Origin of the sequence: Chromobacterium sp. IIBBL 290-4, from assembly GCF_024207115.1 — a bacterium.
Lineage (GTDB): Bacteria > Pseudomonadota > Gammaproteobacteria > Burkholderiales > Chromobacteriaceae > Chromobacterium.
Map to the genome: position 1 here is coordinate 4,459,648 of NZ_CP100128.1, position 57,671 is coordinate 4,517,318.

Below are 57,671 nucleotides of genomic sequence, written 5' to 3' on the forward strand. Positions count from 1 at the left end.
GAGATTGCTCCCGCCCATCCGCATCTCCGCCCAACGTCACGCCTTTGCTCAGGCAGGCGCGCGCCTGCCTCTGCGCGGCCCCGCCGGACAAAACGCGATTGCCGTCCAACATGAAGAAATTGCCGGAATCCAGATCATGCCAGCCATGGCATAGGCGGGCGCTAGTCGCCTCGGCGACAGGATGAGGGAGAGTGAATCGGTCGAAACCATGGTAGGCGTTGGGGAATATCTTCATTGTCAGCCGGGCGCCCTTCGCTTGCAATTCTTCGGCATAAGCCTCGCATGCCGCCGCAGGCGTGTAATCGTCCTTGCCGCCCAGCAGCATCAGCAGCGGCGAGCCATCCAGACGCTTGGCCTCATAAGGGATGCTGCAGCTAGGATAAAAAGCGATATGCGCGGCAAACCGCAAATCGTCCTGGATCAGCGCCTGCCGAAAAGGTTCCAGCATCGAGTAGAGCGCGGCGACGCCTCCGCGCGAAAAACCCATCACCGCGATTCGCTGCGCATCGATGGCCGGGTGCGTCGCCAGCAGCCGCAAAGCGGCAAAGGCGTCCGCGATATCTGCCGCCATGGACAGCTGCGTCTGATCGCTTTCGGTTTGCTTGATCCGCCGGCCGGTAAAACTATCGACCACAAAGCTGGCGTAGCCCAGCTGGTTCATTCGCCGCGCCCACTGCCGCTCCCCCCGATTGACGCCGCTGCTGCCATGCAAAATGACGACAGCGGGAACCTTGCCTTGGGCCTGGCTGGGCAACGCCAGCATTCCCGTCACCACCGCCCTGTCCATAGGCTGGCGTCGAACAAAATCCATGATCTGCCGCGGCGTGACCGACTCAAACGCAATCGCGCCGACGCGGCCATCCGCCAAGCTCGCGGCGGGCGCGGGGCCAATCGATATTCCGGAGGCCTCCGCGGCGCTCCCGGCTAAAAAACAAGCAAACAGGCCAAGGGCACAGCCTCGCTTCAGCATCGACAACATGGCTCCCGCCTCCCAGGTTTCAAAGCCCCGCTCTCAGATCCGGCGTCGATGCTTATCTATCTCGCCGCCCGCCGCGCCGGAAGGCGCGCCCCTGCATCCGTCCGCGCAAGAAGGGCGCCGCCATGGTATGCTGCGCGCCCGGCACCCGCATTTCTACACACATAGCATGGCCAAACTGTTTTTCCGATACGCTGCGATGAACAGCGGCAAAAGCACCCAGTTGCTGCAGATCGCCAACAACTACGAGTCGATGGACAAAAAAGTGGCGCTGTACACCAGCGCCATCGACGATCGCTACGGCGTCGGCATGATCACCTCGCGCCTCAACATTCAGCGCGAATCCAACACTTTCGACGCCGGTTTCGACTTCCTGGCCCACGATTACGGCGACACCGCCTGCATCCTGGTGGACGAAGCCCAGTTCATGACGCCGGAACAGGCCCAGCAACTGCATAGGCTGGCCCATACCCGCAATATTCCGGTGATCTGCTTCGGCCTGCGCACCGACTTCCAGGGCCATCCCTTCCCCGGCTCCGCTTGGCTGCTGTCGCTGGCCGACGAGGTGGAGGAAATCAAGACCATCTGCCACTGCGGCCGCAAAGCCACCATGCATATCCGCATCGACGGCTCAGGCAAGCGCGTCAAGGAAGGCCCGCAAGTGGAGATCGGCGGCGAAGCCCGCTACCGGGCAGTTTGCGGCCGCTGCTTCCATCAAGACTGATACACAAAAACAAAATCCATTCCGTGATCGACACTTTACCGCACATGCAAGCATCGCCAGAATCAGAGCGCGAACAACTCTATCGCGCCGTCATCGGGCCCAGGGAGCAGGCTTACTATCTGTCCCGCTTCCGCCAATTCGACCAGCGCGGCAAGGCCGGCGCCGGGTGGCACTGGCCCAATCTTTTCTTCACCTTTTTCTGGCTGCTGTATCGCAAGCAATGGCTGCCGGCGCTGATTTACTACTTGCTGCCGGAGCTGTTCCTGCTGGCGATCGGGCTGCTGTCCTTGCTGGCCAGCCCGGCAGTTGGCGGCTTCCTGCCCGTGCTCTACCTGCCTTTCTTCGCAGGCATGCTCTTGCTGCCGCCGCTTTACGCCGACGCGTTTTATTACCGCCGCTGCCAGGCCAAGATACGCCGCAGCGAACGCAAGGCAGGCGCCAATCTCCAAGCCCGCCTCGCCTGGCTGGAAGCATCGGGCGGCACCAGCAAAACCATGCTGGGCATCGCCGTGGCAGTCGCCGTCGTCTTCGGCTTGGGCATGCTGACCGCGATTGTCGTTCCCGCCTATCAGGATTATTCCACTCGGGCCAGGGTTTCCGACATCCTCAGCGCCAACCAGGGCTACACCGACGCGATCGGGCGCTACTACCAGGCACACCGCGTCATGCCCGCCACGCTGGCGGACAGCGGCTACGCCGCCAAGGCGCAGCCGCACACGGTGCGTTCGGTCGAGTACGACAATCTGGCCGGCGCGATCACTTTCACCTTGTCCTTGCCGGAACATGAGGGCAAGACCTTGACGCTGGCGCCTATCCCAGACGGGAAAGGCCAGATGCGCTGGATTTGCAGCAGCACCCTGCCTGACGCCTCCCTGCCGCAAAGCTGCCGCCGTCAAAGCGCATCCGCGTCCTGATGGACTATCCAGGCCGGGCGGCCCAAGCCGCCTGGCCTCAATCGGCAGAAACATAAGCCCGCAGCCTGTGCCCATCCGGGTCCAGGGCCACGAAAGTCCGGCCGAAGTCCATATCCGTGACCGGCTGCAAGATGTGCAAACCCTGCGCCTGCCAATCGGCGAAACGTTGGTCCAGCTCGGCGAAATCTCCATACCGCACCACCAGCTCCCCTCCGCCGCCCGCAGCCTCCGCGCCAGGCTCTACCGTATGGCGCGACCACAAGCCCAGCCGCATGCCGGAGGCGAATTGGAACATGGCGAAAGTCGGCGACTGTTCAATGGGCCGCAGATCGAATAGTCGGGCGTAGAACTCGGCGCTGCGGGCAGGTTGATCCACATACAGAATGATGAAGTCAGGGTGTTGCATGGCGGTTCTCCAGGGTTGGAAGCCGGTCTCGGCCGGCATGCACTCAATGCTAGCCAGCAACACTGTCAATTTCTGTCGGTAGCGTGCCATTGCGCAATATGACAATATGCCAAACACATTTACCGGATCAACATCACCGCGCCATGGCCATCATTCCTGACGATTTCACCCCGCCGCGCAGCATGCGCTTCGCCGACTTCCGGCTGGAAACACTGGGCCCGGATTATGCCGAGGCGGATTACCAGGCGGTAAGCGGCAGCTCCGATGCCATCCGCCATGTATTCGGCCCAGACAATCATTGGCCGCCGGCAAAGATCAGCTTTGAGGAAAACCTGGCCGACTTGCGCCGCCATCTCCAGGAATTCGAACAGCGCCAGGCCTTCGCCTACAGCCTGCTGGCGCCGGACAGCCCACGCTATCTGGGCTGTCTGTATCTCAAGCCCATCAAATCCCGGCTGGAAAACGACTGGCGCAAACAGCGTTTTCAGGCGCAGGCATTTTTATGGCTCAATGCCGACGACAAGCCGCTGAGCGCAGAGAAAACCGTGGCGACGCTGCAAAACTGGCTGACCCAAGACTGGCCTTTTGCCGCCCTTGCCTGGCCAGGCCGGGATATGAAATGGGAAGAATGGCTTTCCACTGAGCCCATCACACCTTGAGCCGAGAGAGACAGTACGCCGCCCTACACCAACCGGTCGGCCCTTACGTCCATGCGGTCAAATACAAGGGCCTGCTGCATCTGTCCTACCTCAACGCCTTTGCCACCTCGCCGCAGGGACAGGACATCGCCCAGCAAGCGCGCCATTTCCGTGCAGATCGATATCGAAATAGAAGCCGTGCTGGCCGCGGCCAACTGAAAGACTGAACTTGCCAATCCTAGCAAACCCTCCGAGACCGGCCGCTCAAGCGGCAAAGCCCGCCTTCACCATCCGCCGCGCCGAAGAAAACGACCTGGCAGCCATCTCGCGCTTCGACGAAATGGGCGGAGACCGACGCCAGGAAATCGCCAGCCGCTGCTGCCTGGTGGCGGAACAAGCAGGCCAGGTGGTGGCTTACGCCAGCGTTCAGCCGGCAGGCCTGCTCGGCCAGCCTTTATTGAGCTATCTTTGCGCCGCGCCCGCCGCGCGCGGACAAGGCATAGGCCGGACACTGGTCCAAGCGATACAAGGCGAAGCTCGCGGTCGCATGCTGCTTGCGTCGACCGAAGACTGGTGCCTGGCCAGCCAGAAAATCTTTCTGGGCCTGGGCTGGCGCAAAATCGGCGAACTGGCCAGCGTCAACAAGGATGGTTCAAGCGAGTATTTCTACGCCATCGATTTAATCCCAAAGGACTGAGACCATGCCCTACGTCAATGTGCAAATCACCTCCGGCGCGACCCGCGAGCAAAAAGCCGCGCTGGTGAAAGACATCACTGATTCGCTGGCGCGGCATCTCGGAAAAAAGCCCGAGCATACGCATATCGTGATTCAGGAGATCGCCGAAGACCATTGGGGCTACGCCGGCCTGTTGACCAATGACTGGAAACGGCGTCAGCCTGGCTGAATCGTCAAAGCAAAGGAAGCGCATGCGACACCATTGCCGCCATATAGCTGGCGATGCCAGCCGCCCTTGCCTGGTATTCCTGCATGAAGGCCTGGGCTGCGAACCGATGTGGAAAAGCTTCCCGGACCGGCTATGCGAACAAACCGGCCTGTCCGGCCTGGTCTACGACCGCCAGGGGCATGGCCGATCCGCGCCGTTTGCGAAAGCCCGCAGCGTGCATTACCTGCACGAGAGCGCGCTGAACGAACTGCCCGAGATATTGGCCAGCCAGCTGCCAAACCGCGATTACATCCTGATCGGCCACTCAGACGGCGGCAGCATCGCGCTGCTGCACGCCGCAGAACAAGCCTGCCGCCTCAAAGGCGTGATCACCGCCGCCGCCCATGTATTTGTCGAAGACATCACCCTGGCCGGCATCCGCCAGGCTGTGGCCGCCTGGCGCGCAGGCAAGCTGGCTGGCCTGTCCCTTTATCATGGCGACAAGGCCGAAGTGCTGTTCCACGCCTGGGCCGACACCTGGCTCAAGCCGGCTTTCGCTCACTGGAACATCGAATACGCGCTGCCGTCCATCGCCTGCCCTTTGCTGGCCCTGCAAGGGGCCGAGGATCACTACGGCAGCGCGGCGCAATTGGACGCCATCGCCGGCAAATCGCAAAACGGCCGGCAGATCATGCTGCTGAACTGCGGCCATAGCCCGCACCTGGAAGCGCCGCAGGCCACGCTGGAGGCCATGGCGGATTTCATTGCCGCGCACTGCCTGCCAGCTCAAATCTAAAAAGGAAGCTGACTATGCTGTTTAGCGACATGCCCATCCTCGACCACCCGCAAGCCATTCTCCGTCCCTTGCGCCTGGACGACATCCAGGCTTGGCACGACTACCTGACGCTGGAACAGGTTTACCAGCACACCAGCTGGAATGTGCGCTCGCCGGACGATCTGATCCATTACGCCTGGCAGCCTGAGCAATTCACCGACAGCAGCGCGCTGCGCTTCGCCATCGCCGACCGCGACAGCGATCGCCTGCTCGGCACCGCTGGCTTTCATACCGTTACGCCTATCAATGCCAGCGCGGAAATCGCGTATGATCTCTCCCCCGCCGCCTGGGGCCGCAAGCTCGCCTCCGCCGCCAGCGCCAGCTTGCTGCGATGGGGGCATGGCCACATCGGCCTGGTCCGCATCCAGGCCACCGTGCTGCCCAGCAATCTGCGCTCCATCAACGTGCTGGAACGCAATGGCTTTGAGCGCGAAGGCCTGCTGAGGGCTTACCGCAAGGTGCGCGGCCCGTCGCTGGATTTTTGGATCTACAGCCATATACAGGAGAAATGAATGATTCAACTGGCGAGCCAAGACCAGGAAATTGAGAACTGCTTTGCCGTGATGCGCCAATTGCGGCCGCACCTGCAAGCGGAAAGCTTTGTCGCCACAGTGCGTGCCATGATGGCCGAAGGATTTCAGCTGGCCTACCTGCAAGATCAGGGCGCCGTTGCCTGCGTGGCCGGCTTTCGCATCCAGCGCTCGCTGGTGGCCGGCAAAAATCTTTACGTGGACGATTTGGCCACCGACGAAACCTTGCGCTCTTCCGGCCATGGCGCGGCGATGATGGCCTGGCTGCGGCAACTGGCCAAGGATAAAGGCTGCAGCGAGATCCATCTGGATTCCGGCGTGCAGCGCCACCGGGCCCATCGCTTCTATCTCAACCGCAATATGGACATCGTCGCCTATCATTTCTCGGAATTGCTGAGTGATTGAGATCGTTCCGCACCAGGCCCACTGGGCCGACGAATTCGAAACCATCGCCGACCAACTGCGCGCGGCCCTGGGCGAACTGGCGCTGCGCATCGATCATATCGGCTCCACCGCGGTGCCCGGCCTGGCCGCCAAGGACGTGATCGATGTGCAAGTCAGCGTGGCGGCGCTGGATGAAACCACGGCCGAGCGGCTCAGCCGCGCCGGTTTCGAGCGCCGTCCGTTCAACCGCGACCATCTGCCGCCCAATAGCGAAGATGGACTGGAGCAATGGGGAAAATTCTTCTTCCGCGAGCCGGCCGGCCAGCGCCGCGCCCATATCCACGTCCGCCGAGTTGGCGCGGCCAATCAACGCTACGCCCTGCTGTTCCGCGACTATCTGCGCGCCCAGCCGGCCACGGCTCAAGCCTATGGCGAGCTGAAAACGCGGCTGGCCGCGGCGCTGGCGGACCCCGACAGCTACCCCGACGTCAAAGACCCGGCGGTCGATCTGATCTATCTTGCCGCGCTGGCCTGGGACGCCGCGCGCAGCGAAGCCGACAAATCCTGAAGGAGCGCGGCGCGTGATCTAGTCTGAATGCAGAACATCGCATCAAGGACCGGCATCATGTCGCTGCTTCAGGATATGCGCACCCGCCGCAAGCTCGCCCTGCTGCTGGCCATCCCGCTGCTGGGCATCATCGCGGTGGCGGCCGAAGGCCTGCTCACCATGGCGGAGCTGAAGGACCACGTCGCCAAAGTGTATGTCAGCAGCGCGGCACCGCTGTATGAGGTATCGAAAGTCAGCTCGCTGGTGCCGCGCACCCGCATCGATGTGATGCAGGCCATGATGGACGCCGGCGGATCGGGCACCGCCTACCGCTCGCCCAAGCAAAGAGCGGACCGCTTAGCCAGCAAGATCGTGGAAATGCGCGAGGCGGTGAACCGCTTGCAGCAAGGCCATATTTCCGCCGAGCTGCGCCCGCAGGTGGAGGCGATCAGCGCGGTATACCAAGACATGGCGACCAATAGCCTGCAGCCTTTCGTCGACGCCATCCGCGCCGACAAGATTGAGGACGCCAAAACCATCTATCCGCGCTTCGTCAAACAATATGAAACGCTGCGCGATCAAGTCAACGCGCTGATGCCGCTGCAGCTCAAACTGGCGGAAACCGCCTATCAGGACGCTAATCAGACCTATCAAAGCCAGAGCAAGGTGATTTACCTGGTGCTGGCCTTTTCCTTTTTGCTCAGCCTCGTCATCGGCATGCTGCTGTCCCGCCAGATCAACGGCGAGCTGGACGATCTGCGCGCCACCATGCTGGAGGCCGCCAACCATCTGCGTCTTAGCTTGAGGGCGCGCGGCGGCGGCAAAGACGAGTTCGGCGAACTGGCCGACGCCTTCAACCGGCTGATGTCGGCCTTTCAATCCGCGCTGCAAAGGATACATTCCCTGGGAGAGCAAGTCAGCGAACGCGCCCATGCCGTAGCCGATGCGTCGCGCGCCATCGCCGACGGCTCGCGCGCGCAAAGCGAAGCCGCCCAGCGCACCAATACCGCGGTGGAAAACGTGGCCGCCAGCGTGCAGCAAGTGGCGCAGACCGCCCAGGACAGCCGCGAGCTATCGCAATCCTTGCAAACTCTGTCGGTCAAGGGCGGCCAGGTGCTGGGCGAGAACGCCAGCAAGGCCAATACCCTGCACGGCGCCATCCATAAAACCGCCGAAGTGACGCAAAGCCTGGAGCAGCGCTCGCAGGAGATCAACAAAATCGTCAGCGTGATCCGCGACATCGCCGAGCAAACCAATCTGCTGGCCTTGAACGCCGCCATCGAGGCGGCGCGGGCCGGCGAGATGGGCCGCGGCTTCGCCGTTGTGGCGGACGAGGTGAGAAAGCTGGCCGAGCGCACCACTTCGGCCACGTCGGAAATCGGCTCCATGCTGGGCGGCATCCAGGGCGATGTCTCCAATGTGGTGGAAGACGCCAAGATGTGCGCGGAGCTGATCGAAGACAGCCGCCGCTGCTCGGAGCAGGCGATGGAGGCGCTGCAAGCGATACGCGACGGCGCGGATACCTCGGCGCGGCAGATTTCCGCCATCGCTGGCTCCACGGTGGAGCAGAACCGGGCGACGGCGGACATCGTCCAACGCATCGAGCAGATCGCGGTGATGGCCAATGACAACAACCGCTCGGTGCAATCGGCGGCCGACGCCGCCGACAGCCTCACCAGCCTGGTGGCGCAACTGGAAGACGAAACCAACCGCTTCCGGCTGCAGTGAGCCCGTTCAGGGCTGGATCGCCACCTTCAGCACCCCGCCGCGCTGATGCGAGAACAGATCGTAAGCTTCGACGATCTGGTCCAGCTTGTAATGGTGGGTCACCAAGGGAGAGAGGTCCAAGCGCTCGCTCTCCAGCACATTCATCAGCCTGCGCATTCTCTCCTTGCCGCCCGGACATAGCGAGGACACGATGCGCTTGTCGCCCAGGCCGGCGTTGAAGGCGTCGAGCGGGATTTTCAGATCGGACGAATACACGCCCAGGCTGGACAGCGTGCCGCCGGGCTTGAGCGCGCGCAGCGCCATCTCGAAGGTTCCCTGGGTGCCCAAGGCCTCGATGGACGCGTCCACGCCGCGGCCGCCGGTCAGCTTCATGATTTCGGACAGCACATCCACCTGCCGGAAATTCAGCGTGATATCGGCCCCCAAGCGGCGCGACACCGCCAAACGCTCGTCGATGCCATCCACCGCGATGATGCACGACGCGCCGCGCAGCCGCGCCCCCGCCACCGCGCACAGGCCTATCGGCCCCTGGGCGAACACCACCACCACATCGCCTATCTTGATGTTGGCCGCTTCCGCGCCGGCAAAACCGGTGGACATGATGTCCGGACACATCAGCACCTGCTCGTCGCTGAGCCCATCCGGAATCGGCGCCAGATTGGCTTGCGCGTCCGGCACCAGCACGTACTCCGCCTGGGTGCCGTCTATGGTGTTGCCGAAGCGCCAACCGCCCATGGGCTTGTAGCCATGGCATTCGCAGCCGCCATCCTGCGAAGGGAAGCCATCCTGGCAGCCATAAGAAGTAAAACTGGGGCAGATGGCGCCGGCGATGACGCGCTGTCCCTCGCGGTAGCCCTTCACCTCGGAACCCAGCTTTTCGATCACCCCGACCGGCTCATGGCCTATGGTCAGGCCGGACGCCACTGGATATTCGCCTTTCACGATGTGCACATCGGTGCCGCAGATGGTAGTTGTGGTGATGCGCACCAAGGCGTCGCGCGGCCCCACCGCCGGAATCGGCTTCTCGGTCAGCTCTATCCTGCCTGGCGCGACGAATACCGTTGCTTTCATGCTGCTCATGGACTGCTCCTCTGTATGGCGGCGCCGGAGAGATGATCATCGCCCAGGCGGAATCCGCTCGCTATTGGAAACCCGACGGCATACTCATGAAATGCGTTGCGACTGGATTAGACAAGGCCCTGGCGCTTTAGCTCCCCCGCAGGCTGACCTAGATCAAACCCTGCGTCGCGCAAGCGACGCGCACAGCGCAAACCGCTGTGCCGATACGGTCAGCGGCCGCCGAAAACGGCTTTGACCTGCTCCAGATACTGGAAACCGCCCTGTTCGGTCGGCTCGATGAAAGAGCCCTCGCCAAACTCGTTCCAGCAGCAGATCACCAGGCTCTTGTTCGCGGATAAACCGGGGTGGGCGTCCAGCCAGTCTTTGGCTGCCTGCAAATGCTGTTTGAACTGCGCCGGCGCGCTTTCGGACAAATCATGCTGCGCATCGCCCTTGGTGCCGCCCCAGGGGCGCTTGTCCCATCCAGACGTGGTCGGCACGATCAGCGGCAGATTGGAGTAGTTGGCAAATCCTTGCCATTGCGCGCGGTAGCCTTGATCCAGTTCCGCATAGCTATGCGAGGCATGCGTATCGCCAGGGCCTTGCTGATAGTTGTAGGTGGAGAAGGCGCTGTACCCGGCAGCCTTGGCGCCGCCGGACAAGAAAGGCGCGGAAGCGCCGCTGCCGGCGACGAAGTTGATGCTGGCGCCGCCCTTCTCCATCGCCAGCGTTTGCGCGCGCGCCAACAGCGACTTGGCGGTCTGGCCGAAGGTCTTGGCCTGGCTCTCCAGCATATCGGCGGAAAACACGAACACCACCGGATGGCCATCCATTTTCAGGAATTCGGCCCGGGGGAAATAATGATCCCGCCAATAGCGGATCATGCCGTCCCAATCAGTCAAACTGGTCGGGAAATTGCCGTGATTGGCCCACAGCAAAGAGAATTTGACCTCCGCCCGTTCCGGCGCCCGCAGATAGGCTTGCAGCGCATGGTCCAGATAAACGGTATCGTTGGGCGGCCCCATATACCAGTCGAACACCACATAGTTGATGCCGTAGCTCGACATCCAGCCCAACTGCTTGCTCATCACCGCGTCATCGCCTTCGTGGTACCAGCCCAACAGCGGCTTGCGGGCCGGATAAGGCTTGATCGGCTCCCATGGGTGCATGGAGGGCGAACCCGGCGTGTTGTCTCGCCAGCCGGGGAAATAGTAGACGCCCACTTGGTATGGCGCCGCCATCGCGGCGGCGACCAAACCGGCCAAAGCCCCCGCCATCAAGACTTTTTTCATCCCCCTGCAGATACGACTGCTCATGCTCGCCCCCAGTTGTAAGGTCGGCCTGCGGCATTCCATTCGCCACTTGACGACAATTTTGACAATCCATTTACATAACCGCCCCTCACGATAAAGCCGCAAGGTTTTGACATGCAACAGCTTCATTAAAAGTGGGGCGATATTGACGCAACATCTGGTTTACAAGATTTCGTTCACGATAAAATATCTCCACATAAAATAATTGGATGACATCCATGAACAAGTCAATGCTCTACGCGCTCGCCGCCATCGCCATGTGGGCCTCGGTCGCCACCCTAAGCGCCCTCACCCACGACTTGCCGCCCTTCTTCGTCGCCGGCGTGGGCCTATGCCTGGGCAGTCTATTGACCGTTCACCGGATTCAAGAATGGAAGGTGCCGATCAAGGTGTTCGCCAACGGCGTGTACGGCATCTTCGGCTTCTACTTTTTCCTGTTCAACGCCTATCGCCTTGCCCCGGTGATGGAGGCCACCGTGCTCAGCTATGTCTGGCCGCTGCTGATGGTGCTGCTGTCGCCGCTGGCGCTGCGCGGCACCCGCCTGGGCCTTAACCATATTGTCGGCAGCCTGATAGGATTTGCCGGCGCGGCCTTGATCGTCACCGGCGGCAAGCTGTCGCTGTCCATGGATGCCCTGCCGGGCTACCTGATGGCCTTGGGCGCCGCCGTGGTGTGGGCCAGCTATAGTTTGTTCACGCGCCGCTTGCCGGGCTGCGGCGACAACGCCGTGGGGGGCTTCTGCCTGACCTCCGGCCTATTGGCGCTGGGCTTGCACTTCGCCACCGAACCCGCCGCCCACCCCAGCCTGGCGCAATGGGGCATGATGCTGGTGATGGGCCTGCTGCCCATGGGCGCGGCCTTCTTGTGCTGGAACCGCGCCATGCAACTGGGCGATCCGCGCCAGATCGGCGCCTTGGGCAATACCACGCCGCTGCTGTCCACGCTGATGCTGGTGCTGTCCGGCCAGGCCGCCCTGCACGGCAGCGCCGTGCTGGCCATCGCCATGATCGTCGGCGGCGCCGCTCTGGGCACGCTGCCCATGGAATGGTTCCGCCTGAGACTGCCGCTGCGCGCCTGAGCCTGCGCCTATCCGCCGGCGCGGCGGCTTGCGCCTCGCGCCTTGAGGAGTATCATTCCGTCTTGTCTTCACACAAAACCAATTAAGGGGCAGACATGGCAAAACACTGGGGCAAGGTGCTGACCGCGATGGTCACGCCTTTCGACGCCGAGGGCCGGCTCAATCTGGATATGGCGTGCCGGCTGGCGCGTCATCTGGCTGACAATGGCAGCGATGGCCTGGTGCTGGCCGCCACCACCGGCGAGGCGCCCACGCTGAGCGACGCCGAGCGCTTCGACCTGATCCGCGCCGTCAGCGAAGCCGTAACCATCCCGGTACTGGCCGGCACCGGCAGCAACGACACCCGCCATGCGCTGGAAATGACCGCCAAGGCGGAAGCCGCCGGCGCGGCCGGCGTGTTTCTGGTCGGCCCGTATTACAACCGTCCGCCGCAAGCCGGCATCGAAGCGCATTTTCGCGCGCTGGCCGCCGCCACCCGTTTGCCGGTGATGCTGTACGACGTGCCGGGCCGCACCGGCCGCCGCATCTGCCACGATGTGCTGCTGAGGCTGTTCCGCGAGGTGGACAATCTCGTCGCCTTCAAGGACGCCACCGGCGATCCCGCCGCGGCGGCCCGTCTGGTGGCCGAAGCCGGCGAGCATTTCGAGCTTTACTCCGGCGACGACGCGCTGACCCTGCCCCTGCTGGCCGTAGGCGCTGTCGGCGTGGTGGGCACCTCCACCCACTGGACCGGACCTCTGTTTGCGACCATGATCGCCGCTTTCGAACAGGGCGACATTTACCTGGCCCGCGCCATCAATGCCGCGTTGCAGCCCTCCTTCGCCTTCTCCAATACCGACGCGTCGGTGTACTCGATGTCGGTGAAAGCCATGCTGCGCAGCCAGGGCCTGCCGGTAGGCGAATGCCGCTTGCCGCTGCCGCCCGCGCCGCCGGAAGTCGAACCCGCCGCCCGCGAAGTCTGGCGCCAGCTGCAGGCTTGGCGGCAGCAGAATCTTCGCTGACCATTCATGCAAAACAGCCCCTGGACAAATCGCCAGGGGCTGTTTTTCATTGGCTTGGCCCTTGGACCCGGATCACCCGCGGTCCGGCCTCACGCGGCGCGATCAATAATTGACGCCCAGATAGATATAACCCGTCAGTTGCCCGCCCTTGGCGTTGCCCACGCCGACGAACAAGGGTCCCAGAATGGTGTCCGCGCCCAGGAACACCGAGCCCGCCGGAATCCACTTCCGCGCCTGCTGGCCGGTGAAGGTTTCGCCCCAGATGCGGCCCGCCTCCATCGACACGCCGGCATAAATGCCGGAGCCGAGTATCGGCGGCAATGAGGACGCGCGCCAGTACACCATCAAGCGGGCCAGCGCCACCTGGCTGGCCAGCAGCTCGCCGTTCTGATAACCGGTCAGATTGAGGAAGCCGCCCAGGCTTTGCGGCACGAAGGCCTCGGAACGGATATCCACGCTGCCCCGCGTCTTCGCCGTGAAGCGCGCGGTGAAGTCGCCATAGGTGTGCGCCAGCTCGCCGGTCAGATCGTAGAACTTCTGGTTGACCTCGCTGCCCAGGCTAGGCAAACCGGCCCCGATTTTGCCGTTGAAGTAATAGCCGGATCTCGGCCAACGCGGATTGTCGAACTGATCCACCACCAGGCTGCTTTGCACGCCGACATCGCGGAAGCGGGAAATATCCAGCGCATCGCCCTGCTGGCCCTGGGCCAAGGTAAAGCGATTGTCCTGCCGGTACAGGCCCAGGCGCCATTCTCCATATTTGCCCAAGGCCAAGCCGGTATTGAGCTGATAGTTCTCGACATTGTTCTTGAAGGTGTCCATCACCGTATGGTCGTCGTTATAGAAACGGAACGGCGTTTGCGCGAAACCGACCGAAGCGGCGACGAAAACCGGGCTGTCGCGCCATAGCGGTTGGTACAACTCGCTGCGCAGCTCCTTCTCGAAACCGACCGCCATATCATTGCGCCACGACGCGCCGGCATCATTCAGCGAAGTCCATTCATGCGAAGCGCGCAGGGTGAAATTGCTGTCGCCCGGGGTGTCGCTGTTCAGGTTCAAGCCGAAATGCAGATAGTTCTGACCGATGGCGCGCTCCATCGGCGTCACCGTCATCACATTGCGGCCCTCGATATTGTCAACCTGATAGGACAGCTTGTCGTATTCGCCGTTGGCGAAAATTTCCGCCAGACGCTCGCGCGCCGTGCCGACCGGCACCGTCGCGCCCGGAAAGTTCAGCGACTCTTTGAGCGAAGACAGCTTGGTGTAGACCCCATCCTTGCCCGCCACCTTGACCTCATCCAATACCGGGTAGCGCGGGTGCTGCAAGGATTGCTTCCAGGCCTCGTACTGCGCTGGCGACACCGAATAGCGCGATAGCTGATCCGCCAGCTTCACCGCGGCCTCCTCGCCGCGCTTCATGATGTCTTTGTGATCGCTGAAGGAAGCGGCGGTAAAGCCCGTCAAGTCCGGCTTGATCAAGATATCCTGCGCGTCCAACAACTTCATCTGCTGCTGCACATTGCGCATCACCGCCAGATTGGTGCTTTGCGACACCACATCGAACAGTGTCTGAATTTCATCCGTCTTGAGCAAGGGCGTGCCGACATCCACCACGATCACATGCTTGGCGCAGCGACCTTTGACATCCTGCACCGGCACATTGCGGGCGATGGCGCCGTCCACCAGCAGATGGCCGTCATCCTCCACCAGATCGAACACCCCCGGCACCGCCATGCTGGCGCGCAAAGCCCTCGCCAGCGACCCCTTGCCGAACACCACGGCATCGCCGGTCGTCAGATCGGCCGCCACCGCGCGGAACGGGATGGGCAGCGTGTCGAAATCATCGACATTGCGGTCGCGGGTCAGCTTGTGGATATACAGCTCAATCCCCTGCGAATTGATGGCGCTGCGCGGCACCCGCAAACTGCCGTCCTTCAGGCCGAAGCGGACATCCAGATAGTTTTCGTAATCATTGCGCTTGCGGTCATAGGGGATTTCCGAACGCGCGGGCCGTCCGGCCAGCATCTGATCCCAATCGGCGGCATCGAACTCACGCTCAATCTCATCCAGCGGCAAGCCGTTGGCATAAATACCACCGATCAAGGCGCCGGCGCTGGTGCCCGCGATGCAGGAGACCGGAATGCGCAAACGCTCCAACTCTTTGAGAACGCCCAAATGCGCGAAGCCCCGCGCGCCGCCGCCTCCCAACACCACGCCCACGCCTTCCGGCGTATCTGAAGCGGCAGCCTCCTGCGAGGCCAATAAACTGGCAAACAAGGCCAAAACCAGCGCACTGCGCCGGAATAAGAAACGACTGCTAATAAACATGTCGGATAATTTTTCGATTACGGTTTCACCATCATCAACGCGTGACGTAAGATATAGTGACATATAAACGAGAACATACTTCAACAAAGCTCGAATAAATGTTCGATTTCAAGTCACTTGTCAGCTCTCTTCTCAGCAAGAACACGCCAGCCTCTGGCGTGGCGCAATCGGCGACCCTGCTGGTGCGCGATCTTCCGCAAGCGGAGTACTTTACCGCCTTGGTGGAAATCATCAAGGCCGTTTCCCGGATCAATGCCGATACCGAGATGTCGCTCAAGGAGCGCGTCAAAACGCTGCTTTATGTCGACGACAAAGCCGCGCGCATCCATCAACAACTTTGCCAGGACTACTTGCACTCCAAAGGCGGCAGCAAAGGCTATTTGCCGACCATCCTTGCTTATTGGCACGAATTGTCCAATGCCTACCAAATCTGTTTGAGATTGTACAAAAACGGCTCCAGCCAGATTGCCGACAATGAACAGCAGCTGATTGTCGTGCGCGGCCTGCATCACCAGATGCGATTGATCGCCTGGAACGCGCTGCGTTATCTCAAACCGGAAGGCACCGCCTGGCAACAAGGCTTCCGATATTTCACTTACGCGGAAGATGCCGGATTTTCCCGCCAGCCCGTGCTGCTTTATCCAGACTCTCGCAATGAAATCAGTTGCGAGCAATTGCTGGTTCAGGCCGGCATGTTGTTTCTGGCGCAGACGGAAAACATGCTGCACAAGGAAATCATCGCGGTCGATCAACTGCTTATGCTGCTCAGCCAGAATATCCCGCTGGACAAGCAGCCTCCAACCGAAACGCCGATCTTCGTATACAACCTGTCCCAGCCGGATCCGCCGCAGCCCATGCTGCGCGGCATGGCCGGCAAATGGCATCGTTACTGGTCCGCCTACGAAATCACCAGCCGGCTTGCCGATCTGATGTTCGATCTCGACAACCGCATACCCTCGCAGCTCGCCGCGCTGGGCTGCGAGCTGGAAAGAGAGGAATGGGCGGAGCTGTGCGAGAAGCTCGCCATCCGCTGGTCCAACGACGGCGGCAAATCGCTGCGGAAATCCGAACGCTCCCTGCACGCCTCCAGCGCGCAGGTGTCCATCGGCTTCGACCGGGTCGCGTTTCAGGTCAAAGTTCAGGATGTCAGCTCGCTGGAAAGCGATCGCGTGGACGAATGGCGGATCAACGACATCAGCAGCACGGGCATGGGCCTGACCTTCATCGGCAAAACCATAGAACAACTGGCCATCGGCCGGCTCATCCTGGTCAAAACCGAGAACCACCCCTTGCTGCTCGGCATTATCCGCCGCATTCTGCGACAAAACAACGGCACCAAGGTCGGCATTGAGATTTTAGGGCAAACGCCGGTTGGCGTGTCCTTGCTGGACCCCGCCATGCCCGATGCGCCGCCCTTCACCGCCATCTACATCACACAGCCGAACTCCCGCAAAGGACAGCGCTGGTTCCTGATGCCGAAAAACCTGAGCGGCCCCGCCAAGGAGTTGATCCTCACCGCGCAAGGCAAGTCCTACCAGATCAAGCTGAAGGATCCCCAGCAAGATTTCGAAGACTGCAGCCACAGCAACTTCGACACGCTGTCAAAAATGGACTGACGCCCTCGCCGCTTCGGCCTCCTCCAGCCCTAAGCCCGCCCTGCGCGGGCTTTTTTCATCGCACGCCCAGCCTCTAGATACTCCATTTCTTTATTCCAAATAGGTATTGCGCAATTTTACGCCATAAAATACCTTTGTCATGTAGCTCTCGCTACATAGACAAATAATAAAGGATGATCCATGAAGAAAACTTCCGTGAATGGCGCGGCCCTTGCGGCCGCGGCTGCGCTATCCGCCAGCGCGGCAGCCGGCCCCGCCTACCCTCTGCAAGCCGGCGATCCCTTGGTCAAACAACAATGGCACCTGCAGAACACCGGCCAGGATGCGTTCTCCAAACGCGGCGGCATAGCCGGCTATGATCTGAATCTGGCTTTCACCCATTTGCGCGGCATCCGCGGCGTCGGCACAACGATCGCCGTGATCGACGGGGGCGTCGAGATCCGCCACCCAGACCTTGCCGCCAACGTGGTCCCCGGTTCCAAAAACTTCGACAATGGCAGCGGCGACCCCACTCCGGATAAGCCAGAAGACAATCACGGCACCGCCGTGGCCGGCATCGCCGCCGCAGTAGGCTGGAATGGAATCGGCGGCCGCGGCGTAGCGCCGTCCGCCAGCCTGCAGGGCTTCAACTGGATCCATACGCAAACGCTGGATGACTGGCTGCTCTCCCACGGCAAGAAGCCAGGCGGCAGACCGCTGGAAGCCTTTACCGACGCACGAGTGTTCAATCAGAGCTACGGCGTATCCGCGCCTTATTCGCTATCTGGCAACCCCGACACCGACATCCGGCTCAAAGTCCATGAGGAAACCTACGAAGACGTCAGCCGCAACAGCCACTGGGGCCGCGGCGCCGTCTTTGTCAAATCCGCCGGCAACAACTACAAATCCTTCAAAATAAAGAGCGGTTATATATACGGTTATCGCGGCAACAATGGACTGCCGCTGCAAGATGCCAACATCGACCCGGAGAACAGCAATTACTGGAATGTGGTGGTAGCTGCGATCAATGCCGACGGAGTCCGCTCCTCATATTCTTCCGCCGGCTCGAATGTGCTGCTATCCGCTCCTGGAGGCGAATACGGCACAGACACCCCAGCCATCGTCACCACGGACCTGAGCGGCTGCAACCGCGGCTGGAACATCAGCGGCGATACGGAAAACCGACTGCACGGGGGCAACGCGCAAGATCCCAATTGCGATTACACCGGCGTGATGAACGGCACGTCCTCCGCCGCCCCTGCCGCCTCCGGGGCGTTCGCTCTGGTAATGTCGGCCAACCCGGCCCTGAGCGCCCGCGACGTGCGCCATATCCTGCTGACTACCGCTCGGCAGATTGATGCCGCCAATCCTGGCGTAACGCTTGAGTTCAAGGATCCGGCTGGCGTCGCTCACCGCTATCAAGCCATTCCCGGCTGGCAAAAGAACGCCGCAGGCCTGGCATTCCACTCTTTCTATGGCTTCGGCCTGATCGATGTGGACAAGGCCGTTGAAAAAGCGTTGTTTTACAACAAGCCGCTACCTCCACTGCAAAAAACTCGCTGGGAAACCATTTCCGTTCAAGCCGCCATTCCTGATGCGGACGAAAAAGGCGTGGAAAGCACATACGTCCAGCAGGACAATTTGACGGTGGAAGCAGTCCAAGTCCTGGTAGATGCGGAGCACGGACGCGCCAGCGATCTCGCAGTGGAGTTGATCTCGCCCTCCGGCACCCGTTCCATACTGCTGGCGCCTCGCACAGGGCTGGTAAAAGAGGAATACGGCTTGGATCAGCAGCGCTTGCTGTCCAATCAGTTCTATGGAGAAGCTGCGAAAGGCCAATGGCGATTGCGCGTATTGGACACCAATAGCGGCGACTATCAGTACTACTCCGTTTCCGACAATAAAGCCACGCTCATCACGCTGCCCAATGCGACCGGCAAACTGAAGTCTTGGTCCATTCGCTTTTTCGGCCATAGGAGCTAAACATGAAAAACCTGCTTATCTTGATTCCCATCTTGTTCACTCTCTCAGCTGCCGCGCAGACCAATGATCCACTGCTGGCCACCAACCCCAGCGGGCAAGCCATCGCCATCAATGGCAAGGTGTACTACAAGCAGGCCACGCTTCGCGCCAAACGTTCGGCCGCAGAAGCCATAGCGCCGGCATTGAAACGAGGCGATATCGTACAGGGCGCGAGTCAGATACTGCCGGCTACCGTCAGCGGCGCCGTGCTGGTGCAATTGGCCTCGCCGCAAGACGAAGCCGCCATCGCCCGCGACTATGGCTTGACGGCACGCCAACGCACTGCCAGCGTGGTGGTATTCGACAGCGAGCCGCAGACCGACCTGCTGGCGCTGCAACAAAAGCTATTTTCCGATAAAAGAGTAAAAAAGGCGCAACTGGAATTGGCCAGCAAAGACAAGCAACTCGAATAATTTCCCCGCCAGTAAAAAACGCCACGGACAAGTCCGTGGCGTTTTTGTGTCCTGCTGCCCAAGCGATGGGCGCTTCAGGCTTACAGCACTTCGATGATGCCGGCGGCGCCCATGCCGGTGCCGATGCACATCGTCACCATGCCATGGCCCTTCAGGCCGGCATCGCGCATGCCGTGCACCAGGGTGGCGGTGCGGATGGCGCCGGTGGCGCCCAGCGGGTGGCCCAGCGCGATGGCGCCGCCGTGCGGGTTCACCTTGGACATGTCCAGCTCCAGATCGCGCGCCACGGCCAGCGCCTGGGCGGCGAAGGCTTCGTTCAGCTCGATCCACTTCAGGTCGTCCTGCTTCAGGCCGGCCTGGGCCAGCGCGGCCGGGATGGCTTCCTTGGGACCGATGCCCATGATTTCCGGCGGCACGCCCTTGACCGAGAAGGTCACGTAGCGGGCCAGCGGCACCAGGTTGAATTCCTTCAGCACGCGCTCGGACACCAGGATCACCGCGCCGGCGCCGTCGGACATCTGCGAGGAGTTGCCGGCGGTGACCGAGCCCTTGGCGTCGAACACGGTCTTCAGCTTGGCCAGGCCTTCCAGCGTGGTTTCGCGGCGCGGGCCTTCGTCGGTGTCCAGCACGCGCTTCTTCACCACCACTTCGCCGGTTTCCAGATTAGGCGTGCGATAGGTCACTTCCAGCGGGGTGATTTCGTTCTTGAACTTGCCGCCGTCGATGGCCGCCAGCGCGCGGCGGTGCGATTCCACCGCGAACGCATCCTGGTCTTCGCGCGACACGCCCCACTGCTGCGCCACTTTTTCAGCGGTCAGGCCCATGCCGTAGGCGATGCCGTAGTTCTCGTCCTTGGCGAAGATTTCCGGGTTCAGCGACACCTTGTTGCCCATCATCGGCACCAGCGACATCGATTCCGCGCCGGCAGCGATCACCACGTCGGCTTCGCCCAGACGGATGCGGTCGGCCGCCATCTGCACGGCGTTGATGCCGGACGAGCAGTAGCGGTTGATGGTGATGCCGCCCACGGTATTGGGCAGGCCAGCCAGCAGCACGCCGATGCGCGCCATGTTCAGGCCTTGCTCCGCTTCCGGGAAGGCGCAACCGACCACGCAGTCGGAAATCAGTTTCGGATCCAGATTCGGCACCTGCGCCAACGCGCCGGTGATCACATGCGCCAGCATGTCGTCCGGGCGCACGTGGCGCATCATGCCGCGCGGCGCCTTGCCCACCGGGGTGCGGGTGACGGCGACGATGTAAGCTTCTTGTACTTGTTTGCTCATTTTCGATTCTCCTGTCGGCCGCCTGATCGCTTCTACCGCGATCAAGCGGCCTTTCATCTGGCTATTGGCCGTACTTGCGGGAGGATTCGTCGCGAGCGGGCCGAGGTCGAAGCGAGAAGCGCAGCCGTACATGCGGTACGGCGAGCATCGCAGCATTCGAGATCGGCGCGCGCAGCAGAATCATCTCCAAGTACTTAGTTGCGCAGCGGCTTGCCGGTGGTCAGCATATTGGCGATGCGGTCCTGGGTCTTGGAGTTCTTCAGCAGGGTCATGAATGCCTTGCGCTCCAGGTCCAGAATCCATTGCTCGTTGACCAGGGTGCCGGCTTCGACGTCGCCGCCGGTCATCACGTCGGCGATCTGCGAGGCGATGAAGAAGTCGTGCTGGCTGATGAAATTGCCTTCCAGCATGTTCACCAGTTGGCCCTTGATCGACGCGGCGCCGGAGCGGCCAGCCACCGGGAAGCCCTTCACCTTCAGCGGCGGACGGTAGCCGGATTCGGCCAGCGCCAGCGCCTGCTGCTTGGCGATGTAGAGCAGTTCGTAAGCATTGAACACCACGGAATCGCCCTTCTTGAAGAAGCCCAGCTCCTGCGCTTCCACGCCGCTGGTGGCGACCTTGGCGGTGGCGATGTTCATGAAGTAGTCCTTCAGCGCGGCCAGCAGGTCGCCCTTGGACTCTTGCGAAGCGCGCAGCGCGAACTCCTTGCAGCCGCCGCCGCCCGGCAGCAGGCCGACGCCCACTTCCACCAGGCCAACATAAGACTCCAACGCGGCCACGGTCTTGTCGCAGTGCATGGCGAACTCGCAGCCGCCGCCGAACACATAGCCCTGGGTCGCGGCGATGGTCGGGATCTGGCTATAGCGCAGACGCAGCGCGGTGGACTGGAAGCGGCCGATCATGGAATCGATCGCGCCCCAGTCGCCCATCATGAAGGCCGGCATCATGGACTGCAGGTCCGCGCCCACGGAGAACGGCTCTTCGGTTTGCCAGATCACCAGGCCCTTGAAGCGGTCTTCGGCGATGTCGATGGCGGTGTTCAGACCGTCCAGCACGGCCGGGCCGATGGCGTGAGCCTTGGACTTGAACGACACCACCAGCACATCATCGCCGGTGGTGAAGGCGCGCACGCCCTCGTTCTCGAACACGGTTTCGCCCAGTTGCTCGGACTTCTCGCCCAGTACCTTGGCCGGCGCCAGCTGGCGCTTGTACACATCCAGAGCGGAGCGGCCAACCAGTTTTTTGTCGGCGGCGTTGTAGGAACCGTCGGCGAAATGCACGCCGGCGCGGTCGCCTTCGAGCACCCAGGCCGGCAGCTCGGCCTTGGCCAGGGTCTTGCCGGCGGCGATGTCTTCCTGCAGCCACTTGGCCACTTGCTGCCAGCCGGCGGCTTGCCAGGTTTCGAACGGACCGGTGGACCAGCCGAAGCCCCAGCGGATGGCGAAGTCAACGTCGCGGGCGCAGTTGGCGATGTCTGCCAGATGGAAGGAGATGTAATGGAACACGTCGCGGAAACACGCCCACAGGAACTGCGCCTGCGGGTGCTGGCTCTCGCGCAGCTTCTGGAATTTTTCGGCCGGATTGGCGATCTTCAGGATGTCCTTGACCGCGTCGTCGCCCTTCTCGCCGGAGCCCACATACTCGCCCTTGGCCGGGTCCAGCACCAGCATGCGCTTGCCGTCTTTCTTATAGATGCCGGCCTTGGTCTTGGAACCCAGCGCGCCGGCCGAGATCAGGCCCTGCATCCAGTCCGGAGTGGCGAACAGGCTGTGCCACGGATCTTGCGGCAGCGTGTCCTGCATGGTCTTCACCACGTGGGCGAAGGTGTCCAGGCCCACCACGTCGGCGGTGCGGAAAGTGGCGGACTTGGGACGGCCCAGGCGCGGGCCGGTCAGGTCGTCCACCACATCAAAGCGAATGCCGTACTTGGCGGCATTGGCGATGGTGGCCAGCATGGAGAACACGCCGATGCGGTTGGCCACGAAGTTCGGGGTGTCCTTGGCGCGGACCACGCCCTTGCCCAGGGTAGACACCAGGAAGCGTTCCAGGTTGTCCAGGATGTGGGCGTCGGAAGTCACGCAGGGGATGATTTCAACCAGGTGCATATAGCGCGGCGGGTTGAAGAAGTGCACGCCGCAGAAACGCGGGCGCACCGAATCCGGGCAGCCTTCTGCCAGCTTGTTGATGGACAGGCCGGAAGTATTGGTGGCGAAGATGGTGTGCTCGCCCAGATGCGGAGCCACCTTGTGGTACAGGTCCACCTTCCAGTCCATGCGCTCGGCGATGGCTTCGATCACCAGGTCGCAATCCTTCAGCAGGTGCAGGTGGTCGTCATAGTTGGCGGGCTGGATGTGGGCAACCACGTCGCTGCCGGCCAGCGGCGAGGGCTTCAGCTTCTTCAGGCCGTCGATGGCCTTCAGCGCGATGCCGTTCTTGTCGCCTTCCTTGGCCGGCAGGTCAAACAGAATGGTCGGAACTTTGGCGTTCACCAGGTGAGCGGCGATCTGCGCGCCCATCACGCCAGCGCCGAGCACGGCGACCTTGCGTACATTGAATTTGGTTTGAGACATGGTTTCCTCGTTTTGTTGAAACACACATGAGACAGGCCCCTCTCAACCTGTCCTGCTTGCTTCCAAGGACGGGCGTTGAATCGTCCTTGCCCAGTTTCGCGCCGGCTGGGGCGGGCGCGGCGCCGGGGTACTGCTTGATAGTCAGGCCGGCGGTTTCGACTATTGTTCCCGCCGGCCTTCCTCTGCCGCAAGTTTGGCCTGCTGGCGGAGGACAATCATCAAGTGCAGATAAAATATCAAACACTCGCTTTTATGTTGGATTAGTCTAACCCATTTTGGGCAAAATCAAAGCAGGTTTTGTAAAAAAAAGCATGCGGCGCTGGCGCTGCCGCAACAACCAATTGGATACCGGCCAAAACAAAACAGGGCAGGCGCTTGGCGCCTGCCCTGTTCATCGCTTCAAGCCGGCATCCCGCCGCTTAGAAACGGTAGTTGTACTGCAAGCCGATCAGTTGCAAATAGGTCTTGTAGGTACCCTTCGTGGTTTCGCCGTTGCCGGTGCATAGCGCTCCGTTTGCCATCGTGCCCGACGGATTGCAGCTATCCGTGTAATTGACGTTGGCGTTCTTGAAATCAATGAAGCTATAGGCCAGATCAATGGAGCTTTGCTTGTTGATCTTGTAATTGGCGCCGAAGGACAGCCAGATGCGGTCGCTATCCGGAATGGCCGGATGGCGCTGATCGTCCGACTGTACCGGCGACTGCTCCCAAGCCACGCCGCTGCGCAGCATCCAGCTGTCGTTCAACTGGTAGTTGCCGCCAAACGATACGCGCCAGGTGTCCTTCCAGTTCTGATGCAGCACCAGGTCGCCCTGGGCCGGAGAGCTGAATTGCTTGATATCAAGCTGCTGCAGACGAGAGTTTCGAACCCAGGTCACATCGCCCATCAGCGCCACAGTCGGGTTCAGTTGATGGAAGAAGTTGGCGGAAGCAGTTTCAGGCGTTGTCACATCAACCGATGCAGATGCATCTGGCCGCTGGAGTTTGGCTATCGCACCAGGCCCTGAACTAGGAGACACGCCAGCCAAAGCATAAATCGACGCAGGCACATTTCCTGTCACGCCATTGAAAGTCCAAGTGGAGTTACCGCTCAAGGACTGCTTGACGCTGGAGCGGTAGGCCAAGCCAAATCGGGTATTGTCATTCAACTGGAACATATAACCGATATTCCAGCCGAATCCCCAATCATCACCCTCCACCTTTGCCACACCATCGCCATTAATACCAGCCGCAGCTACCGCTTGAGCGGCTTGAGCGGCGCTCCCCGTTGCCTTGTAGATAGAACTGAAGAGCAGCGCATTCAAACCACTCGTGGCATCCGTCATTTTCTCCAACGATGCCTTCATGTATTGAGCAGACACACCGAATCCAATAGATTGCCGCTCGTCCAATTTTAATGAAATCGAGGGGTTGATATTGAAAGACTGCAGATCGATGCTTTTCAGTGAATAACGACCAGCCCAGGTCGAGCCGTAATCCAGCTTGGCTCCATAGGGAACGAACAACCCGATGCCAGCAGTGAACTTGTCATTTATTTTGTGAGACAGGTAAAAGGTCGGCGCCGCTACTACGGAAGGAGCAAAGCCATCACCATTGCCGCCACCAGTCTGACGAGCAGGAAGGCCATACTTAGCAAAGTAGTTGCTGTTCGTCGAGCCGCTGTCTGTGTATTCCGAATGCGGCACCACCAGCGTGGTGCCGATCACCAGTTGCGTGCCATCCAGCCGGGACAAGCCGGCCGGGTTGGTGAAGATGGTGGAAGGATCGGCGGCTTCCGCGCCGTTGGCATGGGCGGTGCCCTGGCCGGACACGCTTTGCGAACCGAACTGATAACCCGAGGCAGCAGCCTGTGTAGAGGCCAGGCCGAACGCGGTGCCCATGATCATCACGGACAGGCTAAGATGCTTGAGCTTCATGCTTCCCTCTCTAGTATTTCCTGAGTAGATATTTTTCATCATTACATGACCCAATCATGTCGTGAGTCATGACCGATGCTACCAGAGAATTAGAGCAATCCAACCAATCGATCGAGCTTTTGTTCCAAACGTTCGTTTTAATGCAACATTTCCACAACAATTGAACAGAACGGCAACAATCCGGATCAGGACTCGCCCAGCAAACGGGATTTGCCATCGTGATCGATGGCGACGTACGTGGCGATCACATCGGTGATCCGGACATGGGAACCATCCATCCGTTCGGCCTCAACCGAAATCTTCAAGGTGATGGACTTCTGGCCGATGCGCAGCCTTTCCACGTACAAGTCCACCACATCGCCAAGCAGAATCGGCGCGGCGAACTGAAAGGCGTTGACCGCCACCGTGGTGACCGGCCCGCGCGATAAACGCTCCGCATCCAGGCTGCCAGCCATATCGATCTGGCTCAGCAGCCAGCCTGCCTGCACCTTGCCGTAAGCATTGGTGCAGCTTGGCAGCGCCCGCACCCGCAAAGCCGGCACGCGGTTCTCATGTTGTTCCATCACCCTCTCCCGCCTGTTCCAGGCTTGTTTCCCGCCATTCAAAATGGCCGCGTCCCGGCGGCCATTTTGAATGGCGCCGAACGCGTATGGCATTCGGCGCATGGTAACACGTCGCCTGAATTAGAAAATCAGGCGCTGCAGCATTTTGTCGTCATGTTGTTCCAATTTCATATCGAAATCGTCCACCATGATGACATCGCGCTTCAGCTTGCGGGCGCGGGACACGGCATCGAATTCCTGCTGCGCGATCAGGCCCGACTGCAAAGCCTCGGCCAGGCGCTCGCGCGCGGTGATCGTCTGGAACTTGCCGTCGCGCGCCAGCTTGCGCAGCTTCTGCTCCACCGGCTCGGTATCCAGCGTGGCTTGCAGCGCGTAGCCCAGCACGCCGACCGGATCCGTCTCATCCTTGGACACGAACATGCCCTGGGTCAGCCGCGCGCGGGTAGCGCCCGGCTCCATCATGGCTCGCGCCACCTTGGTGCCGACGCGGTCTGACGCCGGCTTCAGCGTCAGGCCCCACGGGAAGATAATGCGGCGCAACACCCAGGACAGGCCGCGGCTCGGCAGGTTGGCCAGGAAGCCGTCCATCGCCACTTGCACGTCGTACAAGGCGTTTTCCACCGCCCAGCTCATCACCGCGATGTCTTCCTGCGGCGCGCCGTCGCGCTCGAAGCGCTTCAGCGAGGCGGTAGCGATGTACAGGCCGGACAGCATATCGCCCAGGCGGGCCGACAATTTCTCGCGGAACTTCAGCGAGCCGCCCAGGCTGAACATGGCCATATCGGACAGCAAGGCGAAAGCGCTGGACAGACGGGTGACGCGCTTGTAGTAGACCGCGGTCGCGCCGCCCTTGGGGCTGGACGCGAAGCGGGCGCAAGTCAGGCCCAGCCACAGCGAGCGGACGAAATTGCTGATCACGAAGTTGATGTGGCCGGTGATGGCTTTGTCGAACTCGGCGCCGTCATTGGTCATGGCGGACTTCATTTCGCGCAGCACGAAGGGATGGCAGCGGATCGCGCCCTGGCCGTAGATGATCATCGAACGGGTCAGGATGTTGGCGCCTTCCACGGTGATGCCGATGGGCACCGCCTGATAGCCGCGCGCCAGATAGTTGCGCGGGCCCAGCACCACGGTTTTGCCGCCATGCACGTCCATCGCGTCGTTCAGCGTTTTGCGCATGCGTTCGGTGTTGTGGTACTTCAGGATGGCCGACAGCACGGACGGCTTCTCGCCGTTGTCCAGGCCGGTCAGGGCCAGATCTTGCGAGGCTTCCATCTGATAGGTGAAGCCGCCGATGCGCGCCATCGCCTCGTCCACGCCCTCGAACTTGCCGATGGGCAGGCCGAACTGGTCGCGGATGCGGGCAAACGCGCCGGTGGTGTAGGTGGTCAGCTTGCCGCAAGCCACCGACATGGCCGGCAAGGAGATGCAGCGGCCGACCGACAGACACTCCACCAGCATGCGCCAGCCCTGGCCGGCGTATTCGCGGCCGCCGATGATCCACTCCAGCGGAATGAACACATCTTTGCCCCAAGTCGGGCCATTCATGAAGGCCGAACCGCCCGGGTAGTGGCGGCGGCCGATTTCGACGCCGACATGCTCGGTCGGCACCAGCGCGCAGGTGATGCCGATTTCTTCCTTGTCGCCCAGCAAATGATCCGGGTCGTACATCTTGAAGGCCAGGCCCAGGATGGTGGCCACCGGGGCCAGCGTGATCCAGCGCTTTTCCCAGCTCACGCGCACGCCCAGCACATTGTCGAAATGTTCGCCGGTGCGCGGATTCGTGTAGGAGCCGCGGCACACCACGCCGAAGTCCGGAATGGCGCCGGCGTCGGAGCCGGCATACGGGCTGGTCAGCGCGAAGCAAGGCACTTCCACGCCCTTGGCCAGGCGCGGCAGGTAGTAATCTTTTTGCTCTTCGGTGCCATAGTGCTGCAGCAGCTCGCCCGGTCCGAGCGAGTTCGGCACCATCACCGACACCGCGGCCGTGCCGCCGCGCGTGGCGATCTTGGTCACCACCTTGGCGTGGGCGTAATTGGAGAACTCCAGGCCGCCGTACTTCTTCTTGACGATCATGCCCAGGAAGCCCTTGTCCTTGATGAACTGCCACACATCCGGCGGCAGGTCCTTCAATTCATGGGTGATCTTCCAGTCGTCGATCATCGAGCACAGCTGCTCGGTCGGACCATCGATGAAAGCCTGCTCTTCCGGCGTCAGCTTGGGATCCGGGAAGTTCAGCAGGCGGTTGTAGTCCGGCTTGCCGGAGAACAGGTCGCGATCCCACCAGACGGTGCCGGCGTTGATGGCTTCCTGTTCGGTCTGCGACATGGCAGGCGTGATTTTCTTGAACACGCCGAACACCGGGCCGGTGAACACGGCGCGGCGCAGCGGCACGATGTTGAGCACGGCCGCGACAACGGCGAACACCGCCCAGACAGCGGTGTGCACTTGGCAGTGGAATACGAATTGAAGCGCGGCTAGCCAGGCGGCTATGCCTACGGTCCACGCCAGCACCGGCGCGGCGACGTAGGCCAGCGCGACGATCAGCGCGACCAGAATAATGGCAGCAATCATTGTGTTAACCCTCGTGTTGACCCCTCAGTCCCGCGAGCGCTGCCTTGCTGTTTTAATCTTGGCAGACTCGGCGGAATCAGCTTTCGACGGGCGCGACCAAACCGGCAATCACAAAAGGCACCAGATACTTGACGATCATGTCCGGGTCCCGCGCGGTAACGATCTGGCTGCGCGTGAAGATTTTCAGCACATCGTTGCCGGCGAAGGCGTTGAACATGACGCTGAAGGCGAGGTGCATGCGCCAGGCGAGCTGCTCCGATTCCAGATGCGGCAGCGCGCGCTGGAAGGCGCTGGTATAACGCTGCACAAACACGCTGTATTGCTGGGAAATGGTTTCGCGCAGCAGGCGGTGGTTTTCCACCAGCGTGCGCGACAGCAGGCGCACGAACATCGCGCCGCCGCGGGACGGATCTTTGGACAACACCAGGCATGGCCGTATGAACGACAATACCAACTGCTCCAAAGGCAACTCGCCCGGTTTCGCTTCCAGTACGTCCAGTTCCGCCAGGCAGCCTTCCAATAAGGGCGCCAGCCTGCGCATGAACACGGACTCGAACAACGCATCCTTGGAACCGAAGTGATAGTTCACCGCGGCCAGATTCACCTCGGCCTGCTGGGTGATCATGCGAAGCGAGGTCGCCTCAAAGCCGTGCTCCACAAACAGACGTTCCGCGACGTCGAGAATGCGGGTTGCGGTGTCGGGACGATTGGCCTCCATGGTCTCCAGTGCCTTTGTTGTATTGTGTGATTTGCTCTTGCTCATCTCAGCTTTCGAACAAGCGTTTCAAACTTACGTTTTAACTTGATCAATGTCAAGGCATGCATGATGCCGCGGACATTCACCGCTCAGGGCCAACACAAAAACGGCAGTCTAATTTTAGACTGCCGTTTGAATGAAACACGCGTTAAAAGGGCTTAGTCAAGGCCGCGCAGCAAATCGTGCTTGATATCCGCCACATTTTCCAGACCGACGCTGACGCGCAACAGGCCTTCGACAATGCCGGTGCGCTCGCGCACTTCGGCCGCCACGCGGGCATGGGTGGTGCTGGCGGGATGGGTGATGGTGGACTTCACATCGCCCAGATTGGCGGTGCGCGAGATCACCTGCACTGCATCCACCACCTTCCAGGCCGCCTCGCGCCCACCCTTCACCACGAAGGACAGCACCCCGCCGCCCAGCTTTTGCTGACGCATCGCCAGCTCATGCTGCGGGTGGCTTTCCAGGCCCGGATAATACACGCGTTCCACCATGGGCAGCGTTTCCAGCCATTGCGCCAGCGCCAGCGCGTTGGAACTGTGCTTTTCCATGCGCAGATGCAGCGTCTCCAGACCGGATAGCAAGGTCCAGGCATTGAACGGCGCCAGCGACGGACCGGCGGTGCGGACATGCAGATAAATCTGTTCGATCAGCTTGTCGCTGCCGACCACCGCGCCGCCCATCACCCGGCCGTGGCCGTCCAGATATTTGGTGGCGGAATGCATCACCAGGTCAGCGCCCAGCTGCAACGGCTGCTGCAAAGCCGGCGAACAGAAACTGTTGTCTACCACCAACAAGGCGCCATGGGCGTGGGCGATGTCGGCGATGGCGGCGATGTCGGCCACCTCGGTCAGCGGATTGGACGGCGTCTCCAGGAACAGCAGCTTGGTGTTGGCTTGCAGAGCCTCGCGCCAGGCATTCAGGTCGCGAGCATCGACAAAGCGGGTGGCGACGCCAAACTTGGAGAGCTGGTTGGCAAACAGATTGGTGGTGGAGCCGAACAGGCTTTGCGAAGAAACAATGTGATCGCCCGCTTGCAACAGCGTCATCATGATGGCCTGGATCGCCGCCATGCCGGTGGCGGTGGCGATAGCGCGCTCGCCGCCTTCCATTTGCGCCAGCCTTTGCTGGAAAGTCGTCACCGTCGGATTGGTGAAACGGGAATAGGTGTAGCCTTCCAGCTCGCCCAGAAACATCGCCGCAGCCTGGGCCGCGGTTTCAAAGGTGAAGCTGGAGGTGAGATACAGGCTTTGGCTGTGCTCTCCGAATTCGCTGACGGTGCGGCCGGCGCGGATGGCCAGCGTTTCGGGATGCAGATTTTCTTGTTGCGGATCCGACATGCGCTTCTCTCTTTCTCGACCGGCCAAGAGCCGGCTGTCATGATCCGCCTATCATGCCTGAAAACCAGCCGCTTGCTAAATCACATCCGGCGCTAAGGCTCAGCCGGCGCCGGAATTTGGCTGAAGACGCCCGTCAAGCCGCCTTGACCGCAGCCGCCTGATGGCGCAGGAACGCTTCCAGCGCTTTGATCGCCGTGCGCTCGCCGCTGGCGCAAGCATGCAGCAACACCAGCTCGCCCTGGCGCATCGCGGCCAGCAAAGGCTGCCAGCGCGCCGGATTGGCGGCCAGATCCGACCAGTAGATTTCGCAGAACACCGGCCAGCGCTGGGCATCGCCGTGCATCCAGGCCACCAATTCCTCGGTAGGCATGACACGCGGCAGCCAGTGCCCCGCCTGCAAGGCGGAACGCGGCCATTGACGCGGCCATTTGGCCGCAAGAAGGAAACCGGAAGCCGGCGGCGCCTTGCAATCGGCCACCGACACCAAACGAATTGAGGGATTCATACCAACTCCCTGCCCTATTCCTGGCGGACTTCGGGCTCAAGTTCCCGCCGCGCCTCGATAAGCGCGCGGCGGCCAAACCGGGCGGAAGCCCTCCCGCCCGGCCGCGCGCCTTACAGCGCGGCGCGGAAAATAGCGCAGATTTCTTCGTGGCTGGCCTTGCGCGGATTGGTCAGGCCGCAAGCGTCCTTCAAGGCATTGTCGGCCAGCGTCGGAATATCCACTTCCTTGACGCCCAGCTCCTTCAAGCCTGCAGGGATGCCGACATCGGCCGCCAAGCGCTTGATCGCGGCAATGGCCGCTTCGGCGCTGCCTGTGGTTTCGCCCAAAGCCAGGGCCACATCGCCCAAGCGTTCGCCTGCCGTCGCCGCATTGAAGATCTGCACGTGCGGCAGCAGCACCGCGTTGCAGACCCCGTGCGGCAGGTCGTAGAAACCGCCCAGTTGGTGCGCCATCGCATGCACATAGCCCAGAGACGCGTTGTTGAACGCCATGCCGGCCAGGAATTGCGCGTAAGCCATCTGTTCGCGCGCCTCCATATCCTTGCCGTCCTTCACCGCGCGGCGCAGGAAGCCGGCGATCAATTCCACGGCCTTCAAGGCGCAGGCGTCGGTGATGGGGGTGGCAATGGTGGACACATAGGCCTCCACCGCGTGGGTCAGCGCGTCCATGCCGGTGGCGGCGGTCAACGAAGCCGGCATGCCAGCCATGGTTTCCGGATCATTGACCGACAGAATCGGCGTGGTGTGTTTATCGACGATGGCCATCTTGATATGGCGCGACTCGTCGGTGATGATGCAGAAACGGGTCATTTCGGACGCGGTGCCGGCGGTGGTGTTGATCGCCACCAGCGGCAGCTGCGGCTTGGCCGACTTGTCCACGCCTTCGTAGTCCTGGATCTTGCCGCCGTTCACCGCCACCAGCGCGATGCCCTTGGCGCAGTCATGCGGCGAGCCGCCGCCCAGCGACACCACCACATCGCACTGTTTTTCCTTCAACAGCGCCAAACCGGCGTTGACATTGGCGCAGCTCGGGTTGGGATGCACGCCGTCGAAAATCACCGGTTCGATGTCGGCCTTGCCCAGCATGTCGGCCACCTTGGCGGCCAAACCGGCTTTGACCAAGCCCTGGTCTGTGACAATCAGCGCGCGGCGGAAACCGTGGCCGCGCATGGTATCGATGGCTTGCTGCAGACAGCCCGCGCCCATCAGGTTGAGCGAGGGAATGAAGAAAGCGCTGGCGCTCATGATCCGTCTCCTAGTGAGAACTCGATGTGTTGAGACCAGTCTGCGCCTCGCGCTATCGCCCCGCCTTGCCAAATATCAATAAAAACCGGCGCAGCGCACGCCGCCGGCATGAAAGCGATTAATGCAGCAAAGCGGCGTTGTCATGCAGCCATTGCGAAGCCAGTTCGCCGAAGCCGTCCCACATGATCTGCACGCCCAGACACAACAGGATGAAGGCTGACAAGCGCAGAAACACGATGGAGCCCGTCTGGCCCAGATAGCGCAGCAGTTTGTCGGCATGGGCGTAGCACAGGTATACCAGCACGCTGCACACCAGAATGGCGGCCGAGCCGGCCAGGGGCGCGATGCCGTAGCGGATGATGCCTTTGCCGCTGCCGGTCAGCGACGCGCCTATGGTGATGGCGACCGAAATCGAGCCCGGCCCCACCGTCAAGGGGAAAGTCAGCGGATAGAAGGCGCGTTGCTTCAGCTCGGCCTTGCTGTCGATATGGGCCGTCTCGGTGGAGGGCTGGCTGGACTCGGCCGGCGTGTCGTTCAACATGCGCCAGGCGGCGAAGGTGATCAGCAAACCGCCCGACATCTGCACCACCGGCAGCGACACGCCGAAGAAGGACAAGACATAGCCGCCGACATACATGCTGCCGACCAACAGCAAGGCGCAATACAAGGCGATGCGTCGCGCCAGGAAACGGCGCTGCACCGGCGTATTGCGCGCCGTCATCGAGATGAAGATCGGCACCAGGCCGGGCGGATTCATGATGGGCAGCAGCGCCGCCATCACGAAAAGAAACTTGGTCATGAAGATGGACAGCAACTGCATCGGGCCGGCTCCGCGGTATGTTTAAAATAAGGTCGGATTGCGGATGAAACCATAAAAAAAGCCCGCTTGCCAGCGGGCTTTGTCACAGACGTCAAAACTGCCATCAAGCTTGGGCTGAAGCCAGTTTTCCGCCCTTGGCCTCATCGCGCTGCTCCAAGGCCTTGCGGTGCGCTTCGGCCAGCTCGATTTTCTCCAAGGGAACCAGCTGCGTCTTGTGCTTGGAGCGGTAAGCCCACCACAAAGCCAGGAACAGCGGAATGCCCAGATAGGTGGCGATCACGCCGTTCCAATCCACCTTGGCGGCGGTGAAAGCGGTGTAATTCTGGCCCAGCATGATCAGCAGGCACAGCGCGAAGGCGAACAGCGGGCCCAGCGGGAACCACTTGGCCACATAAGGCAGATCGGCCAGGCTATAGCCCTGCTTCACATAGGCGCGGCGGAAGCGGTAATGGCTGATCGCCACGCCCAGCCAGGCGATGAAACCGGTCATGCCGGATGAGTTCAGCAGCCACATGTAAACGGCGTTGTTGTTGAACAGCGAGGTCAGGAAGCACAGGCAGGCCACCAGGGTGGTAGCATACAGCGCGTTGCGCGGCACGCCGCCTTCGCTCAGCCGGCCGAACATCTTGGGCGCCATGCCGTTCTTGGCCATCGCGTACAGCATGCGGGTGGACGCGTACATGCCGGAGTTGCCGGCCGACAGAATGGCCGACAGAATCACCGCGTTCATCAGGCTGGCGGCGAAAGCCAGGCCGGCGCGGTTGAACACCAGCGTGAACGGGCTGGCGCCGACGTCCTTCATATCGTTCTTCAGCAGCGACGGATCATTGTGCGGCAGGATCAGGCCGATGATCAGGATGGACAGCATGTAGAACATCAGGATGCGCCAGAAGATCTGACGCACCGCGCGCGGAATGGTGCGGCCCGGATTGGACGATTCGCCCGCGGCCACGCCGATCAGCTCGGTGCCCTGGAAGGAGAAGCCCACCACCATGGCCACGCCGACAAAAGCCGCCAGACCGCCGACAAAAGGCCCCTGTCCTTGCATCATCACGTTCAGGCCCGGCGCGATGCGATGCGGATCCGGCTCGGTCATGATGCCCAGGATCATCATGAAACCGATGATGATGAAGGCGATGATGGTGACCACCTTGAGCATGGAGCACCAGAATTCAGCCTCGCCGAAGCCCTTCACCGAGAAATAGTTCAAGGCGAAGATCAGCACCAGAAAACCGCCGCTCCACAACACGCCTGGGATGTTGGGAAACCAGTAGTTCATGATGATGGAGGCCGCAGCCAGCTCCACCGCGATGGTGATGGCCCAGTTGTACCAATAGTTCCAACCCTGGGCGAAGCCGAAGGCCGGATCGACGAAACGCGAGCCGTATACCTGGAAGGAACCCGACACCGGCATGAAAGCCGCCATCTCGCCCAGGCTGGTCATCAGGAAGTAAACCATCAGGCCCACCAGCGCGTAGGCCAGCAAGGCGCCGCCGGCGCCGGCGCCGGAAATGGTGGCCCCGGAGGCCAGGAACAGGCCGGTGCCGATAGAACCGCCGATGGCGATCATGGACAGGTGGCGCGCCTGCAGCGAACGCCGCAGCTCCGGTCCCTCGTCTTTCATGCTCATATCCAACTCACTCTATGTTCTGCCGCGCGGCGCTCGCCTGCGCAGCCCGGGCTTGCGCCGGGCTTGGGATAATCAAAGCGGGAGAGAATGACATCGATTGTTCGCATTGCCTAGCCTGAAACCGGCAATTTATTCAAAAAACGAAAATGTCATGATTACAATCGAATAAATCATGCCATGGCGCAGACGCGAAAACGAGCAAGGGCCGGCAATGCCGGCCCTGATGCTCCAAAAATCGACAATGTTGCGTCAAAGCTCTATCCGCGCCCCCAGCTCCACCACCCGGTTGGGCGGCAGGCGGAAATACAAGGTCGCGCTGCGCTCGTTTTGCCGCAGGAAACTGAACATGCCCAGCATCCAGCGCTTGAAACGGCCGCTTTTCGCCGCCGCCACCAAGGTCTGCCTGCCCAGATAGTAGGTGGTGCTCAAGGGCTCCATCTCGGCCAGCCCCAGCAACTCGGCCGCGCGCTCCATCACCGCCGGCACATCCGGCTCCTCCATATAGCCGTAGCGGGCCATCACCCGGGCCACGCCTTCGCCCAGCCATTGCACGCCCACCCGCTCGCCGTCGACGCGCGGCGAATCCAGCATTTGCAGGGTCAGCAACAACACCGTTTCATGCAAAACCTGGTTATGTTTCAAATGATGCAACAGCACCAGCGGCGTGCCGTCCGCGCTTTCCGACAGAAAAACCGCGGTGCCGGGAATGCGCGGCGGCGGATTCATCTGCAAGCTGGACAGCAGCAAATCGATGGGCAATTGCCTGTCCGCGTCATCGCGCACTTGCAAGCGGCGGCCGCCGAACCAGCAGCCCATCATCGCGAACACGATCAGCCCCAGCAGCAGCGGCAGCCAGCCTCCATCCAGGAACTTCAGCACATTGGCCAGCCAGAAAGCGAGATCGATGGCGAACAAGCCGCCGGCCACCACGATGACGGCCCACCATGGCCAATGCCAACGCCGCCGCGCCAGCACGGCGAACAGAACCGTGGTGATGGCCATGGTGGTGGATACCGCCAGGCCGAAAGCCGCCGCCAGCTTGTCCGACTGGCGAAAGCCCAGCACCACCGCCACCGTCGCCAGCATCAAGATCCAGTTCAGCAGCGGCAGGTAGATCTGGCCCTTGTGGCTGCCCGAGGTGTGCAGCACTTTCACCCGCGGAAAGAAGCCCAGCTGCACCGATTGATGGGTCAAGGAGAACACGGCGGTGATCAGCGCCTGCGAGGCGACAATGGTGGCCAGCGTGGACAGCGCCACCATCGGGTACAGCCCCCATTCCGGCACCATGGAATAAAAGGGTCGGCCGGACAGCTGCGGATGCGCCAGCAGCAATGCGCCCTGCCCCAGATAACTCAGCACCAGCGACGGCAGCGCCAGGCCATACCAGGCCAGCCGGATCGGCCGCGCGCCGAAATGCCCCATATCGGCGTACAGCGCCTCCGCCCCTGTCAGGCACAGCACCACCGCGCCCAAGGACACGAAGCCGGCGAAACCGTTGCGCTGAAAATAAGTCAGGCCATGAATGGGGTTGATCGCTTGCAAAATGGCCGGGTTCTGCCACAGCTGGGCGATGCCGAGCGCGGCGATGGCGACGAACCAGGTCGCCAGAATGGGGCCGAAAGCCACCCCGACGCGGCCGGAGCCGTAAGGTTGAACCATGAACAACAATACCAAGATCACCACCGTGCAAGGCACCACATAAGCCGCCAGCGCCGGCGTGGCCACTTGCATCCCCTCCATGGCGCTCAGCACCGACACCGCCGGCGTGATCACGCCGTCGCCATACAACATCGCCGCCCCCGCCAGCCCCAGCAGCACCCACGCGGCGGTTGAACGCTTGCCGGTTTCCGGCTTCTCGCCGGTGATCTGCGCCAGCAAGGCCAGAATGCCGCCCTCGCCCTTATTGTCCGCCCGCATCAGCACCAATACGTATTTGACGCTGACCATCAGGATCAAGGACCACAAAAACAGCGACACCACGCCCACCACGTTTTCCGGCGTAGCCTGCACGCCATGCTCCGGATTGAAAGCCTCTTGCAAGGCGTACAAGGGACTGGTGCCCAAATCGCCATACACCACGCCCAAAGCCGCCAGCGCCAACAACGCCACCGGCTGGGCGCCGCTCTGTCGGTCCCGCGCCATCACGGCCATGCTCTTGATTTCAGATTGCATCGTCTCCCCCTGCGCGCCCTCGCCAGCTCCTCGAATCACGGACTGCTGGCGCGGCTAAGAATCAAACAAGCTAAACAGATAGCGGATTCAATATAAAAAATCGGTAAAAATTACAAAAACTCATATCAAACCGCCAAATTTTTATTTATCAACGGCTTGCAAAGACTGGAAAATCGAGCGTTTTCGCGCATCAGAAAATTCATTGCGAGTAATTGCTCTGATTTAACAAATCACAACACAAAGCGCCCATGCGATCAAACCAAGCTAATACAATTCGGTCACGCTTAAGCACAACACCATACGCATAGATTTTTTGATCCATGGCGCAAATACTGCGCAGTCATAAAAAAAATGCCACTATCCATCACGCATTGAGAAAATAGTTTCACCGGAGCACACAAGCATGCCTATCCAGGAGCCCGCCAAGTCCAGCCGCCTGCCTCTCGTCATCGCCGTCGCCGCCATTCTGGGCGCAGGCTGGTGGTGGCATGCGCGCAGCCAGAATGCCGAAAACGCCGCCCACCAACCCAAAGGCGGCATGACCTTGGCCGTAGGCGTGGAAACGGTCAAAACCATGGATGCCCCCTTGCAAATGAATGCGCTGGGCACCGTCAACTCCACCTACACCGTCACGGTGCGCAGCCGCGTGGATGGCCAACTGGAAAAGCTGCACTTCGAAGAAGGCCAACAGGTCAAACAAGGCCAGTTGCTCGCCGAGCTGGACGCCACGCCTTATCAGGCTGCCTTGACGCAAGCCGAAGGCCAATTGCTGCGCGACCAGGCCTTGCTGGACAACGCCAATATCGACCTGAAACGTTACAAGCAGCTGCAAGGCCAAAACTCCATTTCCGAGCAGCAGGTCGCCACGCAGGAAGCGCTGGTCAAGCAATACCAAGGCACGGTCAAGGTCGACCAGGGCTCGGTCGCCGCCGCTCGCGCCAATGTGGCCTACACCCGCATCGTCGCCCCGGTCAGCGGCCGAGTCGGCCTGCGCCAGGTGGACCTGGGCAATATCGTCCACTCAGGGGACGCCAACGGCATCGTGGTGATCACTCAGACCCAGCCTATCAATGTGGTGTTCGCCATTCCGGAGGTCAGCCTCAACTCCGTGCTGGAGGCCTCGTCCGCCAACAAGCAACTCAAAGTCGAAGCCTGGGATCGCGACAATAAGCACAAGCTTGCCGACGGCGCCGTGCTGGCGCTGGACAACCAGCTGAATACCAGCACCGGCACCATCAATATCAAGGCCAAGTTCGCCAACGAAAAACAGCAGCTGTTCCCCAACCAGTTCGTCAACGTCAACTTGCAACTGGGCGTGCGCAAAAACGCCGTGGTGGTGCCGACGGTGGCTGTGCAACTGGGCAAGGTGGGCAACTACGTCTACACCGTCAACGCCGACTCAGTGGTCAGCATCGCCAAAATCAAGCCCGGCCCGGTTTCCGGGGACTTCACCGTGGTGGAGTCCGGCCTGGAGCCCGGCCAGCGCGTGGTGATAGACGGCGTGGACAAGCTGCGCAACGGCGCCAAGGTCAAAGTGATAGACCGCGTGGCCCAGAGCAAGGAAGCCGCCTCCGCGGCGGAAGGCGGCAAGAAGGCCCAGCATAAGCGCGGCTCCGGCCAGTGGGGCAAGCATCAGGCCTCCGCGGCAGCCAACTAAGCGCAAGGAATCGGCATGAATCCCTCTCGTCCGTTCATCCTGCGGCCGGTGGCCACCACCTTGCTGATGATCGCCATTTTGCTCACCGGTCTGGTGGCATGGCGCATGCTGCCGGTATCGGCCCTGCCTGAAGTCGACTATCCCACCATCCAGGTGGTGACGCTCTATCCCGGTGCCAGCCCGGACGTGATGACCTCCTCGGTCACCGCGCCGCTGGAACGCCAGTTCGGCCAGATGCCGGGGCTGTCGCAGATGTCCTCGTCCAGCTCGGGCGGCGCGTCGGTCATCACCCTGCAGTTCAGCCTGGATCTGACGCTGGACGTAGCCGAACAGGAGGTGCAGGCCGCGATCAACGCCGCCGGCAACCTGCTGCCGGCCGACCTGCCCAGCCCGCCTATCTATAACAAGGTCAATCCGGCGGATACGCCTATCCTGACCATCGCCGTCAGCTCGCCCACCCTGCCGCTGACCAAGCTGGAAGATCTCACCGACACCCGGCTGGCGCAGAAACTGTCGCAAGTGCCGGGCGTGGGCCTGGTCAGCATCAGCGGCGGCCAACGCCCTGCCGTGCGCATCCAGAGCAACCCCAAGGCGCTGGCCGCCCGCGGACTGACGCTGGAAGACATCCGCACTTCCATCGCAGCCGCCAACGTCAACCAGGCCAAGGGCAGCTTCGATGGCCCGAAACAAGCCTCCACCGTCGACGGCAACGACCAGCTGCAATCGGCGGCGGAATACAAAAACGTCGTCATCGCCTACCAGAACGGCGCGCCGGTGCGCGTGCAAGACGTGGCCAAGGTGGTGGACTCGGCGGAAAACGTGCGCCTGGCCGCCTGGTCCGGCACCACGCCGGCCGTCATCCTCAATGTGCAGCGCCAGCCCGGCGCCAACGTGATCCAGGTGACCGACCGCATCAAGGCGCTGCTGCCTCAGCTCAAGGAGACCCTGCCCGGCTCGGTGGACGTGCATGTGCTGAGCGACCGCACCGTGACCATCCGCGCCTCGGTGGAGGATGTGGAGTTCGAGCTGATGCTGGCCATCGCCCTGGTGGTGATGGTGATCTTCGTCTTCCTGCGCAATGTGCCGGCCACCATCATTCCGGCGGTGGCGGTGCCGCTGTCGCTGGTGGGCACCTTCGGCGTGATGTATCTGACCGGCTTCTCCATCAACAACCTGACGCTGATGGCGCTGACCATCGCCACCGGCTTCGTGGTGGACGACGCCATCGTGATGATCGAGAACATCGCCCGCTACATCGAGGAAGGCGACAAGCCGATGGAGGCCGCGTTGAAAGGCTCCAAGCAAATCGGCTTCACCATCATTTCCTTGACCATCTCGCTGATCGCGGTGCTGATTCCGCTGCTGTTCATGGGCGATGTGGTGGGTCGGCTGTTCCGCGAATTCGCCATCACGCTGGCGGTGTCCATCCTGATTTCCGCCTTCATTTCGCTGACGCTGACGCCGATGATGTGCGCGCGGCTGCTCAAGCATGTGCCGGAGGAAAAACAGGGCCGCTTCTACCACGCCAGCGGCAAGTTCTTCGACGACATCATCGCCCGCTACGGCAAGATGCTCAGCTGGGTGCTGGACCGGCAGAAAACCACGCTGCTGGTCGCCGTCGGCACGGTGGCGCTGACCGCCGCCCTGTACGTCTACATTCCCAAGGGCTTCTTCCCGCTGCAGGACACCGGCGCCATCCAGGGCATCAGCGAAGCCTCGCAGTCCATCTCCTTCACCGCCATGGCGGAACAACAGGAAGCGTTGGCCGATTCGCTGCTGAAAGACTCGGCGGTGGACAGCCTGTCGTCCTTCATCGGCGTGGACGGCACCAACACCACGCTGAACAGCGGCCGCTTGCTGATCAACCTCAAGCCCAAGGATCAGCGCGACGATATCCGCGCCGTGCTGGCCAGGCTGCAACAACGCGCCGACGACGTGCCGGGCATGTCGCTGTATCTGCAGCCGGTGCAGGATTTGTCGATCGACTCCCGCGTCAGCCGCACCCAGTACCAGTTCACCTTGCAAGCCACCAGCCTGGAAGACCTGTCCACCTGGGTACCCAAGCTGGTGCACCGGCTGGAACAAGAGCCGGCGCTGGCCGATGTGGCGAGCGACTTGCAAGACAAGGGCTTGCAAGCCTATGTTCGCATCAACCGCGACGTCGCCTCGCGCCTGGGCGTCACCACAGCAGCGGTGGACAATGCCTTGTACGACGCCTTTGGCCAAAGGCTGATCTCCACCATCTTCACCCAGACCAACCAGTACCGCGTGGTGCTGGAGGTGGATAAGGCGCACCAACGCGATCCGCTGTCGCTGAAGGGCATTTACGTGCCCACCGCCAGCGGCGGGCCGGTGCCGCTGGACGCCGTCGCCACCATAGAAGAACGCCCGGCCTCGCTGGCCATCAATCATCTGGGCCAATTTCCGACCGCCACCATCTCCTTCAATCTGAAGAAGGGCGCGTCGCTGGGCGAGGCGGTGGATGCCATCCGCCAGGCGGAAAGCGAGATGGGCATGCCCGCCAGCATGGACACCAAGTTCCAGGGCGCGGCCATGGCCTTCCAGGCCTCCTTGTCCAACACGCTATGGCTGATCCTGGCCGCCATCGTCACCATGTACATCGTGCTGGGCGTGCTGTACGAGAGCTATGTCCATCCGATCACCATCCTGTCCACCCTGCCCTCGGCCGGCATCGGCGCGCTGCTGGCGCTGATGGTGTCCGGCACCGATCTGTCGGTGATCGCCATCATCGGCATCATCTTGCTGATCGGCATCGTGAAGAAGAACGCGATCATGATGATAGACTTCGCGCTCGAAGCCGAGCGCGAACAGGGCATGAGTCCGCGCGAGGCCATCTACCAGGCCTGCTTGCTGCGTTTCCGTCCGATTCTGATGACCACCATGGCGGCGCTGCTGGGCGCGCTGCCGCTGATGCTGGGCGGCGGCATGGGCTCGGAACTGCGCGAACCGCTGGGCATCACCATGGTGGGCGGCCTGATGGTCAGCCAGGTACTGACGCTGTTCACCACGCCGGTGATCTATCTGGCCTTCGACCGCCTCGCGGCGCGCTTCGGCCGCAAGGACAAGCCGGAACTGGCTGAGGAGCAGGACGCATGATCCCGTCGGCTCCCTTCATCCGCCGGCCGGTAGCCACCACGCTGCTGACGCTGGCCATCCTGCTGGCGGGTTTCATCGCCTTCAAGCTGTTGCCGGTGTCGCCGCTGCCGCAGGTGGACTTTCCCACCATTTCGGTATCGGCCAAGCTGCCCGGCGCCAGCCCTGAGACGATGGCCGCCACCGTGGCCACGCCGTTGGAGCGCTCCCTGGGCCGCATCGCCGGCATCACCGAGATGACGTCCACCAGCTCCTTGGGCTCCAGCAACATCACGCTGCAGTTCGATCTGGACCGCGACATCAACGGCGCGGCGCGCGACGTGCAGGCGGCCATCAACGCCGCCCACTCGCTGCTGCCCAGCGGCATGCCGTCCAACCCCACCTATCGCAAGGTGAACCCGGCCGACGCGCCCATCATGATCATGGCGCTGACTTCGGACAGCCTGACCCGCGGCCAGATGTACGACGCCGCCGACTCCATCCTGGGCCAGAAGTTGTCGCAGGTGGACGGCATCGGCAACGTCATCATCGGCGGCGGCGCCCAGCCGGCGGTGCGGGTGGAAATGAACCCGATGCAGCTGAACCACTACGGCATCGGCATGGAAACGGTGCGCGCCGCCATCACCAGCACCAACGCCAACCGTCCCAAGGGCTTCCTGGAAAACGAGGACAAGCACTGGCAAGTGCAGGCCAATGACCAGGCCGGCAAGGCCAGCGACTATCTGCCCTTGATCGTCAGCTACAAAAACGGCACGGCAGTGCGCATCTCCGATGTGGCGGACGTCAAGGACTCGGTGGTCGACCTGCGCAACGCCGGCATGCTGGGCAATCAGCCGGCGGTGATGTTGATCCTGTTCCGCCAGCCGGGCGCCAACATCATCGAGACGGTGGACCGGGTGAAGGCGCTGCTGCCCACCTTGCAAGCCTCCATCCCCTCCTCGATCAAAATCAACGAGGTGATGGACCGCACCCCCACCATCCGCGCCTCGCTGCGAGAAGTGGAAACCTCGCTGACCATCTCCATCGCGCTGGTGATCCTGGTGGTGTTCCTGTTCCTGCGCAATGGCCGCGCGACGGCCATCCCAGCCATCACCGTGCCGGTGTCGCTGGTGGGCACTTTCGCCGTCATGTATCTGGCCGGCTTCTCGCTGAACAACCTCAGCCTGATGGCGCTGACCATCGCCACCGGCTTTGTGGTGGACGACACCATCGTGGTGCTGGAGAACATCTCGCGCCATATCGAAGACGGCATGAAACCGTTCCAGGCCGCGCTGCAAGGCGCGCGCGAGGTCGGTTTCACCGTGCTGTCGATGAGCATCTCGCTGATCGCGGTGTTCATCCCCATCCTGCTGATGGGCGGCATCATCGGCCGCTTGTTCCGCGAATTCGCCGTCACGCTGTCGGTCGCCATCCTGGTATCCATGGTGGTGTCGCTGACCACTACGCCCATGCTGTGCGCCCGCTGGCTGAAAGCGCACGATCAGGAGCGCAAGCCGGGCAAGCTGTTTCAATGGAGCGAGCGCGTATTCGACGCCATGCTGGAAGGCTATCGCCGCTCTCTGACCTGGGCGCTGCGCCACAGCCGCCTGATGATGCTCATTCTGGGCGCAACCATCGCGCTGAACGTGTTCCTGTACGGCGTCATCGCCAAGGGCTTCTTCCCGCAGCAGGACACCGGCCGCCTCACCGGCATGATCAAGGCCGACCAGAGCATTTCCTTCCAGGCCATGCAGGGCAAGTTGCAGCGCTTCATCAATGTCGTCGGCGCCGACCCGGCGGTGGACAAGGTGGTGGGCTTTACCGGCGGCGGCCAGCGCAATGGCGCGAACATGTTCGTCAGCCTCAAGCCCTTGGGCGAGCGCAAGGAGAGCGCGGACCAGGTAATCGCCAGGCTGCGCGGCAAGCTGGCCAGGGAGCCCGGCGCCCAGCTGTTTCTGCAGTCGGTGCAGGATATCCGCATCGGCGGCCGCTCCAGCAACGCCCAGTATCAATACACGCTGCAAGGCGATGATCTGAACGAGCTGCGCGAATGGACGCCCAAGGTGCAGGCCGCGCTGAACAAGATTCCCATGCTGGCGGATGTGAACAGCGACCAGGAGGTCAAAGGCCTGGAAACCATGCTGAACTTCGACCGCCAGGCGATGGCGCGGCTGGGGCTGACGCAGGCGCAGGTGGATTCGGTGCTGAACGACGCCTTCGGCCAACGCCAGGTTTCCACCATCTACAACGCGCTGAACCAATACCACGTGGTGCTGGAAGTGGCGCCGGAGTTCTGGCAAAGCCCGGAAGGCCTGCGCAATATCTACTTGCAAACGCCGGGCGGCCAACCCACGCCCTTGTCGGCCTTCGCCAGCTGGAAACCCAGCAATACCGCGCTGTCGGTCAACCACCAAAGCCAGTTCGCGGCGACGACGATCTCGTTCAACCTGCCGCCGGGCGTCTCGCTGTCCGACGCCACCCAGGCGATAGACGCGGAATTGGCCAATGTGGGCCTGCCCAGCAGCATTCACCCCAGCTTCCAAGGCACGGCCAAGTCCTTCCAACAGTCTCTGGACAGCCAACCCATGCTGATCCTGGCGGCGCTGGTCGCCGTCTACATTGTGCTGGGCATGCTGTATGAGAGCGTGGTGCATCCGATCACCATTCTGTCCACCCTGCCCTCCGCCGGCGTGGGCGCGTTGCTGGCGCTGATGGCCACCGGCGGCGAGTTCAACATCATCGCGCTGATCGGCGTGTTGTTGCTGATCGGCATCGTCAAGAAGAACGCCATTATGATGATAGATTTCGCGCTGACCGCGGAGCGCGAGCGCAATCTGTCGCCGGACGACGCCATTCTGCAGGCCTGTCTGCTGCGCTTCCGCCCCATCATGATGACCACGATGGCGGCGCTGTTCGGCGCGTTGCCCTTGGCCTTGGGCCACGGCGACGGCGCGGAGATGCGCACGCCGCTGGGCATCTCCATCGTCGGCGGCCTGCTGCTCAGCCAGCTGCTGACGCTGTACACCACGCCCATCGTATATCTGTATCTGGACCGCTTCCGCCTGTGGTGCCTGAAATGGCGCGGCAGCCTCGGCCACGCATTGGCCGGCGGCGACAAGGAATGAACGCAATGAGAACGCTACCTTATAAAAAAACCGTGTGCGCCGTCTTGGCCGGTCTGGCCCTGGCCGGCTGCGCCGCCGGCCCCGACTACGTCAAGCCCAAGCTGGATATCCCGACTAACTTCAAGGAAGACGGCCGCTGGAAGACGGCGGAGCCGCAAGACGCCATGCCGCGCGGAAATTGGTGGATGGTATTCCAGGACCCGACGCTGAATCAGTTGATGGACAGGCTGAACCAGCAAAGCCCGACCATCGCCCAGGCCGAAGCCCAATACCGGGAAGCCCAGGCGCAGTTGCGCCAGGCCGAATCCAGCCTGTTCCCGTCCTTGTCAGCCACCGCCTCGCGCAGCCATGGCGTCAGCACGCCCGGGACCGGCGCCGCCACCGGCTACAATCTGGGCCTGTCGGCCAGCTGGGAAATAGACCTGTGGGGCGCGGTGCGCCGCGAGGTGGAAGCCGGCAAAGCCAAGCAACAAGCGTCGGAAGCGCAACTGGCCGCCATCCGGCTCAGCAGCCAGGCGCAGCTGGCCACCGCTTATCTGCAATGGGTGGTGGCGGACCAGCAACTGGCCAATCTCAAGCAAAGCGAAAAGCTGCTGGCCGACACGCTGCAACTGACGCGCAACCAGTACGCCGCCGGCATCGTCGGCGACGACGCGGTGGCCTCGGCGGAAAGCCAATGGAAAACCGCCCAAGCCGCCGCCGTGGACAAACAGCTGACCCGCGCGCAACTGGAGCACGCCATCGCCGCCCAATTGGGACAAGCTCCCGCCAGCTTCGCGCTGCCGCCCTCCAGCGGCAAGCCGCGCCTGCCGCAAATCCCCGCCGGCCTGCCCTCCACGCTATTGGAGCGCCGTCCCGATGTGGCGGTAGCCGAACGCAATATGGCGGCGGCCAATGCCCAGATCGGCGTCGCCAAGTCCGCCTTCTTCCCCGCCCTGAGCCTGGGGGCCAGCGGCGGCTACCGCGGCTCCACCTTCGCCGATTGGGTCACGCTGCCCAACCGCATCTGGTCGGTCGGCCCCTCGCTGGCCTTGACGCTGTTCGATGCCGGCCTGCGCAGCGCGCAAACCGACCAGGCCATCGCCAGCTACGACGCCAGCGTGGCGAGCTATCGGCAGACGGTGCTGGCCGCGCTGCAAGGCGTGGAGGACAATCTGTCGGCGCAAAGCTTGCTGAAGGAAGAGTCCGATCTGCAAAGCTCCGCCCTGTCCTCGGCCAAGCGCGCGGAAACCATTTCGCTCAACCAGTACAAGGCCGGCACCGTGTCTTATCTGAATGTGATGAGCGCGCAAAACACCCGCATCGCCGCGGAAAACAATCTGTGGAATGTGGTGAATCGCCAGTACACGGCCAGCGTGGCCTTGATCGCCGCGCTGGGCGGCAGCTGGCAGTAAACGGCAAAAAAACAGCCCTGCCGCGAGGGACGGCAGGGCTTTAAATTTAGCCGCCCACGCCTCGAATGCGAGGCATGGGCTGGTCCGGCTTAGTTCACCGGGCAGCTGTTGCTGGCGCGGTAATCCACCACCTTGATCTTGCCGGCGATGATGTCCTTGCGCGCGGCGACGATCTTCTTCTCCATTTCAGGCGTGATCAGCGAACGATTGTACTGGTCCAGCGACCAGTCCACGCCGTTTTCCTTCAGGCCCATCAGCTTGACGCTGGGCTTCCAGGTGCCTTTCAGGCCATCGCGCATGGTTTCGTACACGGCGTTGTCCACGCGCTTGACCATGGAGGTCAGCACCGTGCCCGGCTGCATGTAGTTCTGGTTGCTGTCCACGCCGATGTAGTACTTGCCCGAAGCCTTGGCGGCCTGGATCACGCCCACATTGGACAGGGCGGCCGCGGCGAAGATCACGTCGGCGCCGCGGTCGAACTGGCTCTTGGCCAGCTCATTGCCGCGCGACGGATCGTTGAAGGCGGTGTGGGTGGTGCCCAGCATGTTCTGCAGCACTACAGCCTTCGGATTCACGTAGCGGGCGCCTTGCGCGTAGCCGCAGCCGAAGGCGCGGATCAGCGGCACGTCCATGCCGCCCAGGTAGCCCACCTTGCCGGTCTTGGACTTCAGCGCGGCGGCCATGCCCACCAGGAAGGAGCCTTCCTGTTCCTTGAAGGCCACGCTCTGCACATTGGCGCCCTTGGCGACGGAGTCGACCAAGGTGAACTTGGTGTTAGGGAATTCCTTGGCCACGGTCTCGATCGCCTGGCTGTAGGCGAAGCCCACGGCTACTACCAGGTCAGCGCCCTTGCGCGCCATATTGCGCAGCACTTGCTCTTTTTGGGCGTCGTTGGTGGGCTGACCTTCGCGGTAATTGATCTTGAACTCTTTCTTGAAGCGCTCCGCGCCGCCGAAAGCGGCCTCATTGAAGCTCTTGTCGAATTTGCCGGCCTGGTCGTACACCACGGCGACATTGAAGTCCTTGGCCAGCGCGGAGCCGGCGAACAGGGTTGCGGCTACGGCGCAAGCTGCGGTCTTGATCGCAAACGTCATTTTCATCAACTTTTCTAGTAATAGTAGTGGGATGGGTCAGCCGGACCGGCCGTGCCGGTCAGACACTTCAACGAAGGGAGACAACGCCTTGGACCGTGCTTTGTCTGTTTTGCAGCATAGACGAAACAGGACAAAAACGAATCGAACGGCGCGCCCGGAATGACACGCGTACAACTCGCCTATTGAAGTGGCCGGATTCTAGCGAGCGCCAGCCCCTTTGTAAACTTAGTTAGAAAAAATTGTCACATTGTTATAATTATCGCCGCAGATGGACGCAAAAAAGCCCGGAACCCGTCCGGGCTTTTCGTCTTACGGCCTTAATCGCGGAAGTTATTGAACTGCAGCGGCGCGCCGTTTTCCAGATCGTTGGCGATATCCTTCTTCAGCAGGGCGATGGCCTCTTGCAGCACGTCGCGCTTGGCGCCGGACACCCGCACCGCTTCGCCCTGGATGCTGGCCTGCACCTTCATCTTGGAATCCTTCAGCAGTTTGACGATTTTCTTCGCCAGATCGCTGTCCAGGCCTTCCTTGACCTTCAGCACTTTCTTCACCTTGTTGCCGGACACTTTTTCCAGCTTGCCGTAGTCCATGCTGCGCACATCCACGCTGCGCTTGGACAGTTTGCCCACCATGATCTCGTTGACCTGGTCGAGCTGGAACTCGGTATCGGCGTACAGCGTCACTTCCTTGTCGTTGAATTCGATGCGGGCGTCGCTGCCCTTGAAATCGTAACGGGTGGAAACCTCCTTGTTGGCTTGATCCAGCGCGTTGCGCACTTCCACCTTGTTCACTTCGGAAACGACATCAAAAGACGGCATAAAACAATCCTCAAATATAAGCAGCGGAATTCTAGTGGCCCGCCGCGCAATTGTCACTCGCCAAGCCATTGCCAAAGCGCGCCGGACATGGTGTGATCAGGTTCAAGATACCACGGAATACGCTCATGCTCGTCACCGCTTCGCAACTGGCCGCCTTTCTGGCGGCCGCCGCCTTGATTACCCTTTCCCCCGGCCCGGACAATCTGATGGTGCTGAGCCAGGGCATTTCGCGCGGCCGCCGCCAGGGCATGGCCTTTGGCCTGGGCTGCGCGCTGGGCTGCCTCAACCACACCCTGCTGGCCGCCCTGGGCATCAGCGCCTTGATCGCCGCCTCGCCGCTGGCCTTCACCGCGCTGAAAATCGCCGGCGGCGCATATCTGGTCTACCTGGGCTGGGGCGCGATCCGCAGCCCGGGGACCAGTTTCCGCGCAGACGGCGACGGCAGCCCGCAAGGCTCCTTGCTGGCCACTTTCCGCCGCGGCCTGATCGCCAACGCCATCAACCCGAAAGTAGTGCTGTTCTTCCTGGCCTTTCTGCCGCAGTTCGTCAACCCCGCCCATGGTTCGGCCGGGCTGCAAACCGCCATTCTGGGCACGATTTTCACGCTGCAAGGCGCGCTGATTTTCGGCTCGCTGGGCTACTTTTCCGGCCATGTAGGCCAATGGCTGGCCAAGAGCCGAAAAGCCAGCCAATGGCTGGACCGCGCCGCCGGCACGATTTTCATCGGCCTGGGTTTGCGCCTGATCCTGGCGCGCTAGGCCGCCTTTGCCGGCTTGCCTGAGCAAACCGGCTGTCGCACGTTTCTGGAGATGGAGACATGAGCTTAGCCATACAGCAAGTCAGCCTGCCCGCGCTGCGGCGCGGCCTGGACAATCTGGCCGCCATTCTGCGCAAGGCCGCCGCTGACGCCGAGACGCGCAAAATCGCGCCGGAAGTGTTTCTACAAGCCAGGCTGGCGCCGGACATGTTTGCGCTGACGCGGCAGGTGCAAGTCGTCTGTGACTTGGCCAAGGGCTGTGTCGCCCGACTGGCGGGCGCTGAGGTGCCGAGCTACGCCGACGATGAGCAGAGCTTTGACGACTTGCAGGCGCGCATCGCCAAAACGCTGGCCTATATCGACACCATCGCGCCCAGCCAGCTGGAAGGCAGCGAAAGCCGGCAAGTCACGCTGAAGATGCGCGGCAATGAGGTCAGTTTCGGCGGTCTGGATTACCTGAACCACTTCGTGCTGCCCAATTTCTACTTCCACCTCACCGCCGCCTACGCCATCCTGCGCCACAACGGCGTGCCGCTGGGCAAGATGGACTACCTGGGCGCGCCGCCGCAATAAACGCCACCGCTTGTCAAAACGGCGCGTGGGATGCCCTGCGCGCCGTTTTCTATTTTTTCAGCACAAACTCCACCAGCACCGTCTTGAAGATGAAGCCGGTCACGCCGAAACCCAGCGCCAGAAACAGCACGAACATGCCCAGCTTCCCGGCTTTGGACTTCTTGCCCAAATCCCAGATGATGAAACCCATGAACAGGATCAGCCCGGTCAGGCATACCGCCATCGAAATATCGGTGAATTGTTCTTCGGACACCTTGTCAGCCCTTTATTGAATCGATTCTTTCCGCCGCCGCGCGAGGCTTGCCGCCGCGCAACACCAGCGCCACGCCTGCCGCAGCCAGCACGATGCCGCCCATCGCCAGCGCGCTCAAGCGCTCGTCAAACAACAGCCAGGCCTGGACTGCGGTCAAACCCGGCACCAGATAAAGATAAGCCGCCACCTGGCTGACATCGCCTTCGCGCAACATCCGCATCAGCAGCAAAATGGCCAGCACGGACAACATCAACACGCTCCATGCCAGCGCGAAAACAAACGGCCCGCTCCACGCCACCGTCTGCCCGCGCTCAAACAGCAAGGCCAATATACCGGTCACGGCGAAAGCGGACAGATATTGATGAAACGCGCCGGCGATGGGATTGGCGCCGCCGCCGCGATATTTCTGGAACAAGGTGCCGCCGGTGATCAACACCAAGCCGCCGATCACGAAAGCCGCCCCGGCGCCGCCGCCGAAAGACACGCCCTTGCTGCCCGCGATCACCAGCGAAGCGCCGGCCAGGCCCAAGGCCATGCCCAGCCACTGCCGGGGGCGAAAGCGCTGCTCGCCCAGCGCCATGGACAGCAAGGCGGTCAGCAGCGGCTGCAAACCCATGATCAGGGCCGCCAGGCCAGCCGGCACGCCCAGCTTGATGGCGGCGAACAGACAGCCCAGATAGCCGCCATGCAGCATGCCGCCGCTGATCCACTGGCTGCGCATTTGCGCCGCGGTCGGCCAGGCAGGCCGCAGCGCCGCGATCAAGCCGGCAAAGCACAGCAGCGTCAAACCCATGCGCATGGCCAGGAAGGTGAAAGGTCCGCAATACGGCAAACCCAGCTTCGCGCCGGTAAAACCCGTGCTCCACAAGACCACGAAAACCCACGGAATCCACTGACTCGCGCGCATGGCGCCTCTCTCCTTATTGCTTTAAAGAACGAAAAATGGCGGCCGAGGCCGCCATGTCAACGGTATGGATATTGTATCAGCTGCGCTTGCTGCGCGCATTGGCGGCAATGCGCATCCGCAAGGCGTTCAGACGGATGAAACCGGCCGCGTCGGCGTGGTTGTAGGCGCCGCCGTCCTCATCGAAGGTGGCGATGGTCGGATCGAACAGCGAATCGGTCTTGGACTCGCGGCCGACCACGATGACATTGCCCTTGTACAGCTTCAGCCGCACCCAGCCGTTCACCGTGGCTTGCGACGCGTCGATCATCTGCTGCAGCATGACGCGCTCCGGGCTCCACCAGTAGCCGGTGTAGATCAGCTGCGCGTACTTCGGCATCAGCTCATCCTTCAGGTGGGCCACTTCGCGGTCCAGCGTGATGGATTCGATGGCGCGATGCGCCTTCAGCATGATGGTGCCGCCCGGGGTTTCATAGCAGCCGCGCGACTTCATGCCGACATAGCGGTTCTCGACAATATCCAGCCGGCCGATGCCATGCTTGTTGCCCAGGCGGTTCAGCTCGGTCAGCACGCCGGCCGGGCTCAGCGGCTGGCCGTTGACGGCGACGATGTCGCCCTGCTTGTATTCCAGCTCCACGTATTCGGCCTGGTCCGGCGCATTCTCCGGGCTCACGCTCCACAGCCACATATCCTCTTCCGGCTCCTGCGCCGGATCTTCCAGCACCGTGCCTTCGTAGGAGATGTGCAGCAGATTGGCGTCCATCGAGTACGGGCTGCCGCCGTTTTTCTTCTTGCTGATGTCGATGCCGTGGGTCTCGGCGTAAGCCAGCAGTTTCTCGCGGGACAGCAGGTCCCATTCGCGCCACGGCGCGATCACCTTCACATCCGGCTTCAAGGCGTAATAACCCAGCTCGAAGCGCACCTGGTCATTGCCCTTGCCGGTGGCGCCGTGCGATACCGCATCCGCGCCCACCTGGTTGGCGATTTCGATCTGGCGCTTGGCGATCAGCGGACGGGCGATGGAGGTGCCCAGCAGGTACTCGCCTTCGTAAATGGTATTGGCGCGGAACATCGGGAACACGAAGTCGCGGACGAACTCCTCGCGCAGGTCTTCAATGAAGATGTTTTCCGGCTTGATGCCCAGCGACACGGCTTTTTGGCGCGCCGGCTCCACTTCTTCGCCCTGGCCGATGTCGGCGGTGAAGGTCACCACTTCGCACTTGTACTCGTCCTGCAGCCACTTGAGGATGACCGAGGTATCCAAACCGCCGGAGTACGCCAAAACCACTTTCTTGATGTCAGACATTGCTTCTCTTTCTACTCGATTGTTTGCTATCCGCCGCCGGGGAACTCAGTTTTGGTTCCGGCCCAGCAACAGGAATTCGATCAGGGCCTTTTGCACATGCATGCGGTTTTCCGCCTCGTCCCAGACCACGCTTTGCGGGCCGTCTATCACCTCGGCCGCCACTTCTTCGCCGCGGTGGGCCGGCAGGCAGTGCATGAACAGCGCGTTCGGCTTGGCGTGCTTCATCAGCTCCGCCGTCACCTGGTAGCCGACAAAAGCTTCGCGACGGGCGTCCTGCTCGGCTTCAAAACCCATGCTGGTGAACACGTCGGTGGTGACGATGTCCGCGCCGTGCGCGGCGCGATGCGGATCCTGGGTCAGCTCCAGCGTTTCCGGGCCGTAATGATGGCCATCCAGCGCCGTGAGCTCATAGCCCAGCGGCGAAGCCACCCGCAAGCGGAAGCCCAGCACCCGCGCCGCCTGCAGCCAGGTGCGGCACACATTGTTGCCGTCGCCGATCCAGGCCACTGTCTTGCCCTTGATCGAGCCATGGCGCTCCACATAGGTGAAGATGTCGGCCAGGATCTGGCACGGGTGGTATTCATTGGTCAGGCCGTTGATCACCGGCACCCGCGAATGCGCGGCCAGGCGCTCCACCATCGGCTGCTCGAAGGTGCGGATCATGATGATGTCGCTCATCCGGGACAGCACGCGCGCGGTGTCCTCTATCGGCTCGCCGCGACCGATCTGCGAGCTCTTGGTGTCCAGAAACATCGCATGGCCGCCCAATTGCGCCATGCCGGCCTCGAACGACACCCGAGTGCGGGTGGAATTCTTTTCGAACACCATGGACATCACCTTGCCGACCAGCGGCCGGTACAACTCGCCGGCGCTTTGTCGTCGCTTCAGGACCTGGCTGCGCGCGAAGAGATGGTGGTACTCGTCGGGAGTGAGGTCGCTGAATTGCAGGTAATGCCTAGGGGACGTCATGATGCTCCAATCAAAAAAAGAGGCCGCTGCGCGTGCAACACCGAGTGGTGATTTCATGCGCAACGGCACATTACTACACGCTGGTCTCAAGTCACTTTACAGATGACGCACTTCTGCCACGGCAAGCAAAACTTACAGAAATGCGACATTTGTTATATTTATCGGAAATCCTCCTGTCTGACAAGCTCTCAGCTGAATAAACCGCGTCCCGGCAGTTCCGCCAGCTCCTGCACCTTCAAAACGCGCAGGAAAAACTCGCCGCCATCTTCCGCCAAACCGTGCATTTCAATGCTTTTCTGCGTTTTCTGCAGCCGGGCCAGGTAAGACAAAATGGTATCGTCCACCACCTGGCCCGGCACCAGCACCGGAATGCCGGGCGGATAAGGGACGATTTGGTCGCAACAGACTCGCCCCGTCAGCGCGGCATTGGGCCGGCCATCGTCGTCCAGCAGCGGCAGCCGCTCGCCCGCCTCGTAGAAAGCGTCGCGCGGCAAACATGCCAAACGCGTGAAATGGGGAACCTCCGGCATCCGCCCCAAGGCGCGGGCCGGACGGTTCTCTTTGGCCAGGCGCAGCATCGCATCGTACAGACGCGACAATTTGCTGCGGGTGGTGCCTATGGTGAGCAGCAGCGTGATGGTGCTGAAGGTCGATTTCTCCACCTGGATGTTGTAGCGCTCGAACAGCGCCTGCTGCAGCTCGTCCGCGGTAAAGCCGGAGCGGCTGAAATCGACGGTCAGCTTGGTGGGGTCCAGCCTGATGCCGTCTTCGCGCACTTCCGGCGGCAGCAGATCCTCCAGTTCCAGCACGCGGAAGACGCCGGTGGAATTGATCTTCTCGCGCAATTCCTGCGCCAGCTTCAGCGTGCGGTCCAGCAGGCGGTAGCCCTCCATCACAGCCTGTTTGCGCGACACGTCCAGGCTGGCGATCAAGTTGTACTGCGGGCTGGTGGAGGCATGCATATTGAAGTTTTCGCGGAACAGATGCTCGTCGAAGCGCGGATCGTTGACGTGAATCATGCTGGCCTGCGAGAACGCCGACAGGATTTTGTGCGTGCTTTGGGTAACGTAGTCGGCGCCGGACTCCAGCGCCGTGGGGCGGAAGGCCGGATGAAAGCGGGCGAAGCCGTACCAGGCCTCGTCCACGATCACCTTGATGCCCTTCTCATGCGCCGCATCGATGATGGGCTTGAGATCGTAGCGCAGGCCATCGTAAGTGCAGGAGGTGAGGATCAGCACCCTCGCGTCCGGGTTCTCCTCAATCGCCTGGAAGATGGTGGTTTTGGGCACCGGCCCAAAAATGCCGAATTGCTTGTTGATCGATGAATCCAGATACACCGGCAAGGCGCCGGACAGAATCACCCCATGATGAACGGACTTGTGACAGTTGCGATCCAGCAGCAGCTTGTCGCCCGGCGCCAGCAGGGTCTGGAAGATCACCTTATTGGAGGTGGAGGTGCCGTTGGTGGCGAAATAAGTCTTCCTCGCGCCGAAGGCCTTGGCCGCCAAGGTTTGCGATTCGGCGATCACGCCGGTCGGGTGCAGCAGCGAATCCAGCATCGGCACCGATACCGACAAGTCGGCGCGCAGCAAGTGCTCGCCGACAAAGTCATGGAAATCGCCCACCCAAGGGCTGCCCTTCAGCGAATCGCCGCCGGAATGGCCGGGCGTATGCCAGGAATCCTTGGCCATGCGCACGTATTGTTTGAGCTTGTCGTAGAAGGGCGTGGCGGACTTTTCCGCCAACTCCGCCGACAAGATGCGGAACCAGCCGTTAAAATCGGCCTCGTCGCGGTAGAAATAACCATCCACCGCGTGGCTGGCCAGTTCCTCCACCAAGGCGCGCTCGTCATCGTCCTGCAGAAAGACATAGAGCGAAATCTCCGGCCGGAAATCGCTGATGCGGTTGGCGAGCTGCCCCGCCGCCTGGCCATTGCCCTCCCCCTTCAATTGCCGGTCCACCAGCACCACCTGGACTTCGCCGTCGCGGGAAATCAGATCCAGCGTTTCCGCGGTGCTGACCGCCGGCACGAAAGTCAGGCCGAACGGGTTTTCCAAACGCACGGCGGCGGCCCCCAAGCCGGCCAGCACCTCGGACTGCCATGTCACATCGTCGCTGACCACGACGACGCGGCTAACGGGTTTCATTTGGGCTTCTCCTGATTGTGTTTGCTGCGCTCGCTATTGGGTCTGTCCGGCGCGATTTTTATCTTTGTGTGCCCTATCCTATCCACATCTTGCCTTCGCCGTCATTATGCGGACGCACATAGGCCGCATGCGGTACAATCGCCGCATGCTGACCGATGCCGAAAAAGACGCGATTCGCGACCATTACAAAGCCATTTCCGACCGCCTGCCGGGCTTCACCCCGCGCGCCTCGCAAAGGAGGATGCTGGCGGAAATCGCCAACACCCTTTCCCGCGCCCAGGAGAAGGCGGATGACGAGTGGCCGGAGCGCGAAGGCGAAAGCATCGCCGTGATCGAAGGCCCCACCGGCGTCGGCAAGAGTTTGGCTTACTTGCTGGCCGGCGGCGTGATGGCGCGCGCGCGCGGCAAGAAGCTGGTGGTCACCAGCGCCACCGTGGCGCTGCAAGAACAACTGGTCAATCGCGACCTGCCCTTCGTAGTGGAAAACAGCGGCCTGCCGCTGACTTTCGCCTTGGCCAAAGGCCGCGGCCGTTATCTCTGCCCTTACCGCCTGTACGGCCTAACCGCCCAGCACGCGCAGCAAAGCCTGCTGCAGCCGGACCCGATGATGGCCTTGTGGGACCACAAGCCGGAACAGGCCGAACTGGACGCGCTGACCGCCATGGCCGACGCCTTCCACTACCGCAAATGGAACGGCGACCGCGACAGCTGGGAAACCGTGGTGGAAGACGGCCTGTGGGCGCGCGTCACCAATGACCGCCACGGCTGTCTGAAAACCGCCTGTCCCAATCGCGTCGAATGCCCGTTCTACCTGGCGCGCGACACGCTGGAAAACGTGGACGTGGTGGTGGCCAACCATGATCTGATGCTGGCCGATGTCTCCATGGGCGGCGGCGTGATCCTGCCCGCGCCCGAGGAAAGCTTTTACTGCATAGACGAGGCGCACCACCTGGCCAAGAAGGCGATCAACCAGTTCGCCGCCGAACATTCGCTGGTGCAGGCTTTCGGCTGGCTGGACAAGGTGGCCGCAGTGGTGGTGCATGCCGAAACCCACACCGGCAAAGCCGAACTGGCCAGCAACGCCATCGATTCCGCCGCCGCCTGCGTGGAAACGCTGACCGAATGGCAATGGCTGCTGGGCAGCGAGGAAGCGCTCGCCGCCAGCAGCGACAATCTGGAGCCGTCCTGGCTGATCGAGGACGGCATCCTGCCGGAGCAGCTGCAAGCGCCGACCGCCAACCTGGCCATCTCCGCCCGCGCGCTGTCCAAGCAGCTGGACGATATGGGCAATGCGCTGTCGGAGGCGCGCAAGGACAAGAGCGGCGATTCCGATCTGGACAAAACCGCCACCGAGCTGGGTTTTCTGATCGGCCGCGCCGAACAAATGGCCGCGGTGTGGGATTTGTTCGATACCGAAACGCCGGAAAACGCGCCGCCCATCGCCAAATGGATTACCCGCAAGGCCGAGGGCAAGGGCGATTACGTGTTCTCCGCCTCGCCGGTCAGCGCCGCCGCCAGCCTGGCCGCCACGCTGTGGCGACGCGCCGCCGGCGCCATCCTCACCTCGGCCACGCTGCGCTCGCTGGGCGATTTCGAGCTGCTGCTGGCGCAAACCGGCCTCAAGTGGCTGCCCAAGGTCAGCAGCCTGGCGCTGGATTCGCCTTTCAATTTCGGCGAACAAGGCGAACTGTATCTGCCGCCCTTGCAGGCCAGCCCGAAAGACCCAGGCGGCCATACCCGCGAGATCATCGAGTGGCTGCCCAAGCTGATCGACTTGAAAGAGGCCGTAGGCACGCTGGTGCTGTTCTCCTCGCGCAAGCAGATGCAGGAGGTCGCGTCGGGCCTGCCCTTCGAACTGAAAGACCGGCTGCTGATCCAGGGCGACATCCCCAAGCGCACGCTGCTGGACACCCATCACCAACGGCTGAAAGACCAGCAGGCCAGCGTGATTTTCGGCCTGGACTCTTTTTCGGAAGGCCTGGACTTGCCGGGAGAAAGCTGCGTCCATGTGATCATCGCCAAGCTGCCGTTCGCGATGCCGGACGACCCGGTGGGCAAAACGCTGTCGCGCTGGATAGAAAAACGCGGCGGCAACCCCTTTATCGAACTTACGGTGCCGGAAGCCTCGATCAAGCTGGTGCAGGCGGTGGGACGGCTGATCCGCACCGAGCGCGACTACGGCCGGGTCACCATTCTGGACAACCGTTTGACGCGGCAAAGCTACGGCAAAAAGCTGCTGGCCTCGCTGCCGCCATTCAAGCGCATATGATTTTCAGGTATGATCACGTAACTTTCGCAATAGCACATACGCCGGCCGAAAAAACGCCTTAGCAGCGACGACAAAACAGGCTACACCAATAGCAAACACACTGGTTCCACCGCCATGATCTGTAATCCCTACGAAATTGTGATCCAAGGCCTGACCTCCGAGGGTCGCACCTTCCGCCCCAGCGACTGGGCCGAACGCCTGGCCGGCATCCTGGCCTCGTTCGACACCAACCAGAAGCTGTCCTACCACGCCTTTGTCCGCCCGATGCTGCTAGAAGGCGTCCGCTGCGTGGCCGTGGATAAGAAACTAGAAAAGATTTATCCGCAGATCTTTCAATTCTTGATGGACTTCGCAAAAGACAATGATCTGCGCGTGGTCGATTGTCGGACACTAATCGACGAGGTGTATCCGAACAAGTTTTCGGCATAAACGCAACAGGCGTCGTATTATTACCACTCTTTAAGCCAGTTTCGAAACACTCCCGTCATATTCTGTGGTTAGACTAAGACAAAGTTGTGGCACAGCCATGCAAACATAAGACATGGCCTCCCACGCTTGACCC

General features: G+C 61.8%; 47 protein-coding genes (1 of these 47 running past the window's edge). 23 read left to right on the forward strand and 24 right to left on the reverse strand.

Annotated elements, in window-relative coordinates:
* Positions 1-811: the 5' portion of a dienelactone hydrolase family protein gene (locus NKT35_RS21065; RefSeq protein WP_254296952.1), read on the reverse strand. 50 nt of this gene lie to the left of the window's left edge; the window shows 811 of its 861 coding nt (coding positions 1-811); its start codon is at positions 809-811; its stop codon lies beyond the left edge, outside the window.
* 334 nt (positions 812-1,145) lie between these two features.
* Between NKT35_RS21065 and NKT35_RS21070 the strand changes: the two genes are divergently transcribed.
* Together NKT35_RS21070 and NKT35_RS21075 are read left to right on the forward strand one after the other, a co-directional pair.
* Positions 1,146-1,700 carry a thymidine kinase gene (locus tag NKT35_RS21070; RefSeq protein ID WP_371926403.1) on the forward strand — a complete coding sequence of 185 codons (555 nt, stop codon included), beginning with the start codon at positions 1,146-1,148 and terminating at the stop codon, positions 1,698-1,700.
* Between the two features lie 23 nt (positions 1,701-1,723).
* Complete coding sequence (locus NKT35_RS21075) at positions 1,724-2,614, forward strand: pilin (protein ID WP_505190928.1); 891 nt, start codon at positions 1,724-1,726, stop codon at positions 2,612-2,614.
* 37 nt (positions 2,615-2,651) lie between these two features.
* Here the strand turns inward: NKT35_RS21075 and NKT35_RS21080 are convergent, their stop codons facing one another.
* On the reverse strand, positions 2,652-3,020 hold the full coding sequence (locus tag NKT35_RS21080) for a VOC family protein (protein WP_254296958.1): 369 nt from the start codon (positions 3,018-3,020) through the stop codon (positions 2,652-2,654).
* 143 nt (positions 3,021-3,163) lie between these two features.
* Here NKT35_RS21080 and NKT35_RS21085 point away from each other — a divergent pair, with 143 nt between their 5' ends.
* From NKT35_RS21085 to NKT35_RS21120, 8 genes are all read left to right on the forward strand, one after another.
* Entirely contained in the window at positions 3,164-3,679 is a 516-nt protein-coding gene (locus tag NKT35_RS21085) for a hypothetical protein (protein ID WP_254296960.1), read from the forward strand.
* 208 nt (positions 3,680-3,887) lie between these two features.
* A complete protein-coding gene (locus NKT35_RS21090; RefSeq protein WP_254296962.1) occupies positions 3,888-4,355 on the forward strand; it encodes a GNAT family N-acetyltransferase in 468 nt (155 codons plus the stop codon).
* Between the two features lie 4 nt (positions 4,356-4,359).
* Complete coding sequence (thmT, locus tag NKT35_RS21095) at positions 4,360-4,563, forward strand: 2-hydroxymuconate tautomerase (RefSeq protein WP_254296964.1); 204 nt, start codon at positions 4,360-4,362, stop codon at positions 4,561-4,563.
* Between the two features lie 22 nt (positions 4,564-4,585).
* Positions 4,586-5,338, forward strand: coding sequence for an alpha/beta fold hydrolase (locus NKT35_RS21100; RefSeq protein WP_254296966.1), 753 nt, complete (start codon positions 4,586-4,588; stop codon positions 5,336-5,338).
* Between the two features lie 14 nt (positions 5,339-5,352).
* The gene (locus NKT35_RS21105) at positions 5,353-5,889 is read left to right on the forward strand and encodes a GNAT family N-acetyltransferase (RefSeq protein ID WP_254296968.1); all 537 of its coding nucleotides are present in this window, start codon (positions 5,353-5,355) and stop codon (positions 5,887-5,889) included.
* Positions 5,890-6,312, forward strand: a complete 423-nt coding sequence (locus tag NKT35_RS21110) for a GNAT family N-acetyltransferase (protein ID WP_254296970.1) — start codon at positions 5,890-5,892, stop codon at positions 6,310-6,312.
* Positions 6,305-6,859, forward strand: coding sequence for a GrpB family protein (locus NKT35_RS21115; RefSeq protein WP_254296972.1), 555 nt, complete (start codon positions 6,305-6,307; stop codon positions 6,857-6,859). The genes NKT35_RS21110 and NKT35_RS21115 overlap by 8 nt, the downstream gene beginning before the upstream one ends.
* Positions 6,860-6,916: 57 nt before the next feature.
* Positions 6,917-8,566, forward strand: coding sequence for a methyl-accepting chemotaxis protein (locus NKT35_RS21120; protein WP_254296974.1), 1,650 nt, complete (start codon positions 6,917-6,919; stop codon positions 8,564-8,566).
* Positions 8,567-8,572: 6 nt separating this feature from the next.
* Here NKT35_RS21120 and NKT35_RS21125 read toward each other — a convergent pair whose 3' ends face one another.
* Together NKT35_RS21125 and NKT35_RS21130 are read right to left on the reverse strand one after the other, a co-directional pair.
* Positions 8,573-9,646 carry an NAD(P)-dependent alcohol dehydrogenase gene (locus NKT35_RS21125; protein WP_254296977.1) on the reverse strand — a complete coding sequence of 358 codons (1,074 nt, stop codon included), beginning with the start codon at positions 9,644-9,646 and terminating at the stop codon, positions 8,573-8,575.
* A 209-nt stretch (positions 9,647-9,855) separates the two neighbouring features.
* Positions 9,856-10,941: a glycoside hydrolase family 99-like domain-containing protein gene (locus tag NKT35_RS21130; protein WP_254296979.1), complete on the reverse strand. Its 1,086-nt coding sequence runs from the start codon at positions 10,939-10,941 to the stop codon at positions 9,856-9,858.
* A 215-nt stretch (positions 10,942-11,156) separates the two neighbouring features.
* On the opposite strand from NKT35_RS21130, the gene NKT35_RS21135 reads away from it, so the two are divergent.
* On the forward strand, positions 11,157-12,017 hold the full coding sequence (locus NKT35_RS21135) for a DMT family transporter (protein ID WP_254296981.1): 861 nt from the start codon (positions 11,157-11,159) through the stop codon (positions 12,015-12,017).
* Positions 12,018-12,112: 95 nt separating this feature from the next.
* Entirely contained in the window at positions 12,113-13,018 is a 906-nt protein-coding gene (dapA, locus tag NKT35_RS21140; protein ID WP_254296983.1) for a 4-hydroxy-tetrahydrodipicolinate synthase, read from the forward strand.
* A 102-nt stretch (positions 13,019-13,120) separates the two neighbouring features.
* Here dapA and NKT35_RS21145 read toward each other — a convergent pair whose 3' ends face one another.
* Complete coding sequence (locus NKT35_RS21145) at positions 13,121-15,295, reverse strand: patatin-like phospholipase family protein (RefSeq protein ID WP_254296985.1); 2,175 nt, start codon at positions 15,293-15,295, stop codon at positions 13,121-13,123.
* A gap of 149 nt (positions 15,296-15,444) precedes the next feature.
* Between NKT35_RS21145 and NKT35_RS21150 the strand changes: the two genes are divergently transcribed.
* The 3 genes from NKT35_RS21150 (at position 15,445) to NKT35_RS21160 (ending at position 19,376) form a co-directional block, all read left to right on the forward strand.
* Positions 15,445-16,962, forward strand: coding sequence for a cyclic-di-GMP receptor FimW-related protein (locus NKT35_RS21150; RefSeq protein ID WP_254296987.1), 1,518 nt, complete (start codon positions 15,445-15,447; stop codon positions 16,960-16,962).
* A gap of 180 nt (positions 16,963-17,142) precedes the next feature.
* Positions 17,143-18,924 carry a S8 family serine peptidase gene (locus tag NKT35_RS21155; RefSeq protein ID WP_254296990.1) on the forward strand — a complete coding sequence of 594 codons (1,782 nt, stop codon included), beginning with the start codon at positions 17,143-17,145 and terminating at the stop codon, positions 18,922-18,924.
* A 2-nt stretch (positions 18,925-18,926) separates the two neighbouring features.
* Positions 18,927-19,376, forward strand: coding sequence for a serine protease external chaperone (locus NKT35_RS21160; RefSeq protein ID WP_254296993.1), 450 nt, complete (start codon positions 18,927-18,929; stop codon positions 19,374-19,376).
* Between the two features lie 80 nt (positions 19,377-19,456).
* Here the strand turns inward: NKT35_RS21160 and NKT35_RS21165 are convergent, their stop codons facing one another.
* From NKT35_RS21165 to NKT35_RS21220, 12 genes are all read right to left on the reverse strand, one after another.
* Positions 19,457-20,659, reverse strand: a complete 1,203-nt coding sequence (locus tag NKT35_RS21165; protein WP_254296997.1) for an acetyl-CoA C-acyltransferase — start codon at positions 20,657-20,659, stop codon at positions 19,457-19,459.
* Positions 20,660-20,853: 194 nt separating this feature from the next.
* Entirely contained in the window at positions 20,854-23,229 is a 2,376-nt protein-coding gene (locus NKT35_RS21170; RefSeq protein ID WP_254297000.1) for a 3-hydroxyacyl-CoA dehydrogenase/enoyl-CoA hydratase family protein, read from the reverse strand.
* A 419-nt stretch (positions 23,230-23,648) separates the two neighbouring features.
* Positions 23,649-25,145: an OmpP1/FadL family transporter gene (locus NKT35_RS21175; RefSeq protein WP_254297003.1), complete on the reverse strand. Its 1,497-nt coding sequence runs from the start codon at positions 25,143-25,145 to the stop codon at positions 23,649-23,651.
* Positions 25,146-25,330: 185 nt separating this feature from the next.
* Complete coding sequence (locus tag NKT35_RS21180) at positions 25,331-25,708, reverse strand: acyl-CoA thioesterase (RefSeq protein WP_254297005.1); 378 nt, start codon at positions 25,706-25,708, stop codon at positions 25,331-25,333.
* Positions 25,709-25,828: 120 nt separating this feature from the next.
* On the reverse strand, positions 25,829-28,282 hold the full coding sequence (locus NKT35_RS21185) for an acyl-CoA dehydrogenase (protein ID WP_254297007.1): 2,454 nt from the start codon (positions 28,280-28,282) through the stop codon (positions 25,829-25,831).
* Between the two features lie 76 nt (positions 28,283-28,358).
* Positions 28,359-29,000 (reverse strand): TetR/AcrR family transcriptional regulator, encoded by a 642-nt coding sequence (locus tag NKT35_RS21190; RefSeq protein ID WP_254301419.1) that lies wholly within the window; start codon positions 28,998-29,000, stop codon positions 28,359-28,361.
* A 197-nt stretch (positions 29,001-29,197) separates the two neighbouring features.
* Entirely contained in the window at positions 29,198-30,379 is a 1,182-nt protein-coding gene (locus NKT35_RS21195) for an O-succinylhomoserine sulfhydrylase (RefSeq protein ID WP_254297009.1), read from the reverse strand.
* Positions 30,380-30,512: 133 nt separating this feature from the next.
* Entirely contained in the window at positions 30,513-30,884 is a 372-nt protein-coding gene (locus tag NKT35_RS21200; protein ID WP_254297011.1) for a DUF488 domain-containing protein, read from the reverse strand.
* 110 nt (positions 30,885-30,994) lie between these two features.
* A complete protein-coding gene (gene yiaY / locus NKT35_RS21205; RefSeq protein ID WP_254297013.1) occupies positions 30,995-32,128 on the reverse strand; it encodes an L-threonine dehydrogenase in 1,134 nt (377 codons plus the stop codon).
* Between the two features lie 118 nt (positions 32,129-32,246).
* Positions 32,247-32,948: a MarC family protein gene (locus NKT35_RS21210; RefSeq protein ID WP_254297014.1), complete on the reverse strand. Its 702-nt coding sequence runs from the start codon at positions 32,946-32,948 to the stop codon at positions 32,247-32,249.
* 103 nt (positions 32,949-33,051) lie between these two features.
* Positions 33,052-34,572: an amino acid permease gene (locus NKT35_RS21215; RefSeq protein WP_505190929.1), complete on the reverse strand. Its 1,521-nt coding sequence runs from the start codon at positions 34,570-34,572 to the stop codon at positions 33,052-33,054.
* 255 nt (positions 34,573-34,827) lie between these two features.
* The gene (locus tag NKT35_RS21220; RefSeq protein WP_254297018.1) at positions 34,828-36,750 is read right to left on the reverse strand and encodes a potassium transporter Kup; all 1,923 of its coding nucleotides are present in this window, start codon (positions 36,748-36,750) and stop codon (positions 34,828-34,830) included.
* A gap of 403 nt (positions 36,751-37,153) precedes the next feature.
* Between NKT35_RS21220 and NKT35_RS21225 the strand changes: the two genes are divergently transcribed.
* From NKT35_RS21225 to NKT35_RS21240, 4 genes are read left to right on the forward strand one after another with little or no spacing between them, the layout of a single operon-like run.
* Positions 37,154-38,407, forward strand: a complete 1,254-nt coding sequence (locus NKT35_RS21225; RefSeq protein ID WP_254297020.1) for an MdtA/MuxA family multidrug efflux RND transporter periplasmic adaptor subunit — start codon at positions 37,154-37,156, stop codon at positions 38,405-38,407.
* Between the two features lie 15 nt (positions 38,408-38,422).
* Positions 38,423-41,524: an MdtB/MuxB family multidrug efflux RND transporter permease subunit gene (locus NKT35_RS21230; RefSeq protein WP_254297022.1), complete on the forward strand. Its 3,102-nt coding sequence runs from the start codon at positions 38,423-38,425 to the stop codon at positions 41,522-41,524.
* Positions 41,521-44,625 (forward strand): multidrug efflux RND transporter permease subunit, encoded by a 3,105-nt coding sequence (locus tag NKT35_RS21235; protein WP_254297024.1) that lies wholly within the window; start codon positions 41,521-41,523, stop codon positions 44,623-44,625. Before NKT35_RS21230 ends, NKT35_RS21235 begins: the two co-directional genes overlap by 4 nt.
* Before the next feature lie 5 nt (positions 44,626-44,630).
* Positions 44,631-46,019 carry an efflux transporter outer membrane subunit gene (locus tag NKT35_RS21240; RefSeq protein WP_254297026.1) on the forward strand — a complete coding sequence of 463 codons (1,389 nt, stop codon included), beginning with the start codon at positions 44,631-44,633 and terminating at the stop codon, positions 46,017-46,019.
* A gap of 89 nt (positions 46,020-46,108) precedes the next feature.
* Here NKT35_RS21240 and NKT35_RS21245 read toward each other — a convergent pair whose 3' ends face one another.
* The gene (locus NKT35_RS21245; RefSeq protein WP_254297028.1) at positions 46,109-47,119 is read right to left on the reverse strand and encodes a BMP family lipoprotein; all 1,011 of its coding nucleotides are present in this window, start codon (positions 47,117-47,119) and stop codon (positions 46,109-46,111) included.
* Positions 47,120-47,430: 311 nt separating this feature from the next.
* Positions 47,431-47,931, reverse strand: coding sequence for a YajQ family cyclic di-GMP-binding protein (locus NKT35_RS21250; RefSeq protein ID WP_254297029.1), 501 nt, complete (start codon positions 47,929-47,931; stop codon positions 47,431-47,433).
* A gap of 125 nt (positions 47,932-48,056) precedes the next feature.
* On the opposite strand from NKT35_RS21250, the gene NKT35_RS21255 reads away from it, so the two are divergent.
* Positions 48,057-48,689: a LysE family translocator gene (locus tag NKT35_RS21255; protein ID WP_254297031.1), complete on the forward strand. Its 633-nt coding sequence runs from the start codon at positions 48,057-48,059 to the stop codon at positions 48,687-48,689.
* 59 nt (positions 48,690-48,748) lie between these two features.
* Positions 48,749-49,261: a DUF1993 domain-containing protein gene (locus NKT35_RS21260; protein WP_254297033.1), complete on the forward strand. Its 513-nt coding sequence runs from the start codon at positions 48,749-48,751 to the stop codon at positions 49,259-49,261.
* A gap of 49 nt (positions 49,262-49,310) precedes the next feature.
* On the opposite strand, the gene NKT35_RS21265 is transcribed toward NKT35_RS21260, so the two are convergent.
* The 5 genes from NKT35_RS21265 to NKT35_RS21285 form a co-directional block, all read right to left on the reverse strand.
* A complete protein-coding gene (locus NKT35_RS21265) occupies positions 49,311-49,514 on the reverse strand; it encodes a DUF2788 domain-containing protein (RefSeq protein WP_254297034.1) in 204 nt (67 codons plus the stop codon).
* A 4-nt stretch (positions 49,515-49,518) separates the two neighbouring features.
* On the reverse strand, positions 49,519-50,421 hold the full coding sequence (locus tag NKT35_RS21270; protein ID WP_254297036.1) for a DMT family transporter: 903 nt from the start codon (positions 50,419-50,421) through the stop codon (positions 49,519-49,521).
* Between the two features lie 76 nt (positions 50,422-50,497).
* A complete protein-coding gene (locus NKT35_RS21275) occupies positions 50,498-51,724 on the reverse strand; it encodes an argininosuccinate synthase (RefSeq protein WP_254297038.1) in 1,227 nt (408 codons plus the stop codon).
* Positions 51,725-51,769: 45 nt separating this feature from the next.
* Positions 51,770-52,693 (reverse strand): ornithine carbamoyltransferase, encoded by a 924-nt coding sequence (gene argF / locus NKT35_RS21280; protein WP_254297040.1) that lies wholly within the window; start codon positions 52,691-52,693, stop codon positions 51,770-51,772.
* A 188-nt stretch (positions 52,694-52,881) separates the two neighbouring features.
* Positions 52,882-54,840, reverse strand: a complete 1,959-nt coding sequence (locus NKT35_RS21285) for an aminotransferase class I/II-fold pyridoxal phosphate-dependent enzyme (protein WP_254297042.1) — start codon at positions 54,838-54,840, stop codon at positions 52,882-52,884.
* A gap of 145 nt (positions 54,841-54,985) precedes the next feature.
* Between NKT35_RS21285 and dinG the strand changes: the two genes are divergently transcribed.
* Together dinG and NKT35_RS21295 are read left to right on the forward strand one after the other, a co-directional pair.
* Positions 54,986-57,109, forward strand: coding sequence for an ATP-dependent DNA helicase DinG (dinG, locus tag NKT35_RS21290; RefSeq protein ID WP_254301420.1), 2,124 nt, complete (start codon positions 54,986-54,988; stop codon positions 57,107-57,109).
* A 114-nt stretch (positions 57,110-57,223) separates the two neighbouring features.
* Positions 57,224-57,538 (forward strand): DUF3579 domain-containing protein, encoded by a 315-nt coding sequence (locus tag NKT35_RS21295; protein ID WP_046167115.1) that lies wholly within the window; start codon positions 57,224-57,226, stop codon positions 57,536-57,538.
* The last annotated feature ends 133 nt before the right edge of the window (positions 57,539-57,671 follow it).

What these genes read in the sequence shown, in the direction of transcription:
- NKT35_RS21255 (WP_254297031.1), top strand. Translation starts at nt 48,057, where the DNA reads ATGCTCGTCACCGCTTCGCAACTGGCCGCCTTTCTGGCGGCCGCCGCC.
- NKT35_RS21275 (WP_254297038.1), bottom strand. Translation starts at nt 51,724, where the DNA reads ATGTCTGACATCAAGAAAGTGGTTTTGGCGTACTCCGGCGGTTTGGAT.
- NKT35_RS21220 (WP_254297018.1), bottom strand. Translation starts at nt 36,750, where the DNA reads ATGCAATCTGAAATCAAGAGCATGGCCGTGATGGCGCGGGACCGACAG.
- NKT35_RS21215 (WP_505190929.1), bottom strand. Translation starts at nt 34,572, where the DNA reads ATGAAAGACGAGGGACCGGAGCTGCGGCGTTCGCTGCAGGCGCGCCAC.
- NKT35_RS21125 (WP_254296977.1), bottom strand. Translation starts at nt 9,646, where the DNA reads ATGAGCAGCATGAAAGCAACGGTATTCGTCGCGCCAGGCAGGATAGAG.
- NKT35_RS21240 (WP_254297026.1), top strand. Translation starts at nt 44,631, where the DNA reads ATGAGAACGCTACCTTATAAAAAAACCGTGTGCGCCGTCTTGGCCGGT.
- NKT35_RS21225 (WP_254297020.1), top strand. Translation starts at nt 37,154, where the DNA reads ATGCCTATCCAGGAGCCCGCCAAGTCCAGCCGCCTGCCTCTCGTCATC.
- NKT35_RS21155 (WP_254296990.1), top strand. Translation starts at nt 17,143, where the DNA reads ATGAAGAAAACTTCCGTGAATGGCGCGGCCCTTGCGGCCGCGGCTGCG.
- NKT35_RS21260 (WP_254297033.1), top strand. Translation starts at nt 48,749, where the DNA reads ATGAGCTTAGCCATACAGCAAGTCAGCCTGCCCGCGCTGCGGCGCGGC.
- NKT35_RS21120 (WP_254296974.1), top strand. Translation starts at nt 6,917, where the DNA reads ATGTCGCTGCTTCAGGATATGCGCACCCGCCGCAAGCTCGCCCTGCTG.
- NKT35_RS21270 (WP_254297036.1), bottom strand. Translation starts at nt 50,421, where the DNA reads ATGCGCGCGAGTCAGTGGATTCCGTGGGTTTTCGTGGTCTTGTGGAGC.
- NKT35_RS21245 (WP_254297028.1), bottom strand. Translation starts at nt 47,119, where the DNA reads ATGAAAATGACGTTTGCGATCAAGACCGCAGCTTGCGCCGTAGCCGCA.
- NKT35_RS21135 (WP_254296981.1), top strand. Translation starts at nt 11,157, where the DNA reads ATGAACAAGTCAATGCTCTACGCGCTCGCCGCCATCGCCATGTGGGCC.
- dapA (WP_254296983.1), top strand. Translation starts at nt 12,113, where the DNA reads ATGGCAAAACACTGGGGCAAGGTGCTGACCGCGATGGTCACGCCTTTC.
- dinG (WP_254301420.1), top strand. Translation starts at nt 54,986, where the DNA reads ATGCTGACCGATGCCGAAAAAGACGCGATTCGCGACCATTACAAAGCC.
- yiaY (WP_254297013.1), bottom strand. Translation starts at nt 32,128, where the DNA reads ATGAGCGCCAGCGCTTTCTTCATTCCCTCGCTCAACCTGATGGGCGCG.
- NKT35_RS21165 (WP_254296997.1), bottom strand. Translation starts at nt 20,659, where the DNA reads ATGAGCAAACAAGTACAAGAAGCTTACATCGTCGCCGTCACCCGCACC.
- NKT35_RS21080 (WP_254296958.1), bottom strand. Translation starts at nt 3,020, where the DNA reads ATGCAACACCCTGACTTCATCATTCTGTATGTGGATCAACCTGCCCGC.
- NKT35_RS21195 (WP_254297009.1), bottom strand. Translation starts at nt 30,379, where the DNA reads ATGTCGGATCCGCAACAAGAAAATCTGCATCCCGAAACGCTGGCCATC.
- NKT35_RS21085 (WP_254296960.1), top strand. Translation starts at nt 3,164, where the DNA reads ATGGCCATCATTCCTGACGATTTCACCCCGCCGCGCAGCATGCGCTTC.
- NKT35_RS21190 (WP_254301419.1), bottom strand. Translation starts at nt 29,000, where the DNA reads ATGGAGGCCAATCGTCCCGACACCGCAACCCGCATTCTCGACGTCGCG.
- NKT35_RS21185 (WP_254297007.1), bottom strand. Translation starts at nt 28,282, where the DNA reads ATGATTGCTGCCATTATTCTGGTCGCGCTGATCGTCGCGCTGGCCTAC.
- NKT35_RS21200 (WP_254297011.1), bottom strand. Translation starts at nt 30,884, where the DNA reads ATGAATCCCTCAATTCGTTTGGTGTCGGTGGCCGATTGCAAGGCGCCG.
- NKT35_RS21235 (WP_254297024.1), top strand. Translation starts at nt 41,521, where the DNA reads ATGATCCCGTCGGCTCCCTTCATCCGCCGGCCGGTAGCCACCACGCTG.
- NKT35_RS21130 (WP_254296979.1), bottom strand. Translation starts at nt 10,941, where the DNA reads ATGAGCAGTCGTATCTGCAGGGGGATGAAAAAAGTCTTGATGGCGGGG.
- argF (WP_254297040.1), bottom strand. Translation starts at nt 52,693, where the DNA reads ATGACGTCCCCTAGGCATTACCTGCAATTCAGCGACCTCACTCCCGAC.
- NKT35_RS21180 (WP_254297005.1), bottom strand. Translation starts at nt 25,708, where the DNA reads ATGGAACAACATGAGAACCGCGTGCCGGCTTTGCGGGTGCGGGCGCTG.
- NKT35_RS21100 (WP_254296966.1), top strand. Translation starts at nt 4,586, where the DNA reads ATGCGACACCATTGCCGCCATATAGCTGGCGATGCCAGCCGCCCTTGC.
- NKT35_RS21285 (WP_254297042.1), bottom strand. Translation starts at nt 54,840, where the DNA reads ATGAAACCCGTTAGCCGCGTCGTCGTGGTCAGCGACGATGTGACATGG.
- NKT35_RS21160 (WP_254296993.1), top strand. Translation starts at nt 18,927, where the DNA reads ATGAAAAACCTGCTTATCTTGATTCCCATCTTGTTCACTCTCTCAGCT.
- NKT35_RS21175 (WP_254297003.1), bottom strand. Translation starts at nt 25,145, where the DNA reads ATGAAGCTCAAGCATCTTAGCCTGTCCGTGATGATCATGGGCACCGCG.
- NKT35_RS21105 (WP_254296968.1), top strand. Translation starts at nt 5,353, where the DNA reads ATGCTGTTTAGCGACATGCCCATCCTCGACCACCCGCAAGCCATTCTC.
- NKT35_RS21250 (WP_254297029.1), bottom strand. Translation starts at nt 47,931, where the DNA reads ATGCCGTCTTTTGATGTCGTTTCCGAAGTGAACAAGGTGGAAGTGCGC.
- NKT35_RS21070 (WP_371926403.1), top strand. Translation starts at nt 1,146, where the DNA reads ATGGCCAAACTGTTTTTCCGATACGCTGCGATGAACAGCGGCAAAAGC.
- NKT35_RS21210 (WP_254297014.1), bottom strand. Translation starts at nt 32,948, where the DNA reads ATGCAGTTGCTGTCCATCTTCATGACCAAGTTTCTTTTCGTGATGGCG.
- thmT (WP_254296964.1), top strand. Translation starts at nt 4,360, where the DNA reads ATGCCCTACGTCAATGTGCAAATCACCTCCGGCGCGACCCGCGAGCAA.
- NKT35_RS21110 (WP_254296970.1), top strand. Translation starts at nt 5,890, where the DNA reads ATGATTCAACTGGCGAGCCAAGACCAGGAAATTGAGAACTGCTTTGCC.
- NKT35_RS21295 (WP_046167115.1), top strand. Translation starts at nt 57,224, where the DNA reads ATGATCTGTAATCCCTACGAAATTGTGATCCAAGGCCTGACCTCCGAG.
- NKT35_RS21150 (WP_254296987.1), top strand. Translation starts at nt 15,445, where the DNA reads ATGTTCGATTTCAAGTCACTTGTCAGCTCTCTTCTCAGCAAGAACACG.
- NKT35_RS21230 (WP_254297022.1), top strand. Translation starts at nt 38,423, where the DNA reads ATGAATCCCTCTCGTCCGTTCATCCTGCGGCCGGTGGCCACCACCTTG.
- NKT35_RS21170 (WP_254297000.1), bottom strand. Translation starts at nt 23,229, where the DNA reads ATGTCTCAAACCAAATTCAATGTACGCAAGGTCGCCGTGCTCGGCGCT.